Below are 57,671 nucleotides of genomic sequence, written 5' to 3' on the forward strand. Positions count from 1 at the left end.
CTCCGCTTGAATTGCGGGAGCCGCTGGAGATGGTATCTGAGGCCGTGACGTTCGGAACGGTGCAGGTGCCGCCGGACGGCAATCCGATTATTCTGCTGGCTGACAGACAGACGACGGGGGGCTATCCGCGGATGGCGCATATCATATCCGCCGATCTTCCTCTCGTCGCCCAAACGATGCCGGGGGAACATATCACGTTCCGGGCCGTTTCGCTGGAGGAAGCGGAAATGCTGCTTTTAGAGAAGGAACAGCAGCTGAAGGAGCTGAAAGCAAGGCTCAAAATGGAATGGCTGATCTGACAAAGGGGCTAAAGACCATGGAAAACAAAAACAAAACCGTCATCAAATCAATGGAACTGCTTCATTTATTTCTGACTGAACCGAGCCTGAGCTTAAATGAGCTGGTTTCTCTATCGGAAATGCCGAAGACCTCGGTTCACCGGATGGCAAGCTCACTGGAGGAAACGGGATTTCTCACCCGGGCAGCGGACGGCCGTTATCAGCTTGGTCTGATCTTTTTACAATTCGGCCAGCTCGTCTCTGAACGTCTGGACATCAGGAAAATAGCCAAACCGATTATGGAAGAGCTGTGCGGCGAAGTGGATGAGGCCGTTCAGCTGATCATGAGGGACGGAGATGAAGCCATTTACGTCGAAAAAATTGAAGGCACTCAAACCGTCCGCCTGTATACGGCAATCGGCCGCCGGTCGCCGCTGTACGCGGGAGCGTGCGCCAGAAGCATTCTATCGTTTCTGCCAAAAGAGGAGATTGACACATACATTCAGAAGACAAAGCTTGCCGCAATCGCCTCAGGCACGATGACGGATCGGGCTGAACTGCTTCACTCCATTGAAAGATCCTTACAATCAGGTTATACGATCAGCTATTCGGAATTAGAAGATTACACGGCGGCGATCGGGGCGCCGATTTTCAACCACGAAGGTAAGGTGGCTGCCGGAATCAGCATCGCCGGCTTCGAAGCCCGGTTTTCAGAGGACAGGCTGCCGTATTTAACCGAAAAGGTCAAAACTGCTGCACAGCATATTTCTGAGAAATTGGGTTATTGACCGAGCCAATTTTTCTTCACTCGCGTACATTACAATATCGATAGTAACGAGTGGAGGAAAGTAAATGGGACTTGTTTATACGGCGCTGGGGGATTCTTTGACGACGGGGAGGGGATCCGGGCCGTTTTCCGCCGGTTTTGTCCAGCGGTTCGGGCGTATGATGGCAGAAGATTTACAGACAAGAACCGACGTATCCATCTTTGCCAAATCAGGCCTTGAGACGGGAGAAATTCTCGGGCTTATGTCCTTGCCGTACATTCAGAGGCGGATTCAGGCTGCTGATATGATTACGATTACAGGCTGCGGCAACGATTTGATCGATTCGGTTCAGGCATATCAGCAAACATCGGACGCTTCGGTGTTCACCGGCGTGTCCGGTCACTGCCATGAGAACTTTGAAAAGATGATTGCCAAGATCGCCGCCTTAAAAGGGCCGCACCCGTCTCCTTATGAGATCCGCGTCTTCAATTTATACAATCCTTTCCCGGGAATCTCCATTGCAGAAAAATGGATATCCTCTTATAATGCGCACCTCAGCACACTCGCATCGGCGCCGTACGTCAAAATCGCCGACGTCCACAGCGCTTTCAAAGGAAAAATGAATGAATATCTCTCTCATGACCGCGTACACCCCAACAGCAAGGGATATGAAGTCATGGCATGCGTCCTGCGGGGGCTCGGATACGGAAGCCTCGCCCGCTCATAACCGCGCGCTCCTTTTCATCGGGAGCGCGCTTTTCGTGCTCCTTAAAACAAACTTAAAATTGTCCGACTTTCGTTCTATCCGCGCAAAAAATACGCTAGAATAATGGGGGATAAAGACAGAAATAGAATTGTGTTCAAAAAATGATAACAGAAAGGATGGATTGCTTTGCTGCGCGCCTTAAAACTGTCACTCGCGATGCTGATTATTATACTTGCGGCCGCCGCATTTACGTATGCGGAACATACCTCTGTCATACAGCCGGTTATGCTCGTGTTTCTCGGTGCGGTCATGTTCATTCAGGGGCTGGAGGAAAAACGGAAAGAAAACGACGGCTCCGGGAAATTCAATATCTATACCGCCGTTTTTGTATGGTCGATCTCCTTAATCGGTTTTACGCTTCACGCGATCTGAGTCTGATAGATCCTGAAAATGCTCCACAACGGGAAATGGTGAATAAAAACGGTGCAGTAAGGCTTTCCATTCCTGATATTCCGGCGATCCGCGAAAGCCTTTTGTATGATCTTCTAATGTCTCCCATTCCACAAGCAGCAAATATTTATGCGTCTTTTCCATACATTTGGACAAGGAATGGGACAGATAACCTTTCATGCCCTTGATAATCGGCTCCGCCCGGCGGAATGCCTCTTCGAATTCCCCCTCAAGACCTTCTTTTACATACAGCATGGCTGCTTCTCTGATCATCTGAAATTCCCCCTTTTTTTAATAGATACATTGTATAAGAATATGGCCCGTGACGGCAGGAAAAACAAAAAAATTTTAAACAATATGAGAAAAAAATCCTTGCCAGCCTGATTTGGTTTAGGAGAAAATAACAGTTGGAAGGCAGGGGAATAGACAGTGAAAAAAGGGTTATACCTATTACTTTTACTCGCAGGAATCATAGGTTTGATCGGCTGCTCGAAAACGGAATCGGCCGAAGACAGAATGAAAGATTTCGTAAAAGACTGGAACGGCGGTCACTACGATAAGATGTACCAAAGCCTCACCCAGGATGAAAAGAAAAAACGATCCAAAAAGGATTTTGTAAAGCGATATGAAACCGTTTATGAACAAGCAGGGGTCAAAAATCTGAAAGTCACTGCCGAAAAACAGGACGAAGACGACAAGAAAAAAGATGACCTCCAGCACATCGATTATAAAGTCAGCATGGATACAAAAGCAGGGAAGGTCGCTTTTGAAAATACGGCCGTCCTGAAAAAAGAAAAAACAGACGATGGAGAATCATGGAACATCGACTGGAATCCTTCTTTTATTTTCAAACAGCTTTCCGATGACAAAACCGTGCAGATCGCAAATGAAGAACCGAAGCGCGGACAAATTTACGACAAAGACGGAAAAGGTCTCGCCGTGAATACCGAGGTGCCGGAAATCGGCATTATCCCTGGAAAACTCGGCAAGGATAAAGACAGCGTGATCAAAAAACTGTCTGAAAAACTGGACCTTTCTGAAGACGATATCAAAAGCAAACTGAACCAGGGCTGGGTAAAAGACGACTCCTATGTCCCGCTTCAAAAAATCAGACCGGATGATGAAAGCAAGGTCAAAAGCCTGCTCGCATTAGACGGCGTGACGAAAACGAAAGTCAGCTCCCGCTACTATCCGTACGGCGAAAAAGCAGCCCATCTGACCGGCTATATTAAAACCATCACAGCGGAGCAGCTGAAAAAAGCGAAAGACGGCCAATACAGCGATACTTCCAAAATCGGCATCGCCGGCCTTGAGAATGTATATGAAGACAAGCTGCGCGGCACGACCGGCTGGAAAATTTACGTCCCGCAAACAGGTGAGGTCATTGCTGAAAAGAAAGCCGAAAGCGGACAGGATATTCATGTAACGATTGACATGAAAACGCAGACGAAGCTGTATGATTCTATGAAAGATGACAGCGGAGCGGCAGTCGCCCTCGAACCGCAAACGGGAGAGACACTCGCGCTCGTCAGCGCACCGTCTTATGACCCGAACGGCTTTATTTTCGGCTGGGGCGGGAAAGAATGGAAAAAACTAAATGAAGATAAAAACAATCCGTTTTCAGCGAAATTCAACAAACTTTATGCGCCGGGATCAACGATTAAACCGATTGCCGCGGCAGTCGGCCTGACAAACGGCACATTGAAAGCGTCAGAAAAGAAAAAAATCACCGGAAAAGAGTGGCAGAAAGATTCAAGCTGGGGCGGTTACCATGTCACACGCGTATCAGAGCGCCTGAATGAAGTGGATCTCGAAAACGCGCTGATCACATCTGACAACATCTACTTTGCGCAAAATGCCATAGATGCCGGAGCGGACGCGTTTACAAAAGGATTAAAAACATTTGGGTTTGATGAAGAGATTCCGTACCAATTTCCGATTGAAAAGTCTTCAATCGCTAACGGCAAGCTTGATTCCGAGATCCTTCTCGGAGATACGGGCTACGGCCAGGGGCAGATGCTGATGTCTCCGCTGCACTTAGCGGCTGACTATACCGCATTTGTAACAGACGGAAATCTCGTCAAACCGACATTGATCAAAGACGGAGAAAAAACACCGCAAATCTGGCATAAGCAAGTGGTATCGAAAGCCAATGCCGAAGAAATCACAAAAGGGCTGAGAGGCGTCGTTGAAGATCCGCGCGGCTCTGCATATCAGCCGGCCGTAAGCGGCATTACCGTAGCCGGAAAAACCGGTACAGCCGAGCTGAAAACGTCTAAAGAAGATAAAGACGGCAAAGAAAACGGCTGGTTTGTCGGTTACGATTATAAAAAGAAAGACCTCTTGATCGCGATGATGATTCAAGACGTCAAAAAACGCGGCGGAAGCCATTACGTCGTTGAAAAAGCGAAAAAGCAGTTTCAGAATCATTAAATGACGATTTTCGCGGGCTGAAAGGAAAATCGGCCGCCGAAGCAGAATGAAACAGCATGGGCAATTCCTGAAAACAGAGATACAAGAGGCTCTAAGAAAAAGGGGGATTTCACATGCAGCGCATTCAATTGGCTGAAGACCTGGAATTTTCAAGAGTGATACACGGGCTTTGGCGTCTGAACGAATGGAATGTTTCAGACGGAGAGCTGCTGAATTTGATTGAATGGTGTATCAGCCAAGGCATCACCACCTTCGACCATGCCGATATATATGGCGGTTATACGTGTGAAAAGCTGTTCGGCGGCGCTTTGTCCCTTTCGCCTTCAATAAGGGAGCGAATCGAAATCGTCACAAAATGCGGGATTGTCATTGAATCACCGGAACGGCCCGGAAACAAGTCGCATCATTATAATACGTCGAAGTCTCACATTTTAGCGTCGGCGGAGCAGTCGCTCTTGAATCTGAATACGGATTATCTGGATGTGCTGCTCATTCACAGACCGGACCCGCTTATGGACCCGGAGGCTGTGGCTGAAGCGTTTCATGCGCTGAAAAGCTCGGGAAAGGTCAGATATTTCGGAGTATCGAACTTTAAAGCGCACCAGTACAAAATGCTCGAATCCTATTTGGATGATCCGCTCATCACAAACCAAATTGAAATCTCGGCGTACGAGCTGGAAAATATCCATGACGGCACGCTGGATTTCTGTCAGGAAAAACGCATTCCGCCGATGGCGTGGTCACCGCTTGCGGGCGGGAGCGTCTTTACCGGACAATCAGATAAGGACCTCCGAATCCGTGCCGCTCTTCGTTCCGTACAGGAAGAAATCGGCGCCGCTTCCATTGACGAAGTCATGTACGCATGGCTGTTCACCCACCCGGCAGACATCATGCCGATTGTCGGCAGCGGAAAAGAGAACCGCATTTCCGCCGCGGTGCGTGCATCCGCGTACAAACTCAGCCATGATCAGTGGTTCCGGATTTATACCAGTGTCCAAGGCTGCGATATTCCATAAACAGAACAAACGCCCGGAAGCTATCTTCCGGGCGTTTGTTTATGTGGTGTGCAATGTCTAAAAACAAGTAAGGTCACTTTGAAGTATAGCCGTGCGGATCAAGAGTAACAAGCGTCATGGCATATTATCTGACACATTTTTCTTTTTCAATACTGTCACACGGCCCAGTGCCAAATTGCCATTTGAAAATGGTTGAATAATCATTGAAAGCGTTTTATATTATAACTTACACCACTTTCCCCGGCAGCACTCCCCATATGCCATACTTCTCACAACTAGAAAATCTGGAGGCGCGTTTCATGTATATGACAGCGAGAGAACAAAAATTAATGAAACATCTATTACTGCAGAACCGGTACGATACAGTGCATGAACTGGCGGAAGCTTTACAAGTCAGCACAAGAACCGTTCACCGCGAGTTAAAAACAATCAAACCGATAATGGAATCATTCGGTCTGGCACTTGATAAACAGCCCGGCAAAGGACTGAAAGCGGTAGGAAACCCGGAGGACAAACAAAAACTCCTGTCAGACCTGTCTTATGAACAGCATGAATACAGCGCTGAGGAGCGGAAACTTTTAATTCTATGTTCACTATTAGAGTCTCAAGAGCCGATCAAGCTCTACAGTCTGGCGAACGAACTGCAAGTGACAAACGCGACGATCAGCTATGACCTGGATGAGCTGGAGACTTGGATTGCGCCCTTCGGCTTGACGCTGATCCGAAAAAGGGGCTTCGGCATTCAGCTGACGGGGCCGGAAAATGCGAAACGGAAAATCGTCGGCAATCTCATCGTCAACCGCCTTGATATTCAAAGCTTTTTGGAAGCGGTTGAATTGAATATTAAAGGAAAACCGGACGATGCTGAAAAAATGTTCGGCGTCGTAAATAAAGCGGAACTTTTGAAAATGGACCGGCTCTTAATTCAGCTCAAGGAAAAAATCGCGATCGCCTTATCTGACAGCTCATACATGGCGCTTGCGGTTCATTTAACCTTTGCGATGGACCGGATCAGGCTCGGAGAAACCATCACGATGGAGGCTTCGGAACTAAAAGCGCTGCAGCAGACGAAGGAGTACGGCTCTGCGCTGGAAATGGCAAAAGAGCTTGAAAAAGCGTTCGGTGTTTCAATTCCGGAAGCTGAGATCGGATATATCACCATTCATTTGCGGAGCGCCAACCGCAAATACAAAACGGAATTCAAACCGGAAGACATAGAGGTTGAAACGGCCTTGCAAACGAAGCAGCTGATCGGCTTCATTTCTGAAAAAATTAAAATTGATCTGACGGAAAACGGTTCTTTATACGACGGTTTAATCGCCCATCTGGAGCCTGCGATCAACCGGGTAAAAGAAAATATCGACATGTACAACCCGATGACCGAGCAAATTAAACGCGACTACTTCCTGCTGTACATGGCCGTAGAAGAAGGAATGGAAAAATTCTTTCCGGGGCTTCTTTTCTCTGATAATGAGATCGCTTTCATCGTTCTTCACTTCGGCTCTGCTTTGGAAATCAAACGGGAAGAAGCGAAGATCAAAGCGCTGATCGTCTGTTCAAGCGGCATCGGGTCGTCCAAAATGCTCGCATCCAGGCTGAAAAAAGAGCTTTCGGAAATCCGTTCCTTTGATATGTCTTCCCTCATCGAACTGAAGGATCGAGACATCACCGCGTATGACATGATCGTATCCACCGTTCCGATCCCGTATGAAAACATTGATTACGTCATGGTCAGTCCGCTTTTAAACGAAGAAGACGCTGATCAGGTCAAGCAGTACATCAAAAGAAAAATTCCGCTGATTCTTGACAAAAAAAGAAACGGTAAAAGAGAGGAGAAGCAGCCGGAGACGCCTGATATGCTGGAAGCGGCCGGCCGTATGGCGCATTACGCGGCGGTTATCCAAAGCGTGCTGCGGAACTTTTCGATCAAATCCATTGATTCAAACACGGCGTATGAGCTGTTTTTGAACCGTATGTTTGACATGCTGGAGCAAGAAGGATTGGTTCATAATGCCCAAAAAACCGCACAGCGCCTTGCTGAGCGTGAACGACAGGGCGGACTCGGCATTCCGGGAACGGCGATGGCGCTGTACCATCTCAAAAATGAAGAAATTGTCACGCCTTTTTTCAAAATTTATGATTTGACAGCTCCATGCAGTGTCAAAGGCATGGACGGAAATTCCCTGACCGTCGACCGCGGTTTGGTGATGATGGCGCCGGCTGATATGCCCGCTGAAGGATCGGAAATACTAAGTGCGGTCAGCTCGGCCATCATCGAGTCCGAAGACAGTATAAAAGCCTTCCAGACTGAGGATGAGGCCGATTTATACAAACGTTTAAACAAGCTGTTTTATCATTTCATTCAGGAGAAAGGACAGCGGTAAACAGGAAGCGCACACCTCATGTGGGGTGTGTTTTTTTGTGCATGTATGAGGGTAAGGGGAAGGGAAGAAACTAAAAACACGGGACTATTGTATCATTCACTGATGGAATAGTTCTAAAACAAAATAGTTTTACAAGTTATATTTTTTGGTTTAAAATGGGTTGCGTGAGAAAGAAAATCTGACAGAGTTTTTTTGTGATTTATCATTATGGGAGATGAAAATATGGAGACATTACAGCATCTGATTCTGCATGACATTTCAAATAGCGAAGAGATCGAAGCTGTAAAAAGCGGTGCGTATACCCTGACCTACGCGGAATATCGAAAACGAATCAACCAGCTTGCACAAGCGCTTCTTGATAAAGGAATAAAAAAAGGCGACAGAGTGGCGATGCTTTGCAAAAACGGCCACGCGGCATCCATTGTCATGTTTGCGGCACTCGAAATCGGCGCGGTGGTTGTGCCCGTCAGCTGGCAATTAACACCTTACGAAATGAAAGGCATTTTAGCAGCCTGTGAACCGAAAGCTGTTTTTTACGGCACTGAATTTAAAGAGATCATGGAAGAAGTGCTTCCTGCGCTGGTATCTTCTCTTAAACTGAAGGTCGAGACCGGAACAGCTGCGGAGACAACGCCTCAGTTTGACGCTTTATTGACAGGCTCCGGTGATACACCGGATGTCGAAACGGTGTCTGAAAACGATACGGCATTGCTGATGTTTACCTCAGGTACAACCGGCAATCCGAAACGCTGCATGATCACTCACGGCGGTATATACAACTACGTAAACGCGACATTGGCATACACGGGGAGAATGCAGCATGTCCGCTTCTTAGCATGCCATCCGAATTACCATACGAGCGCGATTATCTGCCAGATGGTCGGCACGATGAGCGGAACGACATTCATTATGACAGACAATCAGGACCCTGTGGAAAACCTGAAGCTCATCGAAAAAGAAAAAATTCAAACCATCATGGCGCTGCCAGTCTATTTCACATACCTGCTGAAAGCATGGGAAACGCATCAGACTGACATGTCTTCTATCGTTTATATGATGACGGGAGGCACAAAGGTGCCAAGCAGCCTGATCCAGCAGTATCTCGATATCGGCATTCCGCTCATGCACGGATACGGAAGCACGGAAGCGTGGGGCATCAGCTCTTGGAATCCGCAAATGGGAATGGATAAAGCCGCTTCCGCGGGTAAACCGATGGAAGAAGTGGACGTCCGCGTTGTAGATCCGGAAACAGGTGAATTCCTTCCGCAAGGCTCAATCGGAGAAGTCGTTGTGACAAGTCCGTTTTTATTCAAAGGCTACGAAGGTAACGAAGAAGCGACACGAAAAGTGCTGAAAGACGGCTGGTTCCATACCGGCGATTCCGGATATGTGGATGAAGACGGATTTATCTTTATCACCGGACGTTACAAAGATGTCATCATCTACGGCGGCGACAATATTTATCCCGACCAGATTGAAGAGGTCATTCAGCAAGTGCCGGGCATTCTCGAAACGGCGGTTGTCGGTATCCCTGATCCGCTCTACGGCGAAAAGCCGAAAGCGTTCATCGTGACAAACGGCAGAGAAGGCCTGACAGAAGAAGAAGTGACCCGATTCCTTCAAGAACGTCTTGCCGCCTTTAAAATTCCGGAAATTGAGTTCGTCAGCGAACTTCCGAAAAACAACCTTGGAAAAGTGAGAAAAGACGTGCTCCGCAAACAAGCGGTCCGTTCATAATTGAAAACAAAAACCCGGCTGCCAGCCGGGTTTTTTTCTTGCGTTCCATGTGAAACATTTTTCTCCGAAAACGTTTTGAACTGTCTCATTCATGTTTATCCAAAAGACAGCCGAGGTAGACAAGAAATATGACATCGAACTAGAAGGAGGAACTTGACATGGAAAACTATCCGAAGGAATTCCCGGCGGAATCACAAAACCGCCAGCCGGGCATTGAAAGCGAAATGAATCCGGCGCCTGTTTATGAATACAAAGAATATAAAGGCGCTGATAAATTAAAAGGGAAAACCGCACTTATCACAGGGGGCGACAGCGGTATCGGACGCGCCGTAGCGGTTGCTTACGCGAAGGAAGGCGCAAATGTCGCGATCGTCTATTTTGATGAACACAGTGATGCGGAAGATACAAAAAAACGAGTGGAAGAAGAAGGCGTAAAATGTCTGTTAATCCCCGGCGATGTCGGTGAGGAAGACTTTTGCAATGAAGCGGTTGAAAAAACGGTTGAAGAATTCGGGCGTCTTGATATTCTCGTGAATAACGCCGCGGAACAGCATCCGAAAGAAAGCATTAAAGACATCACAAGCGAGCAGCTTCACAGAACCTTTAAAACAAACTTTTACTCACAATTTTATTTGACTAAAAAAGCGATTGATTACATGAAGCCGGGCAGCGCGATCATCAATACGACATCCATTAATCCTTACACAGGCAATCCGCAGCTGATTGACTACACGGCTACGAAAGGCGCGATTAACGGTTTTACGAGATCCATGGCGCAAGCGCTCGTCAACGACGGTATCCGTGTCAACGCCGTGGCGCCGGGGCCGATCTGGACACCGCTTATTCCGGCGACATTCTCAGAAGAAACAGTCGCTTCCTTCGGGCAGACTACGCCGATGGGCCGGGCAGGCCAGCCTGTTGAACATGTCGGCTGCTATGTGCTCTTGGCCTCAGACGAATCATCTTATATGACCGGACAGACGCTGCATGTCAACGGCGGCAAATTTGTAACCACATAAGGGGGCTGAAGCATGACGATATCGAAACATGATGTGAATGCATACTATCAAAAAGCGGGAATCGTTCTGACTGATAATGAAGTCGAAGACATTCAAATCATGGATTACGGCTTAGGCAAGCTTGAGAAAACCGGGCTTCAGCTGTTTATTTACGTGAATACCGACCGCTACTGTTCGAAAGAATTGGTGCTCTTCCCGCGCCAGACGTGTCCGGAACACCGCCATCCGCCGGTCGGGGGCGAGAAGGGAAAACAAGAGACATTCCGCTGCCGCTGGGGGAAGGTGTATCTCTACGTGGAAGGCGAAAAGACAGAGAACCCAAGCGTCCTCCCGCCGGAAGAAGACAAGGAATACTACACCGTCTGGCATGAGGTTGTGCTTGAGCCGGGCGGACAATACACCATTCCGCCGGATACGAAGCATTGGTTTCAAGCGGGAGAAGAAGGGGCGGTCGTCACGGAAATGTCATCGACAAGCACGGATGATCACGACATTTTCACCGACCCGCGCATTTAAGGATGAGGCTGCACGCCTCATCTTTTTTTGTATGGAAAAAAATGAATTTACCTGTATAATGGCTAATAAAGGAAAGAAGGTGCGGTCGTGTTTTCCTGTCAAATCCGGGAACATCTGACGATCAGATTGCTTGCCAAAGAAGATACGGACGAATTGTATTCTGTTATGAAGCGAAATCAAAACCATCTCAGCGAATGGCTCAGTTGGGCAGAAGAACTGGCTGATATCGATACGTACCGCGATGTGATCATCCCCGAATGGCGCTATAAATACGCGGAAGAAAATGGGTTTGACGCCGGAATTTTTGTGAAGGGCCGGTTTTGCGGCATGATCAGCATCCATAATGTCGATACAGCCAATCAAAAAGCAGAGATCGGCTACTGGCTGGATCGAGAGCATGAAGGATTCGGCATTATCACCGCAAGCTGCCGGGCGGTCATCACCCATGCATTTCAGGATCTCGGCCTGAACCGCATCATGATCAGCGCGGCTGAAAAAAACACGAAAAGCAGGGCGGTGGCGGAACGGCTCGGATTTCAGAGAGAAGGACTGACGAGAGAAGGCATTTTCGTACAGGGCGCCTATCATGACGCAGTGAAATACAGCATGCTGAAGCGGGAATGGAGCGAAGATCGGCAGAAGAGCACATTTCTTGGTTTAAATGTCTCCCCAATGTGGAAAAGTAAAAGCGGAGACGTTAAAAAGGAGTGATTCTTCATGAATCAAAATGAAATCAAAGAAAAAGTGCTAGAAGTACTGGATCATCATAAAGTCGGTTCGCTTGCGACGGTAGAGCAAGGCAAACCGCATTCACGCTACATGACATTTTTCCATGACGGCTTAACGATTTACACGCCGACGAGCAAAGACACTCATAAAGCGGAAGAAATTGAAAACAATCCGAATGTTCATATTCTGTTAGGGTATGACTGTGAAGGATTCGGAGACGCTTATGTGGAAGTGGCCGGAACCGCCAAACTGAACAACTCAGCCGATTTAAAAGAAAAGCTGTGGGATCCGAAACTGGAACGCTGGTTTGACGGAAAAGACGATCCGAATCTGGTGATTCTGGAAATTGAACCGAAGCAGATCAAGCTCATGAACGCGGGTGAAAAAAAGCCGGCCGAGCTGGAACTTTAATAAATCATTTGATTATTCAGGGGCAATCTGTTATAATTAACTGCTAAGTGACAACATGCAAATAAAAAAGAAAGTAAACTTCTTTTTTCTGTTTTGATATAGAAGCTTCAGGCTTCAACGGACAGCTTGAAAAAAAGCTGAGCTTATTCTTTTCCTTCTGATATTCGCCCCTAACGAAGAGATGGAAAAAAGACTTTTTGTTTTACAATTCACACCGGCGCGGCTTCGGAGCCGCAGTGACGATTGAGAGGTAGGGCTTTCGTTGTCTTGTGTTCAAGAACTTCCATGGTGTTTACTTTCGAAGAATGATTCTGTCGGAACTGTTAATACACGAATCACCCGCGGGCTAAGGCGGGCAACCATATATTATTTATTTGCGTAAGAAAAGAATAAGACAAAACCGCTCCGGACATCCGGGCGGTTTTTTTATGTAACCGGCCGAAACCTCGCCGCAGTCTGCAGAGTCTAATCAGTAGAAAAGATTTGGAGGAATCATACATTGCACGTTATTACTTCACAAGTACTGTTTATCTTCTGTTTTCTGCTGCTGATACATTCGATTGAAACGCTTGCCTATGCAACACGGCTTTCCGGCGCGAGAGTCGGTTTTATCGCGTCCGCGCTGTCATTATTTAATGTCATGGTCATCGTGTCTCGCATGTCAAACATGGTTCAGCAGCCGTTTACCGGACATCTGATTGATGCCGCCGGATCAAACGCCCTGTCTGTTGTGGATGCTCAGTTTCGATTTTTAATATTCGGCTCCACGATCGGAACGATGCTCGGCATCTGTCTTTTGCCGACATTCGTCGCGTTATTCTCCAGGGCGATTATACACTTGGCGGACGGAGGAGGCTCCGTCATGCAGGTATTTAAAAAAGGATTTTCACTGAACGGGCTGAAGCATGCGCGTTCTTATATCAGACTGCCGTCAGTCTCCTATTTAAAGGGGCTTCAATTCCGAATGATTCCGAAACGCTTGTTTGTCATTAATATGGTCATTACGTCTATTTACACGATCGGTGTTCTGTCCGCTCTGTACGCCGGCCTTCTGGCGCCTGAGCACAGCACGACCGCCGTGATGGCATCAGGCTTAATCAACGGAGTTGCGACTATGCTGTTGGCTGTGTTTGTTGACCCGAAAGTATCCGTACTGGCAGACGATGTGGCGAAGGGCAAGCGCAGCTACGTCTCCTTAAAATGGACATCGTTGACGATGGTGACATCAAGGGTGGCGGGCACGCTTCTCGCCCAGCTCGTATTCATCCCCGGCGCTTATTATATCGCCTGGGTGACGAAATGGATGTAACGCATGAAAAAAGCTCCTCTGCAGAAGAGGAGCTTTTTTATTGATAATGTCTCAGGCCGCGATCATAAATAAAATTACCGAACGGAATAAAGGCCGCGATAAAACCGGCGGCTGACCATTTCACATGCCATTTGACAGTAAACGCCACATACGCCAGCACCGCCAGATAAATGATAAACAAACCGCCGTGAATGGAACCGGCAATGGTGACGGCGAGCGGATGATGAGCCCAATACTTCAGCGGCATCGCGATAAACAGCAGCACCAAAAGCGACATTCCTTCAATAAACCCCATCGTGCGAAGTCTGCCGATAGGCGTGTGTAACATACAGCTCCCTCCTGTCGGACATCTTTTTTCCTCTATACTATAAGCAAAGGGCAGTCCTAATATGACCATTTCGCGTCAGTTCCTAAAAAACCTTTATTAATTCAGCCTGTTGTTCTTGTCATTTTTCGGATTTCTCTTGATAATATAGCCAAAAGGGTAAGGAAGGACTACAGTCATGAAACTAGATAATGTGGATCTGAGCATCATTAAAGAGCTGCAGCGGGACAGCCGCCTGTCCATGCGGGAACTGGGCAGAAAAATCAAATTGTCAGCCCCGTCCGTCACAGAGCGTGTCAGACAGCTTGAATCCTTCGGCGTCATTAAGCGCTATACATTGGACATTGATCAAAAAAAGATCGGGCTTCCTGTTTCCTGCATTGTCGAAGCGACAGTGAAAAACGGAAAATACGATCAATTCAAAACCTACATTCAATCCATTCCCAACATTGAATTTTGTTTTCGGGTCGCCGGGGCGGCGTGTTATATGCTGAAGATGAACGCGGACAGCCTGGAAACGATCGAACACTTCATCAACCGCACCTCTCCGTATGCCCAAACCGTGACCCACGTCATTTTCTCAGAAATTGACACAAAAAACGTCCTCGATTAGAGGGAGCGTGAGGAAGTCTGTTATAATAACAGGATGATTGTGAAAGAAAGAGAAGTGAAAAGCATGTCAAAAACAGTTGTATTAGCTGAAAAACCTTCAGTCGGCCGGGACTTGGCCCGCGTTCTGAAGTGTCATAAAAAAGGAAACGGATATCTTGAAGGCGACCGCTACATCGTCACATGGGCGCTCGGGCATCTGGTAACGCTCGCTGACCCTGAAGGATACGGCAAAGAATTTCAATCATGGCGGCTTGAGGATCTGCCGATTATTCCGGAGCCTTTAAAGCTCGTCGTCATAAAAAAAACAGGAAAACAGTTCAATGCGGTCAAAGCTCAGCTTGTCCGGAAAGACGTCACCCAGATCGTAATCGCTACAGACGCAGGACGGGAAGGGGAGCTTGTGGCCCGCTGGATTATCGAAAAGGCAAACGTCCGCAAACCGATTAAGCGGCTGTGGATTTCCTCTGTGACGGATAAGGCGATTAAAGAAGGATTTCAAAAGCTCCGCAGCGGCAAAGAGTACGAAAACCTGTATCATTCCGCCGTTGCCAGAGCGGAAGCGGATTGGATCGTCGGCATCAACGCGACCCGCGCCCTGACGACGAAATTTAACGCACAGCTGTCATGCGGACGCGTCCAGACTCCGACATTGGCGATGATCGCCAAGCGTGAAGCGGACATTCAGGCGTTCAAACCCGTTCCTTATTACGGTCTCCGCGCGGCGGCTGATCAGATGACGCTGACATGGCAGGATAAAAAAACAAAGCAGACAAGAACATTCGATCAGACGGTGACCGGCCGTTTGGCAACAGATCTCCAAGGAAAGCCGGCGGTCATTTCAGAATTGAAAAAAACGGCGAAGAAAAGCTTCGCTCCCGGTCTTTACGACTTGACGGAATTGCAGCGGGACGCTCATAAGCGCTTCGGTTTCTCCGCAAAAGAGACGCTGTCCGTGCTTCAAAAGCTGTATGAACAGCATAAACTTGTCACTTACCCGCGGACGGATTCCAGATTCCTTTCCGCAGACCTCGTGCCGACTTTAAAAGACCGTTTAAACGGCATGGAAGTTAAGCCGTACGCACAGTACGTCAATCAAATACTGAAGCGGGGCGTCAAAGCGCATAAAGGATTTGTCAATGATGCGAAAGTATCGGATCACCATGCCATCATTCCGACAGAGGAGCCGCTGATCCTTTCAAGCCTCAGCGACAAAGAACGAAAGCTTTACGACCTGATTGCCAAACGTTTTCTCGCCGTGTTAATGCCGGCGTTCGAATACGAAGAAACAAAGGTCACAGCCGATATCGGCGGCGAAACATTTACCGCAAAAGGGAAAACGGTTCAATCGCCTGGCTGGAAAGCCGTGTATGATATGTACGAGGATGACGACGATCATGAGGAAGACAAAGACCAGACGCTCCCGGATCTTCAGCAGGGTCAGCGCCTCACTGTCTCATCACTGAAAGAAACGAGCGGACAGACGAAACCGCCGGCGCGCTTTAATGAAGGCACGCTGTTATCTGCGATGGAGAACCCAAGCGCCTTTATGCAGGGAGAAGAGAAGAACCTTGTGAAAACATTGGGTGAAACCGGCGGACTCGGAACAGTCGCCACCCGCGCTGATATCATTGAAAAACTGTTCAACAGTTTCTTGATCGAGAAAAAAGAAAAAGATATTTTTATTACGTCAAAAGGGAAGCAGCTCTTACAGCTCGTCCCGGAAGATTTAAAATCACCGGCCTTAACCGCTGAGTGGGAGCAAAAGCTCTCCGCCATCGCAGCGGGCAAACTGAAATCCGCCGTGTTCATTAAAGACATGAAAACATATGCGGGCAAAACGGTGAAGGAAATCAAAAACAGCAGCCAAACCTTCAGACATGACAACATTTCAGGCACCGCCTGCCCTGATTGCGGCAAAATGATGCTTAAAGTCAACGGCAAACGCGGCACGATGCTCGTATGTCAGGATCGTGAGTGCGGCAGCCGGAAAACGCTGGCAAGAAAAACAAACGCCCGCTGTCCGAACTGTCATAAGAAAATGGAGCTTCGCGGCCAGGGCGAAGGCCAAACCTTCGCATGTGTATGCGGCCACCGGGAGAAACTGTCCGTCTTTGAAAAGCGCAAGGCGAAAGATAAATCCGGACGCGCATCCAAGCGGGACATCAACTCTTATATGAAAAGCCAAAACAAAGAGGAGCCGATGAACAACGCGCTGGCAGAACAGCTGAAAAAACTCGGCCTGGATAAATAGATCAGAGAAAGGCAGCATTTGTAAAGAAATGCTGCCTTTTGTTGTGTTTTTAACTGTAATGGGAATACGATCCAGACGAAGAGGGAAAAGGTGAGCAGACGGCGCTCCCATTTAAAATTTCCCAATGTGAAAAAATGCTAGTATTCTTTTATCGTTTCCTATATAGTAAAAATACTTTGTGAAAAAATAAGATAAGGGTCTAAAAAAGGATTTATAAAATAGGAGGATGGACTGTGAAGCAATTCGTTTTTCGTCTGATGATCCTTTTGATTTCGATCGTTCTGACGGCGGGGTGCGCGGAGGCCGGCACTAAAAAACAGGCGGCAGCCGAACCGTCCGTGCCGCTTCAGCCCGCAGAGCATTTTATTTATCATAAATTGATGAACGGGCGGGGGATGATCCGGACGAACATAACCGGTGAGCCGGAATATTTATCAGAGTCTCTCGGACTATGGATGGCATTTTTGCTGAACAGGAAAGATGAACGGCAGTTTCAAGCGCAATATCAGCTTCTCACCGATTCGTTTCTGACGAAAAACGAGCTCGTGTCGTGGAAGATTGACGGGAATAAAGCGAGCGGCACCAATGCCTTAATTGACGATTTCAGAATCATGAACTGTCTGAATGAGGCCGGAACCCTATGGGGAAACAGTGAATACGGGAAAACAGCGGTGCAGATCGGGAAGGCGCTGGAAAAATACAATACGAATGACGGGTATTTTACGGATTATTATGATGCCGCTTCAAATGCCGCGTCAAAGACCGTGACGTTGTCCTATGTCGATCCCGGCGCCTTACAGATGCTCAGAGAAAAGGGGATTATCGATGAGAAAACGGAAAACCGGAACCTCGATGTTCTCAATCTTGCGCCCCTGAAAAATGGTTTTTTGCCGAAATCGTTCAATACCGAAACTAGGGAATACAAATATGACAGCGAAGTCAATGTTATCGACCAGCTGTATGCCGCCGTGAATCTGAAGCGGGGCGATGGCAAAGCCGCTGTGCTGTCGAAATGGATTATAAAGGAATTTAAGTCGCGCGGACAGCTGTACGGACGATACAGCGCAGACACGAAGGAGCCGGCGGTTCAATACGAATCACCGTCCGTTTACGCCCTGGCCGTTCTTTTTTTAGCAGAACAAAAAGCTGATCCGGCTGTCATCAAGCCGCTTTATGAAAGAATGACTTCATTTGAAACACTGGACACGCTGAAACCTGATTACGGCGGCTATATGAGCGGGGGCGATACACATTCTTTCGATAACCTGCTGCCGCTTCTGGCTGAAAGGAAATTGTTTAATGAAAATATCATTCAATGAATCACAAAAACTGTGCAGCTACACAGCAGTTATGCTGGTGCTGCTGTCTTTTTTTATTTACTATGCGTCTCAGCAATCCGCAGGGCTTCTGATAACCTGCATCACATTGCTTGTCACGGGAGCCGGCATATGGTTCGGGGCAATCTACGCGCTCGTCATTACCTTACTCGTCTTATTTGTTCTCGGCAGCCTGCTCCTGTGGTTTCAGACCGGGAGCTTTATGGCGTCTGCCGGTGCCGAAAGTCTGCAGGTGCTGGTCATTTGGGGGATTGCGCTGCTGCTCTTTTCTTACATAGCGGGAAGGATTCACGAGTTGGCGAAGGGGCTTGAGCGCTCAGTGAAACAGCTGCGTGAAGAGATTACGAGCTTTGTCGCCGTCGACAGGGTGACCGGCTTTGACAACCATCTGCGGATGAAGCTGGAGCTTTCTGAGGAAATCAAGCGGGCGGAACGCTACGGTAATTCCTTCGTCTTTTTGCTGCTGCACATGCATTATTTCAAGGAATTCAAATCCCTCTACGGAGAAAAAGAGACCGACCGCCTGCTGGCATTTATCAGCCGCCAAATCCGGTCAAGCGTTCGGGAAACAGACAAAAAATTCAGGCCGTCCGCCGAACGGTTCGGCATCGTGCTGACCCATACGCCTGAAGAACACATCCCGGCCGTTCTGTCGAAGCTGAAAAAGGAATTGGATACGTACCGGCTGCAAAACGGTAAATACGTCTCCATCACCTTCCGTGTATGTTACTTGGCGTACCGAAAGGATTTACAAACGGCCGAGCAATTTTTAAATGAACTGGAAAACGAGATGATGATGAATGAACTCTAAATGGATACGTCTCTTACTCTCGGCGCTCTTCATGATTTCGGCGGTTTATGTTCCCCTTACGGCGGAAGCAAAAGACAAAAAGGACGGCATTCTCATTATTTATACAAGCACGGACGGCAAAGAAACCGCTGAGGTCAAAATGCTTGATCTGACCGCGGGCCATTTCTCATCCGCCGTCACCGTGAAAAGCGACGGAGACATCACAGCCGCGGACCTCAAAAAGAATCGGCGGGTCATCTATTACGGCGTCACGAAAAAAAAGCTCAGCACATCATTTGTGTCTCTGATCAGCAGCATGCCGCAGCAGCTTATCACCATCGGCTATAACGCCGGACAGTTCCGCCAATTTGCGGGTTTGTCCCTGACAGAGAAAGAAACGGTATACCGCATTTACGGCAAAGAAGAAAAAACAGACATGCCGCTTGAAAAAGGGATGTCCGTGCTCGGCGTATCGGGAGTAAAAGGAAAGTCCCTTTATACATACCGGTCCGGTGACGGCAGCACCCGCCCTTTTATGTGGAAAACGGCGCGCTCTGACTATTATTTCGGTGTGACGAGCCTGTTAAATGATTCGTTTCTGACGGCGAAAGCGCTGCGCAACGCATTCGGAGAATCAGCGGGCGGCACCCTCCTTTATTTACGGCTTGAAGACATCAGTCCGATGTCAGATGAAACATTGCTTTACGAAGCGGGCGCTTACCTGCATAAAAGACACATTCCGTTTATTCTGGCGGTCATTCCGGTCTATCTCAATCCGGAAAACGGAGAAAAAGTATACCTGGCGGACAAGCCGAAAATGGTCAGCGTCCTGAAAAAACTTCAGCAAATGGGCGGCAGCATCATTATTCACGGCTACACGCACGCATACCGATACAGCGAAACGGGAGAAGGCTTTGAATTTTGGGATGCCAAAGCGGATCAGCCGATTACGTCAGAAAATGCGGATGATACTCCGGTCAAGCTTGAAAAGGAACAGGATTTTCCGAATGAAAAAGCGTACCGGGCGTATGTGAAGCCTTTCCGTGAAAAAGAAAAAATCTACACGAGAACGAAGCTGGAGCAGGCGATTGACGATCTGACAGAGCTCGGCCTTTACCCGCTGTCATTCGAAGCGCCGCACTATACGATGTCTGAAGAAGGCTACAAAATCGCATCTTCTTATTTCTCCAGCATTTTCGGACAAGTGCAGCTCAGCGGCACGACGTGGAAAACCTCGGGCGCCCCTCCGTTCGTCTCAAAGCCGGCTATGCTTGACGGGATGACGCTGTACCCTGAAACAATCGGTTATGCCGATAACTCAAAGGAAAATCGGCTCGGAGATATGGAGAATCATATTTCGCAGATGATTGATTTCGGCGGCGGAACGGCGGGCGGTTTCTACCATCCGTATCTCGGCATGAAATACCTCCCCGAGCTCGTCAATCAGATGGAGCGGATTCCCGGCGGCGAGTGGCTCGATCTGAAGAAAACGAAGCAAACGGTAACGTCGGACAGCGTCAGGATCAAAACGGACGGAGACGGAACCATTCATGTGGAAAACAAGATTCATCCGATAACGGCCTTTTTCAATCACCATCAGCAGACGCCTCTGGAAAAAGCGCTTTGGATTCTCTCCGGCGTGGTGTTATTGTTTATCATCATGTTCGCCTGCTACGTCCTTTATTTGCGCGCCACATTAAAAAAACGAATTTTTAAGGAGAGAAGGAGCCTTGAGTAACATTCTGTTTTTTATCTCATTAAGTTTAATATGGGTGATGCTTCTCTATCACATGTTTCTGATGCAGGGCGGATTCAGGCATTATATGACCTTCGAACGGAACATTCCGAAATGGCGCGCAAAGATGGGGGAGCTCCCGAAGGTCAGCGTGCTCATTCCCGCGCATAACGAAGAGGTCGTCATCAGGCAGACGCTGAAGGCGATGGTGAATCTGTATTATCCGAAAGACAGGCTTGAGATCATCGTCGTTAATGATAACTCCTCCGACCGGACGGGAGACATCGTCAATGAATTTTCCCGTCAGTATGACTTCATTAAAATGGTCATTACAAAGCCCCCGAACGCCGGAAAAGGAAAATCTTCGGCGCTGAACTCAGGGTTCGCGGAATCGAACGGAGACGTGATCTGCGTGTATGATGCGGACAACACGCCGGAAAAAATGGCGGTGTACTACCTGGTTCTCGGTCTGATGAATGATGAGAAAGCGGGAGCGGTTGTCGGGAAATTCCGTGTCATCAACGCGGCCAAAACGATCCTGACGAAGTTTATCAATATTGAAACCATCTGCTTTCAGTGGATGGCGCAGGGCGGCAGATGGAAATGGTTCAAAATCGCCACCATCCCGGGAACGAACTTCGCGATCAGGCGGAGCATTATCGAACAGCTCGGCGGCTGGGATGATAAGGCGCTGGCGGAGGATACCGAGCTGACCATCCGCGTGTATAATCTCGGCTATCATATCCGCTTTTTCCCGGCGGCTGTGACATGGGAGCAGGAGCCTGAGACATGGAAGGTGTGGTGGCGTCAGCGGACAAGATGGGCGCGCGGCAACCAATACGTTGTTCTCAAGTTTTTATCCCAATTTTTTAAGCTGAAACGCAAGCGGATCATCTTCGATCTGTTTTATTTCTTTTTTACGTATTTTTTGTTTTTCTTCGGTGTGATCATGTCAAACACGATTTTTATCATCAATCTTTTTTACGACCTGCATCTGGCAGTCGGGTTTTTGGCGATGATTTTGTGGATACTGGCCTTTTTCCTGTTTATGACTGAGGTCATGATTACTTTAAGCATTGAAAAAACAGAAATGAACAAACAAAACTTCTTTATCGTATTTCTGATGTACTTTACATACTCCCAGGCTTGGATCGTGCTCGTCATCTGGTCATTATTCACAGAGATCAAGCACCGCTTGTTCAAGCAGGAAGTCAAGTGGTACAAAACGGAGCGATACAATCAAAATAAAAGCGGGTGACCTTTTTGAAAAAAGCGATCATATTGATAACTGGCCTTTTGCTATTGATGTCTAACGGGCAGGCGGCCGCGGCCCGGGAACTGAAAACGGACGGTTCCGCCCTCGGAACAAGCGCCGGCGCAAAAGAGCAGCAGGCGCTGACTGGCGATCTGATGACACTGTACGGGGCGAAAGACAGTGCAGAGCTGACCTATCAGATTCCTGCGGGAGCTTCGAATGCCGATCAGTCGCTTCTGATTGATTACGAGGCGTCAAACTTATTAATTGCCCCGTCTTCTTTAACCATCGCCATTGATGATGAACCCGTCAAATCCATTAAGCTTGACGGCAGTTCCAAGCGGAAAACGGTGAAGCTCAATCTCAGCAAAAGCCAATCCGCCCAAGGCTTTCACAATGTATCATTACGATTTTACGGCGTATTAAAAGAGGGCGTCTGCGTCAGGCAGGATACGTCAGGCAACTGGATAAAAATTTATCCGGACAGCCGCCTTGTGCTTTCAGAAGCAAGCAAGTCAAAGGGAGCGGATCTCGGCCATTTCCCGTATCCGTTTGCCCAATCAGGCAATACGGGTGAAGAAACCGATATTATTCTTCCTGACAAACCGACCTCGGCGGAAGCTGAAGCCGCAGTAAAAACAGAAGCATTTCTGAAAACGGCAGACAGCAGGCTGAAGGTATCCTATGTAAAAGAATCCGACGCCGGCAAAATCAGCAATCCGTCAATTGTCATCGGCGCTGATCAGCATTGGAACGGGAAAATAAAAGAGCTTTTCGAACGCGGGAACATCAAAGCGAAAGGAAACAGACTTCTTCTCGCTGAACGGGTTCTGACATCAGGGGACAAACGGCAGCCCGTCCTGTTTGTCACGGCGCAATCAGACAAAACGCTGGCGGATAAAATCCGCGTCATCACAGACAGCGCTTATTCAAGCCAGCTGGGCGGAGATACTTTGACAATCGGCCGCCTTCAGCCCGCTGCGGAAAAGACAGGCAATAAACTGACACTAGAGGACTTCGGCGCGGGAAATGTAACGGTTGGATCAAACAAAACGGCGTCAGAGCACTTCTTTTACCCTGCGGCGGCCGCTGTTGATAAAGACGGTAAGGTCAAGCTTTCACTTACGTTAAAAACGTCGGAATCGATCCGGACGAAGGCGGATTCAGCAAATGACGCCGAGAGAGCGGAGCTGAACGTCATGGTCAACGGACAGCCGAATGCGGTGCGTCTTGATGATCTCGGCAATCAAGATAAAGACGGCTTTTACCACGTCTCAATCCCGATTGATCCCAAGCTTTTGCGAAGCAGCAGGTACATTGATCTGCAATTTGTCACATCAGGTTTGAAACATAACAATCCGTGTATCGACCGTGACGAAAACAAATGGGTCTATATTGATAAAAGCAGCACGCTGACGTATCCGGTAAGCGATGCGGCGCAGAAAGCTGATTTCGGGCAATGGCCGCTCCCGTTTGCGGGCGGCGGGAAAGAGAAAACAGTGATCGTCATCCCGGATGGCGTAAACATGCAGACACTGAAAGAGCTTTCTCTGGTGGCGGATTCATTCGGAAACGGCTTTACCGTAAAGACGGCATCAGACATGAAGGAAGCGGATGCCAAAGGCCGGAATGTTGTGTTTATCGGAGGCCTGCCGCAAATCCCGCTTTTAAAGTCAAACGCCTCTAAGCTTCTCGTGCCGTCAGACCGCAGCGGCGCGTACGATGTTTCTTCGTTTCAGATGCTGAATGAGACGACGAAACAAGTCGCGTTTACCCAGGAATCACCTTGGGACTCCGGCCGGAGCATCGCTGTTTTTGCTCCGTTATCAGGAAGCGGCGCGTCTGTCACAAAAGAGCTGATCAGCTTTTTAGACAGCACAAGCGATGCCGCAACCGTCATTAACGAAACAGCCGGCCGGCAGCTGTTTTCGAATCATCAGCAAATCAAGTCCGATGACAGCAGTCCAGCGGCTGATACGAAGAGCCCGTCCGCAGCACTGAACGTTACGTATATTGCTGTTTTCGCGGCACTTATGATCATTGCGGCCGGTCTGATCTGGCTGACGGCAAGAAGGAAAAAAAGAAAAGCGGATCATGAAAAAAGCGAAGAGTAATGAAGGAAAAAGAGGCCGTTCACAGGCCTCTTTTTTTGTATTTTTATTTCCATTTTTGGCGGTGATTTTTTTATTTTTGAAACAGCATAAAAGCCCCTTTACAACTGAACGGGACGGGAGTATGATCTCTTTTATAATCTATATCGCTTAATCTGTAATCAGAGCGGGGGAACCAATTTGCGGCGCGTAATGCCGCTTGGGGTGAATCCTTTTTCAGGTAGGGCCAACTCTCATCAGCCCGAATCCGACAGCTAACCTCGTAAGCGTTCATGAGAGGAGATGAATGAAACCTGTGCACGATTATGGCGCAGGGGCATCCGTTTGCCTCTGTGTCTTTTTGCTGTGCTGAAATATGGCATGCAATCAGCATTCGGAGACATCATAGCAGTAAGGGTTTGTAAATCAAACGGAAAATGAAAAAAAGGGGAAGACAACAAATGTACCATTCAATCAAAAGATTTTTGATTGGGAAACCGCTGAAATCACAGGCGGCCGGAGAGCAAAAACTCACGAAACTCAAGGCGCTCGCCATGCTTTCTTCAGACGCGCTGTCATCAGTTGCTTACGGAACGGAACAGATTCTGATCATTTTGGCTGCGGTAAGCGCGGCCGCGTTTTGGTATTCCATTCCGATCGCAGCCGGTGTTCTCATTTTGCTGCTTGCTTTGATTCTGTCCTATAGACAGATTATTTACGCTTATCCGCAAGGCGGAGGCGCTTATATGGTTTCTAAAGAGAATCTTGGTGAGAAGCCCGGCCTGATTGCGGGCGGCTCATTGCTTGTTGATTATATTCTGACGGTGGCGGTAAGCATTTCTGCCGGAACTGACGCGATTACATCGGCATTTCCGGCCCTGCACCCGTATCATTTGCTCATTGCTGTTTTGCTTGTGATTCTGATTATGATTTTAAATTTGAGAGGACTGTCAGAGTCGGCGTCCATTTTGGCGTATCCCGTCTATCTGTTTGTGGCGGCGCTTGTCCTTTTGATCGTCGTCGGGCTGTTTAAACTCATGACGGGCCAGGTTCATCCGGCCGAACACACGCCGATCGGCACACCTGTGGCGGGCATCACGCTGTTTTTATTGCTGAAGGCCTTTTCTTCGGGCTGTTCGGCACTGACCGGTGTTGAAGCCATTTCAAACGCGATCCCGGCCTTTAAAAATCCTCCGGCAAAAAACGCGGCCCGCACTTTGGCCATGATGGGGATTCTGCTGGCGATCTTATTTACGGGGATTACGGTGCTGGCGTACGGCTACGGCACGGGTCCGAAGCCTGACGAGACCGTTATTTCACAAATCGCCGCGGAAACCTTCGGCCGCCATACGGTGTATTATTTCATTCAAGGCGTTACATCATTGATTCTCGTGCTTGCGGCGAATACGGGCTTTTCCGCATTTCCGCAGCTGGCGTTTAATTTAGCGCGCGATCAGTATATGCCGAGAATGTTTACGGTACGAGGCGACCGGTTAGGCTTTTCAAACGGCATCATCTTCCTCGGTATCGCGTCCATCCTGCTCATTCTTTTATTCGGCGGCCGCACGGAACATTTAATTCCGCTTTATGCCGTCGGCGTGTTCATTCCGTTTACGCTGTCGCAGACGGGAATGTGCATCAAGTGGATCAGGCAGAAGCCGAAGGGCTGGGCGGTAAAAATGCTGATTAACTCATGCGGCGCCGCCATTTCATTTATGGTGCTGTGTATTTTATTCGCAACGAAGTTCAATCTTGTCTGGCCGGTGCTGTTATTCATGCCTGCTGTCGTGATGCTGTTTTTCGTCATTAAAAATCACTACACCGCGGTCAGTGAACAGCTGCGGGTCGTTGATCAGCAGCCTGAGGAAATCAGGGGAACCGTCGTCATCGTGCCTGTCGCCGGTGTCACCACCGTCGTCCAAAAATCGATTCAGTATGCGAAATCATTATCGGATCAGGTCATTGCGGTTCATGTTTCCTTTGACAGAGAAAACGAAAAAAAGGTGGAAAAACGCTGGGAAGAACTTCATAACGGCGTCCGCCTCGTCACCCTGCATTCCTCATATCGCAGTCTGGTTCATCCGTTTGATAAGTTTTTAGAAACGGTCGAACAGAAAGCGAAAAAAGAACAGTTCTCCGTGATGGTGCTGTTTCCGCAATTTATTACGAAAAAACGCTGGCAGACCATCCTTCACAACCAATCAGCCTTCTTGCTCCGCGTCCGGCTGTTTTGGAAGAAGGACATCATCGTCGCCACCCTGCCGTATCATTTTAAAAAGTAACGGCAAAGACCGCAGGCTAAAATGCCGCGGTCTTTTTTGTAAAGGAGGACGACATGGCACAAGGCGCTTTTGTCATCATACAAAATGACGGGCGGGACATATTGCTCGTAAAACGAAAAGACGTTCCACTATGGGATTTGCCCGGGGGCGGGATTGAAGAAGGTGAAACACCTGAAGCCGCAGCCGTCAGAGAGGCCTTCGAAGAAACCGGGTATAACGTGACCATCCTGCAAAAATCCGGTGAGTATGAAAGGCCGGCATTTGAAGATACACAGCACGTTTTCATTGGAACCATTACCGGAGGAACATCGCTGATGAACGGGCCGGAAACCGCCGCATTACGCTGGTTTTGTCCTAATCGGCTGCCGCTGTTCATGGTGCCGAACAGAAAATGGCAAATAAAAGACGGACTCAATGGGGCGGCAAATCCGTAAGGCAGTCCTTAAAGACCGAAATCTGTTATCCATCCTTGATCTGCTAAGAAAAAAGCTGAGAGTATAGCCCGTGTTTCAACCCGTATGAAAAAGGGGATGAATACAGGTAAAAGGAGGATGCAGTATGCCAAGTAAAACAGCAGGACACGTAATGACGGAGCTGCTTGAACAATGGGGAGTCGGTCATATATACGGCATTCCCGGAGACAGCATTAATGAATTTATCGAAGAATTGAGACAAGAACGAAATAACCTGACATTCATCCAAACCCGGCATGAGGAAGTCGCAGCCCTAGCTGCCGCGGCTGAGGCAAAACTGACCGGGCAGATCGGTGTCTGCCTTTCAATCGCAGGACCGGGGGCCGTTCATCTGCTGAACGGTTTATACGACGCCAAAGCGGACGGCGTTCCGGTGCTGGCGATTGCGGGACAGGTGGCTTCCGATGAAATCGGCCGTGACAGCTTTCAGGAAATCAAATTAGAGCAAATGTTTGAGGACGTGGCGGTATTCAACCAGCAAGTACATACGGCAGAAGCGCTGCCCGATCTTCTGAATCAGGCGATCCGCACGGCTTACAGCAAAAAAGGCGTTGCCGTTTTAACCGTTTCTGATGATTTATTCGCGCAAAAAATCAAACGGGAGCCGGTTTACACATCGCCGATATACCTCAAAGCTGATATAGAGCCGAAAAAAGAACATCTCGTGACATGCGCGCAATATATTAACAACGCAAAAAAACCGGTCATTCTCGCCGGCCAAGGGTTAAAATCAGCAAAAGAGGAGCTGCTCGCATTCGCCGATAAAGCGGCCGCTCCGATTGTGATCACCCTTCCGGCAAAAGGCGTCGTGCCTGACAGCCATCCCCACTTTCTCGGGAATCTCGGGCAAATCGGCACAAAGCCCGCCTACGAAGCAATGGAGGAATGCGATCTGCTGATCATGCTCGGCACATCGTTCCCATACAGAGATTATCTCCCGGATGATACGCCCGCCATTCAGCTTGATTCAGATCCGGCGAAAATCGGCAAGCGCTATCCCGTCAATGCGGGAATCGTCAGTGATGCGGCTCTGGGGCTGAAAGAGCTGACGGAATACATTGAATATAAAGAAGACAGAAGATTTTTGGACGCCTGCACCGAGCACATGAAGCATTGGTGGAAGGAAATCGAAAAGGATGAAACCGAAGCGACTCATCCGCTCAAGCCGCAGCAGGTCATTGCCCGGCTTCAGGATGCGGCCGCAGAGGACGCCGTCCTGTCAGTGGATGTCGGAACGGTTACGGTGTGGATGGCCCGCCATTTTAAAATGAAGAAGCAGGACTTTATCGTCTCAAGCTGGCTCGCCACGATGGGATGCGGGCTTCCGGGAGCGATTGCCGCAAGCCTTGCCGAACCTGAGCGGCAGTCCATCGCTATTTGCGGAGACGGCGGATTTTCAATGGTGATGCAGGATCTGCCGACGGCTGTTAAATATAAACTGCCGATTACGGTTGTCATATTAAACAACGAAAATTTAGGCATGATTGAATATGAACAGCGGGTCAAAGGCAACATTGACTACGTCACCCAGCTGCAAAATATGGATTACGCCGCCTTTGCAGAAAGCTGCGGAGCAAAAGGCATCAAAGTGACGAAACACGAGGAATTGGCTCCTGCTTTTCATGAAGCGCTTAACTCAAATGAGCCGGTCGTCATCGACGCCGTCATCGGCGACGAGCCGCCGCTTCCGGGAAAAATCACTTACGGCCAAGCGAAGGGCTTCAGCAAATACATGCTGAAAAACTTCTTTGAAAACCAAAAAATCGAAATGCCGTCACTCAAGAAAAGCTTAAAACGGCTGTTTTAAGAAGGCGGCGCTTTTAAAAAATAAACAGGCAGCATGCCTGTTTATTTTTTTGTTGGGCGGCTTGCTTGCATATAGCCGTCCTAAACGAAAACGGAGATTGTGAAAAGCCACAGCTGGCGAGCGATGGCTGATCAAAAAACTTATGAAGGACCAGGACAGTTCATAACAAACGTGGTTCGCACATCAGCATCGCCCAGCCCTTATCAGCAAAAACAGAAACCAAGACAGGCGGGGCGACGTACACCGTCAAGAAAGGCGATGCTCTTTCTGTCATTGCACAGGAAACTGGCGTGAGCATGGCGACCCTGCAAAGGTTGAACAGTATCAAGGACCCGAATTTTATCAAAGTCGGCCAAGTATTAAAGCAGACGGACTCGGCCAGCTCTCCAACAAAAGGCAAAAAATCATCTTACACGCTGCCATCAGGCGTTTTTAAAGTGACAAGCCCCTTAACTAAGGGAACGGCCGTGAAACAGATCCAGACAGCTTTGGCGGCTCTTTATTACTATCCGGACAAAAGAGCAAAGAACAACGGAATAGATGGCTATTACGGTCCGAAAACAGCAAACGCAGTCAAACGATTCCAATCTATGTACGGGTTAACTGCTGATGGAATTTACGGACCGAAAACGAAAGCAAAAATGTTGTCTCTTCTGAAATAAATGAAACAGCCCTTTAATAGGGCTGTACCACAAATCTATATATTTCATAAAAATAAAGAAGTATATAGAATTGTGGTTCGCATCAATGGTAGAATGTGTTTGTTGGAAAAAAGTATTTCAAATACTTGTAAATTTGTATAAAATTTGAAGAATAACCTTACGAAGAAATAGTGAAACAACACATTGCCTGATAAACATTGTGCAAAACCCAAATCCTATAGTTCAGTTGGCACTGCATATCCCGATTTTGTGTCATTATGCACTAGATAGAAATGATTAAAATATCCTAAATAATTCAAAAAAGGTGTTTACAACCTTATTTGTATCCTATATCTTAGGAAAGAAGGAAAAATATTCAATAAGGGGATACTGACGTGAAAAAGAGTAAATTTTTACTTACCACCATGTTCTCTACAACTATGTTGATTTCCGGTTTAGGCTTGGGATTTGGGAAAAGTGCACATGCTGAAGGATTTCCGCAACTTACTAATGAAAAAGTCCAAACGGAAATACAGGAAATGAAAGATGCCGGCATGACAAGTGAGGAAGTACAGAAATTCTATGAAATGAGTAAAGAAGAGTATGCATATGTACAAGAACATGCAGAAGACTTGTATAAGGATTCCCAAAAAGAAATCAAAGAATTGAAAGCCTCTGGTCAAATTGATGAAGTTCTTCCTAAATACAAGGAGCCTGAATATCAGCCCAAGAACCAAATTGCAGCAAAAGCGTTAGGTACAAAAGGTGATGTTCTTACAAGCTATGAAATTAATTCTGGAAGTTGGTCTATTGGTGTAGGACATGCTGCGATTGTTTCAACTAACAAATCAAAAACAGTTGAAGCATGGGCGAAAAGCTGGAGCCCTATAAACCAAGATGGAGTTCGCAGATATAATAATAACTGGGGAAGTAAAAAGAAAGTTTATGGTCTATGGGTTAAAGGATCAAATAACAATAAGTATATAAACGCTGCAAAATATGCGGAAAAGCAAGCAGATAATAAAAAGAAATATAATTTCAACTTTTTAAATAAAAAGACAACTGCTAAATTTTATTGTTCTCAATTAGCTTGGCGTTCTTGGAAAAACCAAGGTATTGATATTGACAATGTCAAATGGGACACCGTTGTAACACCAATGGAGCTTGTAAAATCCAATAACACAACAATCTTTTATCACAAGGGTTAAACAAATTGACAAAAACAATCGGTGCTGCACCGGTTGTTTTGTCATTTCAAAGGGAGGAAAATATGAATAGACTTAAGACCCTGTTAATTTTCATTTGCATACTGATAGTCACAACCTCTTGCGGTCTCATCCCAACTGGGAATGAAAAAGAGGAAAGAAGCAGCAATCAAAAGACTGTATTAAAGGATATTGACAATGCAAAATTTATTGTTGGTTTTTCTAACACTTTAGATAGGGGAAGTGAGATTGGGGTTTACGGTGAAGATGGTATTAAAATGGATAGCTTGGAATTGAAAGATGGTATAAATTTCACGATGTCTTCACATAACAAAAATAATACGTTCTTCTCATCAAATAGAAGCAATAATCACTTGATGATAGACAATAAAACCGGAAAAATAAACAAAATAAATGAAAAGAGTTTGTCAAAAACAACTGAGGATGAAGGTGCTTTCTTTATAAATAGTTCTGACGGTTATATCATCCATGACATTAACGTTGGATATACAGACAAAGGGCTGGAAAGTGAACTGGTATATTGGAAGGGAAACAGCCGAAAAAACAAGAAACAAATAAAGCTTGACGGAGAACTTGGATCAGCAATCGTCGCTAAAAATAAAATTTATGTCATTTCAAGTGATGAAGAAAGTATGTCCATCCTTTCAATTAACCCAGAGACAAATAAGCAAGAGAACAAGGCATCCATACCGAATAAAGGGATATACTTCATGGATGAAAAGGATGCATTCCAAGCTCTAGATGAAAATACATTTGTACTGGCAGTTAATGATAACGTGAATGAGAAAGAGAATTCTAAGCTCATATTAATAGACAGAGAGACTCTTAAGGTAAAAAAAGAAGTCGAGATGGAGAAAGGGTTTCATCCTGCAAAATTGAAAATATTAAAAGATAGCATCTTAGCTGTTTCTTTTGAGGGGAAGCTGCAGGTGTTTGATAAAAAAATGGTTAAGAAAAAATCTTTTGATTTTTATGCTGGGGATGATAACAAATTAATGAATGATGTTCAATTCAATGACAGAGAGATGTATGTTTTACTCAAAAACTTTGATATCCAGCGTGATAACAAGCTTGGAGATATCACGTCTTATGATTTGAAATCAGGCAAAAAGGTAAAAACAATCCCGCTAAAAGCAAAAAAAGAGTGGGAAATTGCCCGGTTCGAAATTTTAAAATAAGTAGGAGGTGTTTATATTAGCCCGTTTTTGAGCCCTGCATATATCATACTCATTATTCTTCCGGCAGCTTCTTTTATGCTGGGGATAATAGGGTATTTCATCTTTAAAAAAGTATGGACTATGGTTGTCGTCGTATTGATCCTGTCATTGATATTTATGTTTGTTGTGATAGGGGCAGAGCCAACATTTTTAATTTGGGTGTTTATCATGACGGGAGCCTGCCTTATCTCCGGTTCAATCACTAAGACTATAATGAATTTTACAAAGCGAAAATATTAAATGGAATAATCAAGAGTGTACATCAAAACCATAATCCCAAAAATCCCGCGACGAAAATTGCGGGATTTTTTCGTTTGTGTTTATTGTAGGAAAAGTTATAATATTACAAAAATAGTGATTAGAGGGAGGGATAAGTGTGGACCAAGTTTTACCGTCGTCCCAAGTTGGTGTCAAGATCAATGAATGGTACAAAATGATTCGCCAGTTCAGTGTGCCTGATGCTGAGATTTTAAAGGCTGAAGTAGAACAGGAAATAGAGGAGATGGAAGAGGATCAGGATTTGCTTGTCTTTTATTCATTGATGTGCTTTCGTCACCAATTGATGTTAGATTCCTTGGAGCCGGAAGACAGATATAGAGATCGCCCTACAGTCGACGAACTGCTTGAAAAAATAGAAAAACCACAAAAAAGACTTACAGGCCTCTTGAAATATTACTCATTGTTTTTTCGTGGAATGTATGAATTTGATCATAAAGAGTATGTTGAAGCGATAAGCTATTATCGCAAAGCAGAGAGAGAGTTGAATGCTGTATCAGATGAAATGGAGCAAGCTGAATTTCATTACAAAATAGCTGATGCCTATTATCAAATTGATCAGCATTTTGTTTCCCTCAATCATTTAAAAAAAGCCAAGCAATTGTTTGAAAAAAGTCAACTATACAAAGTGAAAGTGATTGGCTGTAATATGATGGTCGGTGCTAACATGTACGATATGTACAGGCTGACGGAGGCAGAATCATATTATCGGGAAGCATTAAGTATCGCCCGTGGCTTGGATGAGGAAAAAGTGAAAAGAATTATCGGAGTGATCTTTCATAACTTAGGCTTAGTTTATTTAAGAGGGAAAAATTTGATTGCTGCTGAAGAGAATTTCAAAAAGGCAATAGACGTGAAAGAACATATTGATACAGTGTATGGAGTGAGATCATTATATATGATGGCGAATGTCCTGTACCAATGTGATAAAGCCAAGGAAGCACGTTTCTTTTATGAAACGGCTCTAAATCGTGCTCGGACTTCTAATGAAGAAGAATATTTGGCTAAATTAAAAATCATTAATTCATTATACGAAGAATATAATGAAACAGAAGTGAAACAAAGCTTAGGTTACTTGGAAAAGAAACGCCTTTGGTCTGATTTCGCAGAGCTAACCGAAAAATTAGGTGACTTTCATTTTGAGAAGAGAAACTATGTAGAGGGAAGAAACTTTTTAAAGAAAACCATACATGCCCAAACACAAATACTTAAGGTTACGGAGGCTATATAATGAAGAAACTTATAATCAGCTCCGCTTTAATCGGTATTCTTTTTACTGGATTATTAAGTGTGACAAATGTTTATACTGCTGAAATGAGTGACTCTGGAACTTTTTATATCGCTGAAAAAGCTATAAATATTTAAGTGTTCTCCAATTTTTGACCTCCACCTTTTAAGACTGGGGGATTTCTTTTTCTTATCCAGTAATCAACATACGCTGCCTCATAAGGTTCTTAACCGTTACTTATATTGCGTTCACCTTTCCGTTTTGCTGTGAAGTGTTTTCTTGAACGATGCATGCATGAGAAAGACGCCGTCCATTTTTAAGCCTATCTTCAATCATTCAAGGACAAACAAAAGAGCTATCGAGAAGATCTCGACAGCTCCTTTGTTTGTTGAGCGGCTTGCTTGCATATAGCCGTCCTAAACGAAAACGATGATTGTGAAAATCGGCAGCTGGCGAGCGATGGCTGATCAAAAAACTTATGAAGGACCAGTGCAATTCATCTCAAGAACAGCCAGAGAGCGGTCACAACAGCGATCATAAAGTAATCTCCCTCATTCAGTGTAGTTCCATTTTTGACAAACACAAGTGCCGTCCGGTTTGTCTTTGTCCCTTTCGGGGTTTTAAGCGCAATGTTCTTCCCTATATTGTAATAAACAATTTTAAACAAATGATACGCCAGCGAACAGAGTAAAAAGAGCAACATGAACTTGCCAATAAACAATATCATGTTTCATTACTCCCTATTGCAGTTTTTTCGTATGAATATATGACGGAAAAGTCAGGATGTTATATAAAAGAAGAAGTATTTTAAAGAGGCTGGTGTTATTCATTAATGAATGGCTCACCGTAACATCTCTAGATCCGGAATCATTTCAAAACGAAAGAGAAGCCCGAGGATTATTAAAAAACAGTCCCTAATTTGTCCGCTTATTTTTGAACATTTGATCCAAGATGAACATAAAGAGGGTGAATAAGAAGGACACCGTAATCATATCTATCAGAAATATATTAGAGGTTCTTTTTATTAATAGCAGCCATACCACCTGCAAAACTAAAGAAATAGAAAAATAGGATATATATGTCATGATTCTCATATTTGTTACCCCCTTAGCCTAATTTCTCTTTTGTGATCTTATCCAAATTAGTGAAAAGGATATCCAATCCCGAAAATAAGAAAGTAATGAACAATGAAAGAAGAATTTCTCCACCTTGAAATATAGATATGTTCTCAATGATATGATTGGAAACGTATTGGATTGAGAAGTAAACAGCAGCCCATGCAAAAATGAATTCAAGGATATAGGCTGACCAAGCAGGCAATGTCAAAACATGAGTCATTCCTTTTACAATTGCTGTAAGGATAAGCATATAAACTAAAGCTAAAATACTGACGACGACAGAAAATATGTATAAGTCTGAAAGTGAACCATAGATGATATATTCTCCGAAAAAATGATTTACAGTTACAGCTGCAAAATAAATAAACAGGCTAGGTACAGTTATAGCGAAGAACAGGGAGAATCCAATAAGCCCTATGAATGCTGCATGAGCTAAGCGGTTTGGCGGTGTATCCACGATCTCTTTTTTTAATAGAATCATAAAAATAAGAGATGAAATCACAAGGCAGCATAAGAAAGTGAGCAAAACAGTAAAAAAGACAGTCATTTTGACATCTCCAGTGAAAAAGTGCTATTAGAGTGAATCTAACAGCACTTTGCATTACTTTATACGTATTTTCCTGATGATCATTTATGAATGATTTTAAAATGCTTTCATTGCTAAAGTTGTCAAATGAGCGAGGTTTTTAGCCTGGCTGTCAGAAAGTCCGGACTTTTTAAGTGAAAGATAAAGATTCTTTTCCACGTCAGTCCAGCTTAAGGCGACATACTCGTTCAGCATTTTCTTTAAAACCGGTTCTATGTGTTCATTGAAAACGGATTCGAGTTCATTTCTTATTTTCTTTCCTGCTAATTTTTCAACAAGATTGAATAATTTTGTTTTATTTTTCAGCACTTCTCTGATTACATCTTTGACTGGTTTTGACACAGACGCATCGCTTTGTGCTTTAAGTCCGTAGGAAAATTGCGTATCAGTCTGATAAAAAAATGATTTGGTCGTTCCAGTGGCATTGGCAGTATTATTATGATTTTCTTTAGCTAAGGATGCGGGGACAAAAGCAGTAGTTACAAGGGCTAAAGATGCGGCAAACAGAATGCCTTTAGCTGCGTGTCTAATGGGAAATCCTCCTTTAGAAATGTAGTGTAGAGAGAAATGAAAGACTATGTATTTAGGCGGGACCGATATGATCCGCTTTGAACATTTTCCCCTCTCAGATACCATTCTATCAATAGGTATTTTTGGGGTAAATAGGATTTTAATACAGTATTTTTCTTATAATTCAAAATCTTCTTTAGCAGGATTCATTTTGGCTGCAGTTTCGACGAGATGGGACATGGGCTGGAGCCTATATAACACATGTACAGGCTGATTGAGGCGGAATCACATTATCGGAGCGGTTTTATAATTTAGGGTTAATGAATAAAAATAAACAGGCGGCATGCCTGTTTATTTTCGTTTGCGTGAAAGAGCGAAGAAAAACGGGAAGGCGGAGCCGGCCAATAACGTACCGAATAAAAACATGCCCCCGATGAACACATGATAGTTCACCCCGCCGATCCAAAGCCCCGTGATTAAGGAAACGATGCTTAATGCGATCATGAAAAAGCCGGGAATCAGACGTTTCTTACCCGTTGTCCGATAAGCGATAAGAGAACAGAAGATGCCGATGACAATCGGCACAATCCACAGATAAAAAAGGATAAATACTGACATAAGCAAAACTCCGATTTTTCTTCTATCATACCAAAAACGCCCGGAAAAAGATACGAACGGCACCCGGCGTCAAAAGAAAAACCGGCCGCAATGGCCGGTTTTTTCTAACGGAATGAATCGTAGATCACAAACAGATTAAGCGCGATCACCAAAACCGCAATCAGCCAGGCGAGAGCCGTCACCCATTTTCGGTTCGTCAGGGCGCCCATCAGGCGTTTGTTGCTTGTAAACATAATCAGCGGCACGAGCGCAAAGGAGATGCCGAATGAAAGAACGACCTGGCTCCATACGAGCGCTTCTGTGGCGTTGACCCCCGAGATAATGATGATCATCGGCGGAATGATGGTAATGAAACGCCGCAAATAAAGCGGGATACGGTAACGGATGAAGCCCTGCATGATAATATCGCCTGACAATGTGCCGACAGAAGAGCTTGAAAGTCCTGCGGCCAGCAGCCCGATCCCGAAGAGAATGGCTGAAGCCGGTCCGATATAGTGGCCGAATTGCTGATAAGCCACGTCTAAATCTTCTACATACAGCCCGTTCTTGAAGAAAAGCGCAGCAGCGACGATGAGCATGCTTGCGTTAATCGCCCCGGCGATCACCATCGCGATGAGAATGTCAATCGTCTCGAATCTAAAAATCTTTTTCCGCTCACTATCCGTTTTTCCGACGACACGGCGCTGTGTCAGTGCGGAATGTAAGTAAATGGCATGCGGCATCACGGTTGCGCCGAGTATCCCGGTTGCCAAGAGCACACTGTCCATTCCGTCAATTTTCGGGATAAACAGCCCCTCGAGAACGGAGGCGGCGTCAGGTTTGGCAAAGAAGGTTTGCAGAGCGAAGGCGATCACCACGACGAACAGAAGTCCGGCGATGCCCGCTTCCAGCGCCCGGTAACCCCGGCGCTGCAGCTCTAAAATCGCGAATGATCCGATCGCCGCGATAATGGCCGCTTCAACCATCGGTATGCCGAACAGCAGGTTGAGTCCGAGCGCCGCCCCGATAAATTCTGCCAGATCAGTTGCCATAATCACCAGTTCACCCTGTATCCACAGCCCGGCTGATACCCATTTCGGATACCGGTCTCTGGCGATTTCCGGAAGGTTTTTACCCGTGGCAATGCCGAGCTTCGCGGAAAGAACTTGGATTAAAAAAGCCATCAAGTTTGAAAAGAGGATGACCCACAGCAGCATATACCCAAATTTCGAACCAGCTGAGATATTCGTAGCGAAGTTTCCCGGATCAATGTAGGCAATCGCCGCGATAAAGGCTGGGCCTAAGAAAGGCAGAAGCCGCTTGAATCCCTTGCTTTTGCCGTCAAGTGCATCCTGCACGGCTTTTGCTTGCAGTGATTGTGCTGAGATGTCTTTGCTCATTATGTCTCACCTAAATTCCGATAGATTTTTAGCTAAATAACAAAAAGTTTCCTAGATGCAAATTATTTTATCTACATCATAAATCCGCTATTATAAGATGTCAAGTTCTTTATGTTCAATAAACCGGCACATTGATGCCCTGTTTTATCTATGATATGTATCCCGCCGAAGAAAGGTCCGAAAATGAAAACGGCATCGTTCCGGGAAAGAAGCGATGCCGTTCGCAAAGCGTGTTTCCGCGTCCGATCATGCGCGGATGCGTGGAGCGTTCTTTTAAAAAGGTGAACAGAGGACACTTGCCCATATCACTTCACAACTTTCTGTCCGCCCAGCTGATTTGAGAAAAAGACGCTGTATTTCCTCCGTTTTCCCGGGTAAATAGAATAATAATGTTTCTTTCCATTGGAAGATAAAACCTTTCTGTACCATTCAAATGACCTCCGGAAAAACTCCGGCCGCTCTGAATAAACGTTTGAATCAACGATATATCAGTGATTCCAGTCCAATAAACCGCTGTTATCTATCAAAAAAAAGAATCGGCATGGTCACTTGCGAAGAAAAGAAGTTGGAGCATTAGACTTATTTCAGTCTCCCGGGCGAAAAAGTATAATAACGTCAGGAAAGCTTTCCGGCCATATGATAAAAGAGGGGGAATTTTCTTGGTACGTCGTTTGTCGATCATTTCTTTAGCCATGATTTTTGCTGTTTCTTTATTCGCTTTTGGCGGCTCTGCATCAGCAGCAGCTTTCAAACCTAAAGCTGAACCGGACGTTTCCATTTTAGCCAGCGGGGGCACAGTCGGTATTTACGGTGCTAATATGCGCTCATGCTCTAAGGTCAGCTGTTCAACGATCACAACATTCTCAAGCGGTAAAAAAATTACAGGTTCTTGGGTAACCGGAGAATATGTTCAAGGCCACTACACCAATTCTAATAAATGGCTGAAAGTCACGTATGCAGGAGCGACAGGCTACGTTTCAGTCACCACACTATCTTATTATTACGGTTTATAATCAGAAAAACCTCGTTCTCTTGAGAGCGGGGTTTTTCCTTTATTCCGATTCAATTTCCGCGTTTCGTTTCATCATCGTGTTTCATCAGCTGATCGATTTCTTCCTTAGAAGCGTTTTTTTTCCACTCTTTCGCCTGACTTGTCGCAATGGGAATGGCCCGTCCTTCTTCATAACCCTCATCTACCATCGCATTCGCGATTTCGATCGCTTTTTTCTTCACAGGTTCCTCGAGATTCTTCAATGATTGCGGATAATCCTTCATAGACCAAGGCATGTCTATCACTCCTTTATGAAAAGTGTTTCCCGCCTGAAGAAAAAGAAAACCGCCTTATCAAAAAGAATGACAGCTAGTTTTACGAGAGACCAGCAATTTCCGAATAAAATATAAAGGATAAAGAAGCAAGTACAGATTGAATGCCCACCACATAAAATCAAAATCACCGATAAATACCCAAAAGGCAATCGCTTGCAGGCCTGAACAAAAGGTCAGCACAAGTGATATTAATGCGAAAGAGCGCCATAACGCATGTTTCCGTTTATAAAGAAACAAGCTGTACAGCCCGGTTATCGAAATGAAAATATCTAAGGGAAAGAATGACCAGTTCCAGGCCATGATCATGGCGTTATCATAATCTTTAAACACCATGTTTTTTGGAATCCACTCAAAAAAAGTAACAATCCAATAAACGATAAATCCAATATCTGTAATGAGGAAGAGAACCTTTAACCCTTTCATCATCTGTTTCTGTCCGTATGAACGCTGCTGCCGTTTAATGACGTTTCACTTTCAGAAATAAAGTTTAAGGAAACAACACCGATGATGATCAAAAGAACAGAGACAGCTTTTATGACAGAGAACTGTTCATGAAAGAAAAAAATTCCGATCATGGAAATCAGCACGATCCCCATTCCCGACCAGACCGCATACGCGATGGAGACACTTATATATTTCAAAGTCAAAGTAAGAAAACAAAGGCTGCCGATATAAAACAATAATAATAAAATACTTGGGACAAGTTTTGTAAATCCATTTGATAATTTCATGCTGACCGTACCCAATACTTCAAAAATGATCGCTAAACTTAAATAAATCCATTGCATTCAACATTCTCCTTCAATCGTATTATTCAAAATTATACAATATACAGAATTTGAAGAAAATTAAACAATGGAATGTTTTCCGGATAAAAAATTCGGCCGGGTGTAAAAAGAAAACGCCATAAAGGTATACTATGAACAAAGAAATCAGAAAGGACGTGCAGGACGGGTGACAGAAGAGCGGACAGACCTGGAAAGACAACTGAGAGACATTCAAAAATGGGAAAAGGCGCAGCAGAGGGTGATGTTCTGGCAAACATTCACCCGCTTGCCGTTTCAGCTTTTGGACAAGCTGACACCGCAATTTATTCAGAGGAAAATCGGACTCATTCTCGATGAAACGGGAACGTTTATTCAGTCAGGCGGACAGTACCTGACATCAGAAAAGCGCATCACGAAAAAGTTTCAAAAACGGCTGCCGCACGGTACATGTCAAACGCTTCACGACATCCGCATTGCGCCGCTTGCCGTCATGGACGAAATCGCAGAAGCCATAGCGCGTACAAGCGTAAAGGCCGCGACGGTGCAGGGAGCCGCAACGGGAGTCGGCGGCGTATTCACGCTGGCGGCAGACATCCCGGCGATGCTCGGCCTGTCCTTAAAGACGCTGCAGGATATCGCGGTTGCTTACGGCTTTGATCCGAAAGACAAAAAAGAACGCGTGTTTATCGTCAAATTGCTCCAGCTTGCATCCAGTGACGTCATCGGAAAAAAAGCGATCCTGCAAGATTTACGGCAATATGATCAAAACGACCGCGCCTATCAGCGCGTCGCCTCGCAAATCCAAGGCTGGCGGGAAGTCGTTTACAGCTATCGCGATACGTTCGCCGCGAAAAAACTGCTGCAAATGGTTCCGGCCGCAGGCATCATCTTCGGCGCGTCCGCCAACCGTTCAGCTTTAGAAAGCATCGCGGAAACAGGCATCATGCTCTATAAAAAACGCCGGATTCTAAAACGCATGAAGGATACAGAATGATAAAAAACCACCCGAAAACACATTCAATGTGTTTTCTTTGTTTAGCAGTTCTGAAATCGGGAAACCAACAACCAACACCAATTAAAGGAGGAATTCAAAAATGGCACAAGATAATAACAAAATGAGCAGAGAAGAAGCAGGTCAAAAAGGCGGAGAAGCGACAAGCAATAACCATGACAAAGAATTCTATCAGGAAATTGGTCAAAAAGGCGGAGAAGCCACTAGCAAAAATCACGACAAAGAATTCTATCAGGAAATCGGTGAAAAAGGCGGAGAAGCCACTAGCAAAAATCATGACAAAGAATTCTATCAGGAAATCGGTGAAAAAGGCGGAGAAGCCACTAGCAATAACCATGACAAGGAATTCTATCAAGAAATCGGCCAAAAAGGCGGAGAAGCCACAAGCAAAAATCATGACAAAGATTTTTATAAGGAAATTGGCCAAAAAGGCGGAAACAGACGAAGCAGCTAATAAAAGCATAAAAGGCAGACAACCTGCAGATCAAAAGCGATCCGGCGCATCAGCTGGATCGCTTTTTATTTTGGGAAAATCTTAATCTGAGCCGCCGTTGCGATACAATAAGATGAAAAAGGGGTTTTTCACTCGTGTCTGACATGCTGAATTTGCTCGCTATCGCCAATAAAGTTAAAGAAAAACACGACAATTTTTCAATCGCGGAGATCAATGACCACTGTGTGCGCCTCGCAGTGTTTACGGGAGAATATGACTGGCACCATCACCCTGACTCATGAATGGTTCATCGTTCTGGAAGGGGAGCTGCTGATCGATTTTAAGGACAAAGAAACCGCAGTGCTCAAGGCAAATGACAGCCTGCTCATCCCGAAAGGCACGATTCACCGCACCCGCTCTTACGTCAGAACCGTGAATCTGTGTGTTGAGCATACGCGTGCGAAAACAGTCATCACAGAGGAACGTCATGCTGATCAAAAAGATAGTATGTGAAACAGACGCTGCAAACGCTGAAGCATTTGCGCAAGCACAGTCAAGGCGGGGAGCATTATCATGTGTAAATGGCTTCGTCAAACAGGCCGGCGGGTGGCGGAAAAACGCAGACGGCCTGTTCATCGCAGAGATCATCAGCGTTTGGGAGAACAGACAGGCCTATGATGATTTTATGGAGAACGAACATGACCGCATATACGAAGAAAACGAGCAGAAGGCAGCGATTCTTTCAATAGAAGTGATGCTGTATGAAGAGGATGAACCTGTCATTCACGAGCTGTTACATCACCCGGACATCCGATACGAACCGGACTGGACGGTTCAGAAGGCATAATGAAAGCCCAAAACAGTTTGTTTTGGGCTTGTGTCTTTACTCGCGTCCGGGAAGCGTGTTGTGGACATACGGCGGGACAGGATCCAGCTTAGCTATTTCGCCGTGCGCTTTCGGTTCCTTTTCGTATTCAAATGGTTCTCCGTCCGGCGCTGTTTCCTTCAGCCAATTTTGTTCAGCGCTTTCTCCGCCATCTGAGAAATGAATAAGCTTATGGGAGAATGACTGTTTTTCCAGTGCCTTCGGGAATGTGGAAGGAACGATCGGGCCTTCCTGTTCTTCTAATTCTTTAATGGCCGCAAGCCATTGGTTTTGATGCATGGTATCGCGGGCCAATAAAAAGCTGAGCATATCTTTCACGCCTTTATCATCGGTCATTTCATACAGGCGTGCGACTTGAAGTCTTCCTTGTGATTCGGCGTTCAGATTGGCGCGGAAGTCTGCCAGAAGGTTTCCGCTTGCGACGATATAGCCTGCGCTCCACGGAACGCCCGTGCTGCTCTCCGGCATTGCGCCGAGTCCTGAGACAATTGCATGATGCGGATTCATCCCGCCTAAAATGGACCCGATGACCGGATCATCAGCCGCTTTTTCCTGCTCTGCCAGCGGGGCGTCTTCTAACAGTCTCGCAATCATCGTCGCGATCATTTCGACATGGCCGATTTCTTCCGTCGCGGTATCCATCAGAAGATCCTTATATTTTTCATTGCCCCGTGTATTCCATCCTTGGAACAAATATTGCATGGCGACGGATATTTCCCCGTATTGTCCCCCTAAAATTTCCTGCATCTTTTTTGCGAACAGCGGGTCAGGACGATCCGGTTTAGCCGGATGCTGCAGTTTTTTCGTATGTGTAAACATGTCTCCATCTCCTTTTTTTGCTCTGTCCCTATTTACTTCCCCGGCGGGAAAAGGGATGAAACGGAGATGGGCGTATTGGTCCTGCTAAGGCTCGCGGCGCAAGGATAACAAATCCTGCACAAGCCCGCGGCCGATTACCTGTTCATATTGTCCGTAAATCGGGTCGAGGCGTTTCATCCATGTGTTCTTTTCCGCTTTGCTCAGCACATGAATATGAATGGATGAATTCTTCTTTATCTCTTCAAGCTGGTCTTTATTCATTTTCTCAGCGGAGGCTTCGTTCCATTCCGTCGTTTCTCTCATCGCCTCCGTTAAGATGGTTCTCGTTTTTTCTGTCTGCGAATTCCAGAAATGCTCGTCGGTCATCACGGCATAACCGAGGTACCCGTGATTGCTGATTGTCAAATAATCTTGAACATTATAAAATTTTTTAGAATAGATATTTGAAATCGTATTTTCTTCTCCGTCTACGAGATTGCTTTCCAATAGCTGAAACGTGGAATTAAAGGAATCCTGCCGCGGGCGCGCGCCGAGCAGACGGTACTGGTCTTCGATCACGCTACTCGGCATGATCCTGAGCGCCTGTCCTTTCAAATCGTCCGGAGTGAAGATCGGTCCTTTATTTGACGTAAGCTGCTTAAACCCGTTCGTCCAGTACGCCAGACCTTTCAAATGATGCTTTTCTAAAGAAGCGAACAGGCGTGTGCCGATTTTGCCGTTGAGGCCTTCTTGCACGGCTTTATAGTTTGTAAACGCGTACGGCAGATCCAAAACACCCCATTCGGGAGACAGTGATCCGAGCTTTGAGGTGGAGGGAGCGATGAATTGCACGTCCCCGTTTTGGAGGGCGTTTATTTCTTCATTATCCGAATAGAGGCTCCCGTTTGGAAACACCTCTACTTTAATGGTGCCGCCGGATTTTTGATAGACAAGTTCGGCAAACTTATTCGCCGCCCGCCCTTTTGGCGTGTTTTCAGCAACGACATGGCTGAATTTGAAAACGATTTGATCTTTCAGGCCTTCCTGTTCGTCATCATAATACGGTTCTTCCGTTGAGAAACGATCATGAAAGCCGATGAATAAAGCGGTTCCGATACCGAGTACCATCAGGCTGAGACAAGTCAGCAAGCTTTTCATCGAAAACCCCCTCCGCCATTTTCTATAACAAGCATAATCGGGCGGGCCGTTTTCGTAAAGAGACGGAAAGGAAGAGGCCAATGACGAAAAAAAAGCTCACCATCCGCTGGAAAATCACCATACTTTCGTATATCGTCGTGCTTTTTACCTTTTTGATCGTCGGCATCGTGCTGATCGGCAATATTCAGCATACAGAGGAGCGCGAGCTGAAAAAACGGCTGATGAATACCGCGCGGACGGTATCTGAGATGACCGATGTCAAACGCGCCCTGGAGCAGAAAAAACAAAGGGAAGACGTGCGCCATGCGGTCGAAGAAATAAGGATCATCAATGAAGCGGACTACATCGTCGTCATGGATATGGATCATATCCGCTATTCACATCCCGTCAGCACAATGGTCGGAAAGCGTTCAAGGGGTGAGGACGAAGCCGCGGCGTTCGCCGAGCACATTTATTTTTCCGAAGCAAAGGGAGAAATCGGCACCGCCGTCCGCGCTTTTTATCCCATCAAAGACCGGGGTTTGAATCAGATCGGCGTCGTTCTGGCCGGTAAAACGCTGCCCGGATTCGGTGAAATTCTTCTTCAGCTGAAACATGAAATACTGTTTATCGTTCTGCTGGCGCTCGGGTTCGGACTGGCCGGCTCCTTTTTGCTGGCCCGCCACATCAAAAAACAAATGTTTTGGCTGGAGCCCCATGAGATCGTGAGAATGTATGAGGAACGGACCGCTACGTTTCATTCAATGAATGAGGGCGTCATCGCGATTGATAATCAGCATCACATCACCATTTTTAATGAAAAAGCGAAGCAGATATTCAATGTCAGACAAGAGACCGATGGCAGGCTGATCTGGGACGTGTTAAAAGATTCCCGCCTCCCTGAGATCGTCGAGCGGAACCGAGCCGTATATAATGAAGAAATCCAAGTCAGCGGAAAGGTGATCATGAGCAGCAGAATTCCGATCGTCATGAAAAAGAAGGTCATCGGAGCCGTCGCCATTTTTCAGGACAGGACGGAAGCGGCGAAAATGGCGGAAGAACTGACAGGTGTGAAAAATTTTGTCGATGCGCTCAGAGTTCAAAATCATGAACATATGAACAAGCTTCACACCATCGCGGGACTGATTCAGCTCGGAAAATCAGAAAAAGCGCTCCAGCTTGCTTTTAAGGAATCATCAGAACAAGAAAGCGTCACCGATTTTCTTCATCAGGCCATTCAGAATGACGCTGCGGCGGGGCTGCTGTTAAGCAAAATCAAAAGAGGAAAAGAGCTTGGCATTTCTGTGAAAATTGATGAAAACAGCAGTTTCTCGGCATTTCCGGAGCATGTCGACCAGCATGACATCGTCGTCCTGCTCGGCAATTTAATTGAAAATGCGTTCGGCGCATTCGAAACAGCGGATACGGAGGACAAACATATTGACATCAGTATCGAGCAAAATGATGAAGTGCTTGCTATATTAATAGAAGACAACGGAAGCGGGATTTCCGATCAGCACATCCCGCACCTTTATGACAAAGGGTTTACCGTCAATAAAACGGGAGGAACGGGATACGGCTTGTACCTCGTCAAACAAATCGTCGACAAAGGGATGGGCATTATTGAAGTCGACACACGGCAGGGACAGGGAACGGCATTTTCTATTTTATTTCCGATGAAGGGGGAGGAATCATTCGATGGACATCAAGGTGCTGCTTATTGAAGATGATCCGATGGTGCAGGAGGTGAATAAAGAATTTATCACCGGTGTTTCGGGGTTCAGCGTCATCGCCACAGCCGCTGACGGAGACGAGGGAATCAGGCTTATAAAAGATCTGAGGCCCGGGCTCGTGGTATTAGACGTATACATGCCGAAAAAAGACGGAATTAAAACACTCCAGGAAATCAGAAAACAAAAGCTCGAAGTGGACGTCATCATCGTCTCGGCCGCAAAAGACAAAGAAACAATCCAGCTTATGCTGCAAAACGGTGCGGCCGACTATATTTTGAAGCCGTTTAAGCTGGAGCGGATGAGACAGGCGCTCGAAAACTATAAACAATATAAACGGAAAATTGAAGAGCATGACACCATGTCGCAAGAGCAGCTTGACATGCTGCTTAAAATTCCGCAAAATCCGTCCCGGGATCTGCCGAAGGGGTTAAATCATTTTACGATGAATGAAATTTTGACCTATATGAAACAGCAGACGGAGCCGCTTTCAGCTGAAGAAGCCGCCAAAGCGCTCGGAATCGCCAGGGTGACAGCGCGGCGTTATCTTGATTTTCTTGAAAAAGACGGCCAGATTAAGCTCGACATTCAATACGGGGGAGTGGGCCGGCCGGTTAATCGCTACAAATTCGTCCGCTAGCCGAGACCAAAAAGACCAAAATGTCCGTTATGATCATAAGCTTCCCCTCTTTGTTTGAAAACGCTATCATTTTTGTATAGACGCAGCGAGAGGCAAGGGGGAGTAGGGATGAAAATTTTCAAAAATCTTACGGTGCAGGTCATCACGGCGGTTATCATCGGCGTCATTGTCGGACTTGTATGGCCTGAGGCCGGGAAGCAGATGAAGCCGCTCGGCGATACATTTATCAATGCGGTAAAAATGATTATCGCACCGATCATATTCCTGACGATCGTGCTTGGCATCGCCAAGATGGGAGACATGAAAAAAGTCGGCAAAGTCGGGGGAAAAGCATTTATTTATTTTGAAGTCGTGACCACCATCGCCCTTATTATCGGACTTCTGGTCGTCAATATCATGAAACCCGGTGAGGGGCTTGATTACAGCAAGCTTGAAAAAGGGGATGTCTCTCAGTACACGCAAAACGGGGGACAGGGGATTGACTGGATTGAATTTATCACTCACATCGTTCCGTCAAATATGGTTGACGCTTTCGCAAAAGGCGACATTCTTCAGGTCTTATTCTTTTCTGTTTTATTCGGTGTCGGCCTGGCGGCGCTCGGTGAAAGAGGCAAAAGCATTATTGATTTCTTCGATAAACTGTCGCACGTTTTTTTCAAAATCATCGGCTACATCATGCGCGCGGCGCCGATCGGCGCATTCGGGGCCATGGCCTATACGATCGGGCACTTCGGCCTTGATTCCATCAAGCCGCTGGCGAGTCTGATGCTGTCTGTATACGTTACGATGTTCCTGTTTGTATTTGTCGCTTTGAATATCATTTGCAAACTATTCGGTTTCAGCTTGTGGAACTATCTCCGTTTTATTAAAGATGAACTGCTCATCGTTCTCGGCACAAGCTCTTCTGAGTCCGTCCTTCCGCGGATGATGGATAAAATGGAGCGCTACGGCTGTTCCAAATCGGTTGTCGGCCTTGTCATTCCGACGGGATATTCTTTTAACCTGGACGGCACCTCGATTTATCTGTCCATGGCGACGGTTTTTCTGGCGCAGGTGTTCGGCGTTGACCTTACCATCGGCCAGCAGGTTACGATCATTCTCGTGCTGATGCTGACATCAAAAGGCGCGGCGGGCGTAACCGGAAGCGGATTTATCGTGCTCGCCTCCACTTTATCGGCGCTTCAGGTTATTCCGCTGGAGGGGCTGGCGCTGCTCCTCGGCGTCGACCGCTTTATGAGTGAAGGAAGGGCGATCGTCAACCTGATCGGAAACGGAATCGCCACCATCATCGTAGCCAAGAGCGAAAATGAGTTTGACGAAGCGAAAAGCACACAGGCCGTAAAAGAAATGAAAACGGCGGTATAAAAGGAAAGGAACGGTATGCATCGGGCATGCCGTTCTTTTTTTCGGCCGCCATGAGTAAAAAAGATAAATTTGTTTAAATTTATTAGGAGGTGGACAAAGACCTTAGCGTCATTTTGTTATATAATTTACAATTAGAGAGTGAAAGATGAAATCTAAGGGCTTTTTGTCCTAGCAGGAGTGTATAAATGGCGGCTATTTTTAAATTTTTTCAGCATCCGGGTGTCAGACGTTTTTCCGTTTTTCTTGTTTTGACTGGGGTGTTAGTTGTATTCCGAAGTATGATTAATTTGATTTTGCTTACGTTTATTTTTACTTTTCTGATGGATCGGCTGGAGACTGTCATCCGGCACGTGTTGAACCATTTTTTCCGGATCAGCCAGAGGGTGGTCATCACCGTTTTATATATTGCGCTGGCTGTCGGGGCGACTGTCGGAGGCTTTGTCTTTTACCCGATTGTTGCCAAGCAGATTGAACAGCTGATTAAGCAGATCAAGCACATCGCGTATCATCCCGATGTCATTCCGTTTTATGATGAGATATCGAGCGTGTTCGGCGATATCAATATCGGTTCCTATGTAAAAGAAGGTTTTAATGTACTGTATACATACTTGGCCGATATCAGCACTTTCGGTTTGCAGGTCGTGATGTCACTGATTCTCAGCATGTTTTTCCTGTTCGAGAAAAAGCGGCTCACGGAGTTTATGAAAAAATTTCAGCACAGCAAGCTGTCTGTTTTTTACTACGAACTTGCTTATTTCGGCAGCAAGTTTGCGAGAACATTCGGCAAAGTGCTTGAAGCCCAATTTATTATCGCGCTGGTGAACTGTATCCTCACTTTTATCGCATTGGCGATTCTGCATTTTCCGCAGCTGTTCGGCCTGTCAATCATGGTCTTTTTCCTCGGGCTCATTCCCGTTGCGGGTGTGGTGATTTCGCTCATTCCGCTCAGCATCATCGCATATACGACGGGCGGCGCAGCGTATGTCATCTACATCGTGCTGGTCATTTTCGTCATCCATGCGATTGAGACGTACTTCCTTAATCCGAAACTGATGTCAGCGAAAACGGAACTGCCGATCTTTTTTACCTTTACAGTTCTGATTTTCTCGGAACATTTCTTCGGCATTTGGGGCTTGATTATCGGAATTCCGATTTTTGTGTTCCTGCTTGATATTCTGGATGTCGTCAATAATGAAGAGAAGGAAAAAAACGGACCGGTCCCGGATAAGACATAACGTCGGCTCCGGCTCTTCACGAATATATGACTAATGTTATAATGCAGACAGTGCCTATGTACGGGCACTGTTTATTTTTTGTGAAAAAGGAGGAAGGCTGTATGACTGAGCCGATTTTACATATTGAAGGCCTTGACAAAACAATAGGCAAAAAGCACATTTTAAAAAACATCAGCATGGATGTCAGGCAGGGCGAGATCATCGGTTTGCTCGGTCCGAACGGGTCGGGAAAAACCACACTTATCCGAATCATCGTCGGTCTTTTAAAGAAAAACAGCGGCACGATTACAATTAACGGCTTTCAGCACGATGCTGATTTCGAAAAAGCGCTTGAATCTGTCGGAGCGATCGTGGAAAATCCTGAATTCTACCCGTACCTGACGGGGTGGGAAAATCTGAAGCACTTTGCCAACATGCACAAAAACATCAAAGAGGACAGGCTTCAGGAAGTCATCGAGCGGGTCGGGCTCACCAATGCCGTTCATGACAAAGTTAAAACGTATTCCCTTGGCATGCGTCAGCGTCTCGGAATTGCGCAGGCCATTCTTCACCGTCCGAATCTGCTCATTTTAGATGAACCGACAAACGGGCTTGATCCCGGCGGAATGAAGGATTTCCGCGATCACTTAAAGGAACTCGCGGAGCTTGAAGGGACGAGCATCCTTTTTGCGACGCATTTATTGCGTGAAGTGGAGGACCTTTGCGACCGTGTCATCATCATTCAAAAAGGTGAGATCAAAACAGAGGTTGTTCTGCGCGGCGCTGAGGAAAAAGAAGAAAAAGCCGTCCTCGACATTCAGCCGGCTGACGAAGCATTCGAATGGCTGTCCCAACAGCAATTTGCTCCGGAGAAAAACGGCGGGGACATTACCGTCACCGTAGCGAAGAAAGACATCCCGGCATTAAACCGTGCGCTCGTCGGACAAGACTTTCTCGTGTATTCCATCATGCCGTATGCGGAATCGCTGGAGGATGAATTCATGAAAGTGACGACGGCGCTTCAAGAGGAGGGGGAGACGAATGTTTAAATTGACAGCGAATGAGCATATGAAACTCTTTAACCGAAAAGTCTCATTAGTGGCGCTGATTCTGATGGCCGTTCTCCAATTTATTATGGCGCTTGTCATTAAACGGCTTGTCATCAGTTCCGGAACGGATGAGAATTTCATCGGCTATATGGCGTACGCGCCCGGGCTGAATATTCTGCTTGAGGCATTAACGATCGTGATCGCGGCAACAATCATTTCCGCTGAATTTGATAAGAAAACGATCAAATTTTTGTTAATCCGCCCGGTAAAGCGGGAGCGGATTTTTGTATCTAAACTCATTACCGTATTTTTGGTCAGCTTGTACCTGTATGCGGCGTACTATATTCTGTCTCTGCTGTTCGGTATGGCTTTCTTCGGCGTGTCGGTGACATCTGAATCAGGGACGCTTCTTATGAACACCCTGAAAGTAATCGGCACGAACTGGGTCGAGGCGTTTGCGATGGCATGCTTTGGCTTGTTGTGTTCTTCTGTATTCCGAAACAGCGCAACGGCCGTCATTTTGTCATTTATCGTGCTGTACGGCGCAAAATCACTCGTGACGATTATGTCGCTCTTCCAAAACAAATGGGGAAGTTTTCTGCTGTTCGCAAATACTGACCTGACGCAATATATGAGCGGGGCGAAACCGCTGTTTGCGGGAATGACGCCGTTATTTTCCGCAGGCATTATCATTATCCATATCGTATTCTTCTTAGCCGTCGCTTGGTGGAGCTTTTGCAAACGCGATGTTCGGGTATAAAGTAAAGGAATGACATTTTTGTGAAAAAGATCACGATAAATCAATAATTTATGCTATTTTGATTTATAATAAAGGTAATGACGGAGGTGCTCACTTGAGAAATTTTATTACCGCATTACCGATTGTGTTATTGCTTGGTTTTTCCTTTGTGTCATTCATGTTCCAATTCGAACATCTTGTTTATTTCAGGCTTGCGCTGGGTTTGTTTTCTACAGTGGGGCTGTTTCTCTTATATAAAATGAAGTCGGGATTCCGTTATTTCATCATCTACCTGTATGCAAGCTGGATCGTGCTTGCGGCAGTTACCGCGTTTGAAGAGCCGATTTTTTCAAGCTTTTTCTTTGGCGGGCTTGTGATGACGATGGGTTATCTCACATATATGCTGATTTATCTCGGGCTTAAGCAGGACCGCGGCCCGGAAGCAGTCTGAACGCGCTATTCCATGGAATAGCGTGTTTTTTTTGTACAGCCTCACAGTTGCGAAACGAGACTTGAATCTCTATAATACTTATTAACTTTATCGGAATTATAATGGGGGGATTCCAGTGTCTTTATGGATACAGAATGAACGGCAGAGGGAATGGATGGAAAAAATCGGCCTGCTTGCAGACGAATTTCAAAAAACAGCCGCGCTTGATGATGAGGCGGGCCGTTTTCCCGCGGAGAAAATTCAAAGACTGCGCGACGCGGGATATACGGCGTTAACGGTACCTGAGGTATTCGGCGGTGCAGGCATTTCCGTTTATGATATGGTGCTGTTTCAGGAACGGCTGGCGCGGGGAGACGCGGCCGTTGCTCTCGGAATCGGCTGGCATTTATCCGTCATGGGTGAGCTCGGAGAAGGAAACAGCTGGGATGAAGATGTCTTTTCATTTATCACAGAAGAGGTGAAAAAGGGAGCTGTCCTGAACAGGGCAGCGACGGAACGGCAGACCGGCAGTCCGACGAGGGGAGGAAGACCCGGCACCTCCGCTGTCAAAAAAGACGGAAAATGGGTGCTGAACGGCCGAAAAACCTTTACAACCCTTTCGCTGACTTTGGATTATATGCTTGTGACGGCATGGATTGAAGAAAAACAAACGACCGGTGTTTTTCTCATTCATAAAGATCAGTCAGGCGTTTCAGTCGAAGAAACATGGGATATGATTGCCATGAAGGCGACCGGAAGCCATGATCTCCTTTTAGATCATGTCACGGTCCGTGACGAGCGGCTTGTGGAGCTTATCAGCGGGCCGAGAGCGGCGAAAGTGAATGGCTGGCTGCTTCACATTCCCGCTGCTTATCTGGGCATCGCTCAAGCGGCAAGGGACTATGCCGTCCGGTTTGCATCCGAATATTCGCCGAACAGCCTGAACGGACCGATTAAAGACGTGCCGGCCGTTGGGCAGCGTGTCGGGGAAATGGAGCTTGAATTGTTAAAAGCGAGACAGTTTCTCTTCACGGCGGCGCAAATGTATGATGACCCGAAACGCCGCCCTTTCATCAAAAGCGAGCTCGGCGCGGCAAAACATATTGTGACAAATGCCGTCCTTTCTGTTGTTGATAAAGCAATGAGAATCACCGGCGCAAAAAGCCTGGAGCGAAACAATCCGCTTCAGCGGTATTATCGGGATGCCCGGGCCGGCCTTCACAATCCGCCGATGGACGATGCAGTCATCGGCAAATTAGCGGCGGAAGCCTTCAAGCAATAAAAAAAGAGCCTGAAAAAGGCTCTTTTTATGTATGGCTGTTGGGCCGGAGCAGTTTTTGATGCTTGCGGTCAATTCTGTCATAGATCACATTCATCAGCTTTTGATTATTCATAATGGCCGCCTTGTTTTCTTTTATCAGCTGTTCGTATGTTTTTATTTTACGTTTCGCCATGAGCCCGCACCTTCCTTACATATTTGTATTCGCTTTCTAATTCTCCGAGCGATAATTCATATAAATGCCGTTCCGACTTTTTGTATATTCCGTTATTGATCAGCAAATGGATCAGATGTTTTTTTCGTCCTTCAACTGATGATCTGAGCTGAGGAGAAGACCTCATGATTACCCTCCTAATCAAATGATATTGAGAATCATTATCATTTAATGAAAGTATACAATGGGCATATTCATATGTAAAGGGAAAATACCGCCAATTTTTCGACAAAAAGTTTCCCGGGGAATAATGCTGTCGAATATTGCACTTGCTCAGATCAAAGCTGCTATTTTTCCGCTTTTCCATCCATACTATGAATGAGAATGGAGGAGTCCTTACATGAATGATCAAACGGCAAACTTAAAACGGGATTCTTAATATCGCCGCGTACCTCATCCTTGCCGCCGTCAAACTGGTGATCAGTCTTATTTATCATTCCGAAGCGCTTAGAGCGGACGGGTTAAATAATGCCACGGATATTGTCGCATCACTGGCTGTGCTGATCGGGCTCCGGATTTCCCAGCGCCCCGCGGACAGTGATCATGCCTACGGACATTATCGGGCTGAAACAATTTCTTCATTAATTGCGTCTTTTATTATGATGGCGGTCGGTATTGAAGTGCTGATCGGAGGAGCAAAGGCGATTGTCAGCGGAACGGAGGCCGAGCCGAGCTTCATTGCGGCATGGACGGCGCTCGGAAGCGCGATTGTAATGTACGGCATGTATGTATATAACAGCCGTCTTGCGGATCGGGTTAAAAGTTCTGCGCTTCATGCGGCGGCGAAAGACAGCCGTTCTGACGCCTATGTCAGTATTGGGGCGTTTATAGGCGTCTTAACCGCCCGGCTTCATCTGCCGTGGGTTGATCCGGTCATTGCTTTTCTGATCGGAATCATCATCTGTAAGACGGCATGGGACATCTTCAAAGATGCTTCCCACTCATTGACGGACGGGTTTGATCTGAAAGATTTGGAGCCGTATAAACACACGGTGAAAGAAATAAAAGAGGTCAGCAGGCTGAAGGATGTGAAAGCAAGGTATTTAGGGAGCACGGTTCATGTGGAAATGGTCATTACGGTAGATCCGGGACTGTCTGTGAAAGAAGGCCATGAAGTAGCCGATGAGGTCGAATATGCAATAAAACATGAACATGATGTGACTCATGTCCATGTTCATGTAGAGCCTGAAGTCATAAACAAAGATCGTGAAACGAATTAAATATGCTGTGATAAAAACTCTGTGACTTCTTCGGGCGTTTTCGCGTTTGCGCTGTGAAGATGCGCTTTCTTTTCGCCGTTTTTAAAGATCAGAAGGCTCGGTATGCCCATTACCTGATATTTGTCGGCAAGCTCAGGGAGCTCGTCTCTGTTCAGTTCATACCAATCATTTTGATTATATTCTTCCAAAATATCGCCGATGAACATATTCATGCGCGTGCAGTCAGGGCACCAGTCAGCGAAAAATTTCACGATGATTTCCTTGTCGGATTGAATAAGTTCATTAAATTGTTCTGTTGTACTGATTTTTTTCATATGACACATCTCCTTTTCCATGCCATTTTAATATAAAATAAAAAGGAATTACATACAAATGCTTTCATATTCAGAATGCCCAAAAATAATTAGATCATTTTCTGAGGAAAGTGATAAGATAGTAAAGATGAATTGTTGTGGGGGGAATATCCATTGAAAACAAGTCTAGGATTGGTGTACGGCGGAAAGTCAGCCGAACACAATGTATCGCTGCAGACAGCATTAGCTGTAACAAAAGCGCTTAATACTGAGAAGTTTGATATACATCCGATTTACATCACTGAAAAAGGAGAATGGCAAAGAGGCCCGCTGCTGACTGAGCCGGTTTCCAACGTGAAAATGCTTCAGCTGGAACAAAACGGTGAAAGTTTCGCTCTATCAGCATTGAACCGGGAAATGTTTCCTGAAGCGTCGCCTGACGAAAAGGCGCCGATCGATGTCGTATTTCCGCTTCTCCACGGACCGAACGGTGAAGACGGCACCATTCAGGGTCTGCTGGAATTGCTGAACGTTCCTTATGTCGGCAACGGGGTGCTTGCATCATCAGCCGGCATGGATAAAGTCATCATGAAGCATTTGTTCGCTCAAGCGGGGCTTCCGCAGGCGAAGTACGCCGCTTTCTTAAAAAAGGACTGGAAACAGACGCCGGACAGCTGCTTACAGCAGGTTGAAGAAGAACTGGGATATCCGTGCTTCGTCAAACCGGCGAACCTCGGATCAAGCGTCGGAATCAGCAAATGCCGAAACCGTGAAGAGCTTGAAAAAGCCTTCGAACTGGCTTTTGAGTATGACCGGAAAATTGTGGTGGAAGAAGGAATCGCCGGCAGAGAAATCGAAATCGGCGTACTCGGAAATGACGAACCGAAATGCTCCGCCGTCGGTGAAATCGCGCCGAAAACCGACTTTTACGATTACAAAGCGAAATATGAAGACGGCGACACGGATTTAATGATTCCCGCGCAAGTGACGGATGAACAATATGCGGAAATCAGCGAAATGGCGATTAAAGCCTTCAAAGCGATTGACGGATCAGGCCTTGTCCGCGCCGATTTCTTCCTGACCAATGACGGTCAAGTGCTCATTAACGAAGTGAACACAATGCCGGGCTTTACGCCATTCAGCATGTTCCCGCTGCTTTGGAAAGAAGCAGGCGTAGATTACAGTGATCTGATCGAACAGCTGGTTGAGCTGGCAAAAGAACGCCATGCCGAAAAACAGCTGATTAAACATACATTTTAATGAAGACGGACACTGCCTGAAGGGGCAGTGTCTTTTCCCGTAACAGACAACATTTTCAGAAAGCGAGGTGCCACCTTTGATAAAGCGAACTGTAAAACGAATCGCAGACATGGTCAAAGGCACACTGACAAATCCCGAATTTGAACAAACAATGATTGAGGGCGCCGCAACCGATACGCGGACTTTGGAAAAAAATCAGCTGTTCATTCCTTTAAAAGGCGAGCATTTTAACGGCCATACCTTTGTGCCGCAAGCATTCGAAAAAGGCGTTTCCGCGGTATTGTGGGACCGCTCTGAACCGAATCCGCCGGAAGGGCGTGCTGTCATCCTGGTCAATGACACGCTGGAGGCGCTGCAAACATTGGCAAAAGCTTATTTGGAAGAGCTCGGCACACGGGTTATCGGGGTGACCGGGAGCAACGGAAAAACGACAACGAAAGACATGCTTCACGCCGTTCTCGGCACGCAGTACCGCGTTCACAAAACCGCCGGCAATTTCAACAATCATATCGGCCTGCCGCTGACCGTGCTTGCCATGCCTGAAGATACAGAAATCGCCGTTTTAGAAATGGGGATGAGCGCGAGAGGCGAAATTGATTTTCTGAGCCGTCTTGCTGAACCGGAAGCGGCCGTCATTACCAATATCGGCGAATCCCACATGCAGGATTTAGGCTCAAGAGAAGGAATTGCGGAGGCGAAACTTGAAATTATAAACGGACTTCGGGAAGACGGCGTTCTGTTTTATTTCGGGGATGAGCCGCTGCTCCGCCAAAAGACGTACACTTGCCGGACAACGACATACGGCGCAGGCGCGGACAATGATCTCCGCCTGAAAGAAATAAAACAAGCGGAAGAAGGCACGTACTTCAATATCGACGGAATCGACCGTTCTTTCTTTATTCCGGTTCTCGGCAGACATAATGTGATGAATGCCATGGCCGCATACGCCGCCGGCATCTATTTCGGCATTACGCCGGAAAATGCCGCTCTGGGACTGAGCCGCCTGAAGGTGACGGGGATGAGATTGGAACTGGTCAAAACGGAAAACGGCATCTCGATCGTAAACGACGCGTATAATGCGAGCCCGACGTCAATGAAAGCGGCGGTCGAATTAATCGAAACGATGAAAGGCTATCGGAAGAAAATGCTCGTTCTCGGTGATATGCTTGAACTTGGTGATGAAGAAAAAGCATTCCACGAAGAATGCGGAGCTGCGGTCAATCCGGCGGAAATCGACCATGTATTTACTTACGGCACACTCGGCGCATTCATCGCTGACGGAGCGCGCCGGCATTTTGAAGAAGGGCGCGTCAGCCATTATCTTGACAAAAAAGAACTGCTTCACGCCATACAGGAAATGGCCGCTTCCGGCGATCTCCTTCTGTTTAAAGCATCGAGAGGTATGAAGCTCGAAGAAATCGTTAAAGATTTATTAGAGAAGAACTGAAAAAATACTGATCAGCATCATAAAAATATACAAAAATGAAGAAACTAATTCAGGGTGAAATAATTCTGTCCGTATGAAAAAGAAAGACCGCCGGCTGGGAAATCCCGTCCGGCGCGGGGTCCGGCCTCGTTCGCGGGAAGAATCCGGTCAGGCCGCTTCCGGCCGCCTGACCATCTCGCCTTATTGAAAAACACATAGTGTAATGGTAAGATTAAACGTAAAGTAATTCGGGCTTTGTATACGTATGATCCTGTCCTTTGGATGAAAGGGCGGTTTTTAGTGGTAAATCACGACATTACTGAAACAGCAATCAGAAGGAGTTTGAATAATTTGACTATAACGTTTCAAGATTTCCAATTAAGTTCTGATCTCATGAAATCAATCAATCGTATGGGATTTGAAGAAGCAACACCGATCCAGGCACAAACGATTCCGCTCGGACTTTTAAATAAAGATGTCATCGGACAAGCGCAAACAGGTACAGGTAAAACAGCTGCGTTCGGTATACCCCTTGTTGAAAAAATGAACCCCGAGTCTCCTAATATTCAAGCAATCGTAATCGCGCCAACCCGTGAATTAGCCATTCAAGTATCTGAAGAGTTATATAAAATCGGACAAGATAAGAGTGCGAAAGTACTGCCTATTTACGGCGGCCAGGATATCGGACGTCAGATCCGCGCATTGAAGAAAAACCCGCATATCATCGTAGGTACGCCGGGGCGTCTTCTTGACCATATCAACCGCCGCACGATCCGTTTAAACAACGTGAACACGGTTGTCATGGATGAGGCTGATGAAATGCTGAACATGGGATTCATTGATGACATTGAATCCATTCTCTCAAACGTGCCGAGCGACCACCAAACGCTCTTATTCTCAGCAACAATGCCTGCGCCGATCAAACGGATCGCAGAGCGTTTC

Annotated in this window: 58 protein-coding genes, 4 pseudogenes and 1 riboswitch (2 of these 63 only partly in view); of the genes and pseudogenes, 46 read left to right on the forward strand and 16 right to left on the reverse strand. The window is 46.3% G+C overall.

The genetic code is table 11. The annotated features are described in order from the left end of the window. The 4 genes from NYE42_RS02180 to NYE42_RS02195 form a co-directional block, all read left to right on the forward strand. Positions 1–299, forward strand: partial view of a biotin-dependent carboxyltransferase family protein gene (locus NYE42_RS02180; protein ID WP_154019558.1) — the 3' end only. 709 nt of this gene lie to the left of the window's left edge; only the last 299 of its 1,008 coding nucleotides appear in the window; its start codon lies beyond the left edge, outside the window; the stop codon is at positions 297–299. Positions 300–316: 17 nt separating this feature from the next. Continuing rightward, entirely contained in the window at positions 317–1,066 is a 750-nt protein-coding gene (locus tag NYE42_RS02185; protein ID WP_076425692.1) for an IclR family transcriptional regulator, read from the forward strand. A 64-nt stretch (positions 1,067–1,130) separates the two neighbouring features. Further along, positions 1,131–1,772 carry a GDSL-type esterase/lipase family protein gene (locus NYE42_RS02190; RefSeq protein ID WP_144664509.1) on the forward strand — a complete coding sequence of 214 codons (642 nt, stop codon included), beginning with the start codon at positions 1,131–1,133 and terminating at the stop codon, positions 1,770–1,772. Between the two features lie 165 nt (positions 1,773–1,937). Beyond that, the gene (locus NYE42_RS02195) at positions 1,938–2,183 is read left to right on the forward strand and encodes a YczI family protein (protein ID WP_003156283.1); all 246 of its coding nucleotides are present in this window, start codon (positions 1,938–1,940) and stop codon (positions 2,181–2,183) included. On the opposite strand, the gene NYE42_RS02200 is transcribed toward NYE42_RS02195, so the two are convergent. Further along, positions 2,154–2,474 (reverse strand): antibiotic biosynthesis monooxygenase, encoded by a 321-nt coding sequence (locus NYE42_RS02200; RefSeq protein ID WP_144664510.1) that lies wholly within the window; start codon positions 2,472–2,474, stop codon positions 2,154–2,156. The genes NYE42_RS02195 and NYE42_RS02200 overlap by 30 nt on opposite strands. A 156-nt stretch (positions 2,475–2,630) precedes the next feature. Between NYE42_RS02200 and NYE42_RS02205 the strand changes: the two genes are divergently transcribed. From NYE42_RS02205 to NYE42_RS02245, 9 genes are all read left to right on the forward strand, one after another. After that, positions 2,631–4,634, forward strand: coding sequence for a penicillin-binding transpeptidase domain-containing protein (locus NYE42_RS02205; RefSeq protein ID WP_025284246.1), 2,004 nt, complete (start codon positions 2,631–2,633; stop codon positions 4,632–4,634). Positions 4,635–4,747: 113 nt separating this feature from the next. After that, positions 4,748–5,650, forward strand: a complete 903-nt coding sequence (locus NYE42_RS02210) for an aldo/keto reductase family oxidoreductase (RefSeq protein WP_352426730.1) — start codon at positions 4,748–4,750, stop codon at positions 5,648–5,650. A 299-nt stretch (positions 5,651–5,949) separates the two neighbouring features. Continuing rightward, entirely contained in the window at positions 5,950–8,034 is a 2,085-nt protein-coding gene (locus tag NYE42_RS02215; RefSeq protein ID WP_265451323.1) for a transcription antiterminator, read from the forward strand. A gap of 222 nt (positions 8,035–8,256) precedes the next feature. Next, positions 8,257–9,771, forward strand: a complete 1,515-nt coding sequence (locus NYE42_RS02220) for a class I adenylate-forming enzyme family protein (RefSeq protein WP_039252750.1) — start codon at positions 8,257–8,259, stop codon at positions 9,769–9,771. A 158-nt stretch (positions 9,772–9,929) separates the two neighbouring features. Next, on the forward strand, positions 9,930–10,790 hold the full coding sequence (locus tag NYE42_RS02225) for an SDR family oxidoreductase (RefSeq protein WP_265451324.1): 861 nt from the start codon (positions 9,930–9,932) through the stop codon (positions 10,788–10,790). 12 nt (positions 10,791–10,802) lie between these two features. Beyond that, positions 10,803–11,306: a D-lyxose/D-mannose family sugar isomerase gene (locus NYE42_RS02230; protein WP_015416839.1), complete on the forward strand. Its 504-nt coding sequence runs from the start codon at positions 10,803–10,805 to the stop codon at positions 11,304–11,306. An 87-nt stretch (positions 11,307–11,393) separates the two neighbouring features. Continuing rightward, positions 11,394–12,017 (forward strand): GNAT family protein, encoded by a 624-nt coding sequence (locus tag NYE42_RS02235; protein WP_352426731.1) that lies wholly within the window; start codon positions 11,394–11,396, stop codon positions 12,015–12,017. Between the two features lie 6 nt (positions 12,018–12,023). Further along, positions 12,024–12,446: a pyridoxamine 5'-phosphate oxidase family protein gene (locus NYE42_RS02240; RefSeq protein ID WP_352426732.1), complete on the forward strand. Its 423-nt coding sequence runs from the start codon at positions 12,024–12,026 to the stop codon at positions 12,444–12,446. A 499-nt stretch (positions 12,447–12,945) separates the two neighbouring features. After that, the gene (locus NYE42_RS02245; RefSeq protein WP_060675201.1) at positions 12,946–13,755 is read left to right on the forward strand and encodes a lipid II flippase Amj family protein; all 810 of its coding nucleotides are present in this window, start codon (positions 12,946–12,948) and stop codon (positions 13,753–13,755) included. A gap of 37 nt (positions 13,756–13,792) precedes the next feature. Here the strand turns inward: NYE42_RS02245 and NYE42_RS02250 are convergent, their stop codons facing one another. Next, positions 13,793–14,083 (reverse strand): DUF3817 domain-containing protein, encoded by a 291-nt coding sequence (locus NYE42_RS02250; RefSeq protein WP_199022348.1) that lies wholly within the window; start codon positions 14,081–14,083, stop codon positions 13,793–13,795. 175 nt (positions 14,084–14,258) lie between these two features. Between NYE42_RS02250 and NYE42_RS02255 the strand changes: the two genes are divergently transcribed. The 16 genes and pseudogenes from NYE42_RS02255 to NYE42_RS02330 all read left to right on the forward strand — a co-directional run bounded on the left by NYE42_RS02255 (position 14,259) and on the right by NYE42_RS02330 (position 33,437). Then, on the forward strand, positions 14,259–14,693 hold the full coding sequence (locus NYE42_RS02255; protein ID WP_007410180.1) for an Lrp/AsnC family transcriptional regulator: 435 nt from the start codon (positions 14,259–14,261) through the stop codon (positions 14,691–14,693). A 63-nt stretch (positions 14,694–14,756) separates the two neighbouring features. Next, entirely contained in the window at positions 14,757–16,943 is a 2,187-nt protein-coding gene (locus NYE42_RS02260; protein WP_352426733.1) for a DNA topoisomerase III, read from the forward strand. Between the two features lie 233 nt (positions 16,944–17,176). Then, positions 17,177–18,262 carry a lipoprotein YdaJ gene (locus tag NYE42_RS02265; RefSeq protein WP_352426734.1) on the forward strand — a complete coding sequence of 362 codons (1,086 nt, stop codon included), beginning with the start codon at positions 17,177–17,179 and terminating at the stop codon, positions 18,260–18,262. Further along, positions 18,243–19,091: a diguanylate cyclase gene (locus NYE42_RS02270; protein WP_352426735.1), complete on the forward strand. Its 849-nt coding sequence runs from the start codon at positions 18,243–18,245 to the stop codon at positions 19,089–19,091. The genes NYE42_RS02265 and NYE42_RS02270 overlap by 20 nt, the downstream gene beginning before the upstream one ends. Then, positions 19,081–20,808, forward strand: a complete 1,728-nt coding sequence (locus NYE42_RS02275; RefSeq protein ID WP_095352388.1) for a DUF2334 domain-containing protein — start codon at positions 19,081–19,083, stop codon at positions 20,806–20,808. The genes NYE42_RS02270 and NYE42_RS02275 overlap by 11 nt, the downstream gene beginning before the upstream one ends. Beyond that, positions 20,801–22,063 carry a glycosyltransferase gene (locus NYE42_RS02280; RefSeq protein ID WP_017419244.1) on the forward strand — a complete coding sequence of 421 codons (1,263 nt, stop codon included), beginning with the start codon at positions 20,801–20,803 and terminating at the stop codon, positions 22,061–22,063. Before NYE42_RS02275 ends, NYE42_RS02280 begins: the two co-directional genes overlap by 8 nt. Before the next feature lie 5 nt (positions 22,064–22,068). After that, positions 22,069–24,174 carry a cellulose biosynthesis cyclic di-GMP-binding regulatory protein BcsB gene (locus NYE42_RS02285; protein ID WP_095352387.1) on the forward strand — a complete coding sequence of 702 codons (2,106 nt, stop codon included), beginning with the start codon at positions 22,069–22,071 and terminating at the stop codon, positions 24,172–24,174. A gap of 134 nt (positions 24,175–24,308) precedes the next feature. Further along, positions 24,309–24,455, forward strand: a riboswitch (cyclic di-AMP (ydaO/yuaA leader). Positions 24,456–24,611: 156 nt separating this feature from the next. Continuing rightward, positions 24,612–26,432 carry an APC family permease gene (locus tag NYE42_RS02290; protein WP_144664519.1) on the forward strand — a complete coding sequence of 607 codons (1,821 nt, stop codon included), beginning with the start codon at positions 24,612–24,614 and terminating at the stop codon, positions 26,430–26,432. 53 nt (positions 26,433–26,485) lie between these two features. Further along, positions 26,486–26,933, forward strand: a pseudogene (locus NYE42_RS02295) (NUDIX hydrolase). A 57-nt stretch (positions 26,934–26,990) separates the two neighbouring features. Continuing rightward, the gene (locus NYE42_RS02300) at positions 26,991–28,712 is read left to right on the forward strand and encodes a pyruvate oxidase (protein ID WP_094032334.1); all 1,722 of its coding nucleotides are present in this window, start codon (positions 26,991–26,993) and stop codon (positions 28,710–28,712) included. 209 nt (positions 28,713–28,921) lie between these two features. Continuing rightward, positions 28,922–29,374: pseudogene (locus NYE42_RS02305) on the forward strand (peptidoglycan-binding protein); the annotation flags it as partial. A 419-nt stretch (positions 29,375–29,793) separates the two neighbouring features. Next, a complete protein-coding gene (locus NYE42_RS02310) occupies positions 29,794–30,561 on the forward strand; it encodes a YiiX/YebB-like N1pC/P60 family cysteine hydrolase (RefSeq protein ID WP_080760371.1) in 768 nt (255 codons plus the stop codon). A gap of 62 nt (positions 30,562–30,623) precedes the next feature. Beyond that, complete coding sequence (locus NYE42_RS02315; protein ID WP_144664559.1) at positions 30,624–31,757, forward strand: hypothetical protein; 1,134 nt, start codon at positions 30,624–30,626, stop codon at positions 31,755–31,757. 75 nt (positions 31,758–31,832) lie between these two features. Further along, positions 31,833–32,036, forward strand: coding sequence for a DUF2651 family protein (locus NYE42_RS02320; RefSeq protein ID WP_228767510.1), 204 nt, complete (start codon positions 31,833–31,835; stop codon positions 32,034–32,036). A gap of 136 nt (positions 32,037–32,172) precedes the next feature. Then, entirely contained in the window at positions 32,173–33,303 is a 1,131-nt protein-coding gene (locus tag NYE42_RS02325) for a Rap family tetratricopeptide repeat protein (RefSeq protein WP_039062639.1), read from the forward strand. After that, entirely contained in the window at positions 33,303–33,437 is a 135-nt protein-coding gene (locus tag NYE42_RS02330) for a hypothetical protein (RefSeq protein WP_254922222.1), read from the forward strand. Before NYE42_RS02325 ends, NYE42_RS02330 begins: the two co-directional genes overlap by 1 nt. A 359-nt stretch (positions 33,438–33,796) precedes the next feature. On the opposite strand, the gene NYE42_RS02335 is transcribed toward NYE42_RS02330, so the two are convergent. From NYE42_RS02335 to NYE42_RS02360, 6 genes are all read right to left on the reverse strand, one after another. Beyond that, a complete protein-coding gene (locus NYE42_RS02335) occupies positions 33,797–34,027 on the reverse strand; it encodes a hypothetical protein (RefSeq protein ID WP_094032125.1) in 231 nt (76 codons plus the stop codon). A 187-nt stretch (positions 34,028–34,214) separates the two neighbouring features. Further along, positions 34,215–34,394 carry a hypothetical protein gene (locus NYE42_RS02340; protein WP_020955348.1) on the reverse strand — a complete coding sequence of 60 codons (180 nt, stop codon included), beginning with the start codon at positions 34,392–34,394 and terminating at the stop codon, positions 34,215–34,217. Between the two features lie 13 nt (positions 34,395–34,407). Next, the gene (locus NYE42_RS02345; RefSeq protein WP_342497206.1) at positions 34,408–34,965 is read right to left on the reverse strand and encodes a hypothetical protein; all 558 of its coding nucleotides are present in this window, start codon (positions 34,963–34,965) and stop codon (positions 34,408–34,410) included. 96 nt (positions 34,966–35,061) lie between these two features. Then, positions 35,062–35,640, reverse strand: a complete 579-nt coding sequence (locus NYE42_RS02350; RefSeq protein ID WP_169510081.1) for a hypothetical protein — start codon at positions 35,638–35,640, stop codon at positions 35,062–35,064. Positions 35,641–35,865: 225 nt separating this feature from the next. Next, positions 35,866–36,132, reverse strand: coding sequence for a hypothetical protein (locus NYE42_RS02355; RefSeq protein WP_007609521.1), 267 nt, complete (start codon positions 36,130–36,132; stop codon positions 35,866–35,868). 104 nt (positions 36,133–36,236) lie between these two features. Further along, on the reverse strand, positions 36,237–37,514 hold the full coding sequence (locus NYE42_RS02360) for an Nramp family divalent metal transporter (RefSeq protein WP_088005335.1): 1,278 nt from the start codon (positions 37,512–37,514) through the stop codon (positions 36,237–36,239). Between the two features lie 656 nt (positions 37,515–38,170). Between NYE42_RS02360 and NYE42_RS02365 the strand changes: the two genes are divergently transcribed. After that, on the forward strand, positions 38,171–38,524 hold the full coding sequence (locus NYE42_RS02365; protein ID WP_007410203.1) for a hypothetical protein: 354 nt from the start codon (positions 38,171–38,173) through the stop codon (positions 38,522–38,524). Between the two features lie 58 nt (positions 38,525–38,582). On the opposite strand, the pseudogene NYE42_RS02370 reads toward NYE42_RS02365, so the two are convergent. The 3 genes and pseudogenes from NYE42_RS02370 to NYE42_RS02380 all read right to left on the reverse strand — a co-directional run. Next, positions 38,583–38,798 (reverse strand): annotated as a pseudogene (locus tag NYE42_RS02370) (DUF2188 domain-containing protein); the annotation flags it as partial. Positions 38,799–38,855: 57 nt separating this feature from the next. Next, complete coding sequence (locus NYE42_RS02375) at positions 38,856–39,263, reverse strand: DUF5360 family protein (RefSeq protein WP_080130819.1); 408 nt, start codon at positions 39,261–39,263, stop codon at positions 38,856–38,858. Continuing rightward, positions 39,260–39,625: a multidrug efflux SMR transporter gene (locus NYE42_RS02380; RefSeq protein ID WP_094032123.1), complete on the reverse strand. Its 366-nt coding sequence runs from the start codon at positions 39,623–39,625 to the stop codon at positions 39,260–39,262. The genes NYE42_RS02375 and NYE42_RS02380 overlap by 4 nt, the downstream gene beginning before the upstream one ends. 166 nt (positions 39,626–39,791) lie before the next feature. Here NYE42_RS02380 and NYE42_RS02385 point away from each other — a divergent pair, with 166 nt between their 5' ends. From NYE42_RS02385 to NYE42_RS02400, 4 genes and pseudogenes are all read left to right on the forward strand, one after another. Beyond that, complete coding sequence (locus NYE42_RS02385) at positions 39,792–40,598, forward strand: EcsC family protein (protein WP_265451279.1); 807 nt, start codon at positions 39,792–39,794, stop codon at positions 40,596–40,598. A 100-nt stretch (positions 40,599–40,698) separates the two neighbouring features. After that, entirely contained in the window at positions 40,699–41,070 is a 372-nt protein-coding gene (gene gsiB / locus NYE42_RS02390) for a glucose starvation-inducible protein GsiB (protein WP_015416859.1), read from the forward strand. Between the two features lie 134 nt (positions 41,071–41,204). Further along, positions 41,205–41,562, forward strand: a pseudogene (locus tag NYE42_RS02395) (cupin domain-containing protein). After that, on the forward strand, positions 41,537–41,896 hold the full coding sequence (locus NYE42_RS02400) for a DUF4937 domain-containing protein (protein ID WP_342497207.1): 360 nt from the start codon (positions 41,537–41,539) through the stop codon (positions 41,894–41,896). Before NYE42_RS02395 ends, NYE42_RS02400 begins: the two are co-directional and overlap by 26 nt. Positions 41,897–41,932: 36 nt before the next feature. On the opposite strand, the gene NYE42_RS02405 is transcribed toward NYE42_RS02400, so the two are convergent. Next, positions 41,933–42,754: a manganese catalase family protein gene (locus tag NYE42_RS02405; RefSeq protein WP_012116856.1), complete on the reverse strand. Its 822-nt coding sequence runs from the start codon at positions 42,752–42,754 to the stop codon at positions 41,933–41,935. An 84-nt stretch (positions 42,755–42,838) separates the two neighbouring features. After that, positions 42,839–43,891 (reverse strand): TRAP transporter substrate-binding protein, encoded by a 1,053-nt coding sequence (locus NYE42_RS02410; RefSeq protein ID WP_039252664.1) that lies wholly within the window; start codon positions 43,889–43,891, stop codon positions 42,839–42,841. A gap of 80 nt (positions 43,892–43,971) precedes the next feature. Between NYE42_RS02410 and NYE42_RS02415 the strand changes: the two genes are divergently transcribed. The 8 genes from NYE42_RS02415 (at position 43,972) to NYE42_RS02450 (ending at position 52,319) form a co-directional block, all read left to right on the forward strand. Beyond that, entirely contained in the window at positions 43,972–45,594 is a 1,623-nt protein-coding gene (locus tag NYE42_RS02415) for a sensor histidine kinase (protein ID WP_039252661.1), read from the forward strand. Continuing rightward, positions 45,569–46,240 carry a response regulator gene (locus NYE42_RS02420; RefSeq protein ID WP_003156219.1) on the forward strand — a complete coding sequence of 224 codons (672 nt, stop codon included), beginning with the start codon at positions 45,569–45,571 and terminating at the stop codon, positions 46,238–46,240. The genes NYE42_RS02415 and NYE42_RS02420 overlap by 26 nt, the downstream gene beginning before the upstream one ends. A gap of 108 nt (positions 46,241–46,348) precedes the next feature. Beyond that, the gene (dctP, locus tag NYE42_RS02425; RefSeq protein WP_012116859.1) at positions 46,349–47,605 is read left to right on the forward strand and encodes a C4-dicarboxylate transporter DctP; all 1,257 of its coding nucleotides are present in this window, start codon (positions 46,349–46,351) and stop codon (positions 47,603–47,605) included. A gap of 185 nt (positions 47,606–47,790) precedes the next feature. After that, positions 47,791–48,840, forward strand: coding sequence for an AI-2E family transporter (locus tag NYE42_RS02430; RefSeq protein ID WP_251257307.1), 1,050 nt, complete (start codon positions 47,791–47,793; stop codon positions 48,838–48,840). 101 nt (positions 48,841–48,941) lie between these two features. Next, positions 48,942–49,868 (forward strand): ABC transporter ATP-binding protein, encoded by a 927-nt coding sequence (locus NYE42_RS02435; protein ID WP_094032120.1) that lies wholly within the window; start codon positions 48,942–48,944, stop codon positions 49,866–49,868. Continuing rightward, a complete protein-coding gene (locus NYE42_RS02440; protein WP_007410217.1) occupies positions 49,861–50,628 on the forward strand; it encodes an ABC transporter permease in 768 nt (255 codons plus the stop codon). Before NYE42_RS02435 ends, NYE42_RS02440 begins: the two co-directional genes overlap by 8 nt. Positions 50,629–50,722: 94 nt before the next feature. Further along, on the forward strand, positions 50,723–51,058 hold the full coding sequence (locus tag NYE42_RS02445) for a hypothetical protein (protein WP_007410218.1): 336 nt from the start codon (positions 50,723–50,725) through the stop codon (positions 51,056–51,058). Positions 51,059–51,173: 115 nt separating this feature from the next. Beyond that, entirely contained in the window at positions 51,174–52,319 is a 1,146-nt protein-coding gene (locus tag NYE42_RS02450) for an acyl-CoA dehydrogenase family protein (protein ID WP_342497209.1), read from the forward strand. Positions 52,320–52,344: 25 nt separating this feature from the next. Here the strand turns inward: NYE42_RS02450 and fbpB are convergent, their stop codons facing one another. Beyond that, a complete protein-coding gene (gene fbpB / locus NYE42_RS02455; protein WP_241457911.1) occupies positions 52,345–52,491 on the reverse strand; it encodes a Fur-regulated basic protein FbpB in 147 nt (48 codons plus the stop codon). Then, the gene (locus tag NYE42_RS02460; protein ID WP_003156203.1) at positions 52,478–52,657 is read right to left on the reverse strand and encodes a Fur-regulated basic protein FbpA; all 180 of its coding nucleotides are present in this window, start codon (positions 52,655–52,657) and stop codon (positions 52,478–52,480) included. Before NYE42_RS02460 ends, fbpB begins: the two co-directional genes overlap by 14 nt. A gap of 244 nt (positions 52,658–52,901) precedes the next feature. Here NYE42_RS02460 and NYE42_RS02465 point away from each other — a divergent pair, with 244 nt between their 5' ends. Next, entirely contained in the window at positions 52,902–53,750 is an 849-nt protein-coding gene (locus NYE42_RS02465) for a cation diffusion facilitator family transporter (RefSeq protein WP_352427003.1), read from the forward strand. Here NYE42_RS02465 and NYE42_RS02470 read toward each other — a convergent pair. Beyond that, the gene (locus tag NYE42_RS02470; RefSeq protein WP_003156200.1) at positions 53,747–54,064 is read right to left on the reverse strand and encodes a thioredoxin family protein; all 318 of its coding nucleotides are present in this window, start codon (positions 54,062–54,064) and stop codon (positions 53,747–53,749) included. The genes NYE42_RS02465 and NYE42_RS02470 overlap by 4 nt on opposite strands. Positions 54,065–54,217: 153 nt before the next feature. On the opposite strand from NYE42_RS02470, the gene NYE42_RS02475 reads away from it, so the two are divergent. The 3 genes from NYE42_RS02475 to cshA form a co-directional block, all read left to right on the forward strand. Next, positions 54,218–55,303, forward strand: a complete 1,086-nt coding sequence (locus NYE42_RS02475) for a D-alanine--D-alanine ligase (protein WP_003156199.1) — start codon at positions 54,218–54,220, stop codon at positions 55,301–55,303. A 76-nt stretch (positions 55,304–55,379) separates the two neighbouring features. Continuing rightward, positions 55,380–56,750 (forward strand): UDP-N-acetylmuramoyl-tripeptide--D-alanyl-D-alanine ligase, encoded by a 1,371-nt coding sequence (murF, locus tag NYE42_RS02480; RefSeq protein WP_352426736.1) that lies wholly within the window; start codon positions 55,380–55,382, stop codon positions 56,748–56,750. 330 nt (positions 56,751–57,080) lie between these two features. Then, positions 57,081–57,671, forward strand: partial view of an ATP-dependent RNA helicase CshA gene (gene cshA / locus NYE42_RS02485; protein WP_352426737.1) — the start only. The gene runs 894 nt beyond the window's last position; 591 of the gene's 1,485 nt are visible here — the first part of the coding sequence; its start codon is at positions 57,081–57,083; the stop codon falls past the right edge of the window.

Source organism: Bacillus sp. FSL K6-2865, from assembly GCF_040311405.1.
Lineage (GTDB): Bacteria > Bacillota > Bacilli > Bacillales > Bacillaceae > Bacillus > Bacillus velezensis.

Coding starts and splice junctions, on each gene's coding strand:
- NYE42_RS02260 (WP_352426733.1), top strand. CDS start 14,757: ATGTCAAAAACAGTTGTATTAGCTGAAAAACCTTCAGTCGGCCGGGAC.
- NYE42_RS02435 (WP_094032120.1), top strand. CDS start 48,942: ATGACTGAGCCGATTTTACATATTGAAGGCCTTGACAAAACAATAGGC.
- NYE42_RS02215 (WP_265451323.1), top strand. CDS start 5,950: ATGTATATGACAGCGAGAGAACAAAAATTAATGAAACATCTATTACTG.
- NYE42_RS02415 (WP_039252661.1), top strand. CDS start 43,972: ATGACGAAAAAAAAGCTCACCATCCGCTGGAAAATCACCATACTTTCG.
- gsiB (WP_015416859.1), top strand. CDS start 40,699: ATGGCACAAGATAATAACAAAATGAGCAGAGAAGAAGCAGGTCAAAAA.
- NYE42_RS02190 (WP_144664509.1), top strand. CDS start 1,131: ATGGGACTTGTTTATACGGCGCTGGGGGATTCTTTGACGACGGGGAGG.
- NYE42_RS02410 (WP_039252664.1), bottom strand. CDS start 43,891: ATGAAAAGCTTGCTGACTTGTCTCAGCCTGATGGTACTCGGTATCGGA.
- NYE42_RS02400 (WP_342497207.1), top strand. CDS start 41,537: ATGCTGATCAAAAAGATAGTATGTGAAACAGACGCTGCAAACGCTGAA.
- NYE42_RS02330 (WP_254922222.1), top strand. CDS start 33,303: ATGAAGAAACTTATAATCAGCTCCGCTTTAATCGGTATTCTTTTTACT.
- NYE42_RS02290 (WP_144664519.1), top strand. CDS start 24,612: ATGTACCATTCAATCAAAAGATTTTTGATTGGGAAACCGCTGAAATCA.
- NYE42_RS02405 (WP_012116856.1), bottom strand. CDS start 42,754: ATGTTTACACATACGAAAAAACTGCAGCATCCGGCTAAACCGGATCGT.
- NYE42_RS02220 (WP_039252750.1), top strand. CDS start 8,257: ATGGAGACATTACAGCATCTGATTCTGCATGACATTTCAAATAGCGAA.
- NYE42_RS02470 (WP_003156200.1), bottom strand. CDS start 54,064: ATGAAAAAAATCAGTACAACAGAACAATTTAATGAACTTATTCAATCC.
- NYE42_RS02310 (WP_080760371.1), top strand. CDS start 29,794: ATGTTGATTTCCGGTTTAGGCTTGGGATTTGGGAAAAGTGCACATGCT.
- NYE42_RS02315 (WP_144664559.1), top strand. CDS start 30,624: ATGAATAGACTTAAGACCCTGTTAATTTTCATTTGCATACTGATAGTC.
- NYE42_RS02255 (WP_007410180.1), top strand. CDS start 14,259: ATGAAACTAGATAATGTGGATCTGAGCATCATTAAAGAGCTGCAGCGG.
- NYE42_RS02240 (WP_352426732.1), top strand. CDS start 12,024: ATGAATCAAAATGAAATCAAAGAAAAAGTGCTAGAAGTACTGGATCAT.
- NYE42_RS02335 (WP_094032125.1), bottom strand. CDS start 34,027: ATGATATTGTTTATTGGCAAGTTCATGTTGCTCTTTTTACTCTGTTCG.
- NYE42_RS02430 (WP_251257307.1), top strand. CDS start 47,791: ATGGCGGCTATTTTTAAATTTTTTCAGCATCCGGGTGTCAGACGTTTT.
- NYE42_RS02340 (WP_020955348.1), bottom strand. CDS start 34,394: ATGAGAATCATGACATATATATCCTATTTTTCTATTTCTTTAGTTTTG.
- NYE42_RS02350 (WP_169510081.1), bottom strand. CDS start 35,640: ATGGTATCTGAGAGGGGAAAATGTTCAAAGCGGATCATATCGGTCCCG.
- NYE42_RS02275 (WP_095352388.1), top strand. CDS start 19,081: ATGAACTCTAAATGGATACGTCTCTTACTCTCGGCGCTCTTCATGATT.
- NYE42_RS02440 (WP_007410217.1), top strand. CDS start 49,861: ATGTTTAAATTGACAGCGAATGAGCATATGAAACTCTTTAACCGAAAA.
- fbpB (WP_241457911.1), bottom strand. CDS start 52,491: ATGGCGAAACGTAAAATAAAAACATACGAACAGCTGATAAAAGAAAAC.
- NYE42_RS02225 (WP_265451324.1), top strand. CDS start 9,930: ATGGAAAACTATCCGAAGGAATTCCCGGCGGAATCACAAAACCGCCAG.
- NYE42_RS02250 (WP_199022348.1), bottom strand. CDS start 14,083: ATGTTACACACGCCTATCGGCAGACTTCGCACGATGGGGTTTATTGAA.
- NYE42_RS02460 (WP_003156203.1), bottom strand. CDS start 52,657: ATGAGGTCTTCTCCTCAGCTCAGATCATCAGTTGAAGGACGAAAAAAA.
- NYE42_RS02355 (WP_007609521.1), bottom strand. CDS start 36,132: ATGTCAGTATTTATCCTTTTTTATCTGTGGATTGTGCCGATTGTCATC.
- NYE42_RS02300 (WP_094032334.1), top strand. CDS start 26,991: ATGCCAAGTAAAACAGCAGGACACGTAATGACGGAGCTGCTTGAACAA.
- NYE42_RS02200 (WP_144664510.1), bottom strand. CDS start 2,474: ATGATCAGAGAAGCAGCCATGCTGTATGTAAAAGAAGGTCTTGAGGGG.
- NYE42_RS02210 (WP_352426730.1), top strand. CDS start 4,748: ATGCAGCGCATTCAATTGGCTGAAGACCTGGAATTTTCAAGAGTGATA.
- NYE42_RS02320 (WP_228767510.1), top strand. CDS start 31,833: ATGCTGGGGATAATAGGGTATTTCATCTTTAAAAAAGTATGGACTATG.
- NYE42_RS02420 (WP_003156219.1), top strand. CDS start 45,569: ATGGACATCAAGGTGCTGCTTATTGAAGATGATCCGATGGTGCAGGAG.
- dctP (WP_012116859.1), top strand. CDS start 46,349: ATGAAAATTTTCAAAAATCTTACGGTGCAGGTCATCACGGCGGTTATC.
- NYE42_RS02185 (WP_076425692.1), top strand. CDS start 317: ATGGAAAACAAAAACAAAACCGTCATCAAATCAATGGAACTGCTTCAT.
- NYE42_RS02375 (WP_080130819.1), bottom strand. CDS start 39,263: ATGATGAAAGGGTTAAAGGTTCTCTTCCTCATTACAGATATTGGATTT.
- NYE42_RS02380 (WP_094032123.1), bottom strand. CDS start 39,625: ATGCAATGGATTTATTTAAGTTTAGCGATCATTTTTGAAGTATTGGGT.
- NYE42_RS02270 (WP_352426735.1), top strand. CDS start 18,243: ATGAAAATATCATTCAATGAATCACAAAAACTGTGCAGCTACACAGCA.
- NYE42_RS02345 (WP_342497206.1), bottom strand. CDS start 34,965: ATGACTGTCTTTTTTACTGTTTTGCTCACTTTCTTATGCTGCCTTGTG.
- NYE42_RS02230 (WP_015416839.1), top strand. CDS start 10,803: ATGACGATATCGAAACATGATGTGAATGCATACTATCAAAAAGCGGGA.